This is a genomic window from Glycomyces paridis (genome assembly GCF_004912155.1).
In the GTDB taxonomy this organism is placed as follows: Bacteria; Actinomycetota; Actinomycetes; order Mycobacteriales; family Micromonosporaceae; genus Glycomyces; species Glycomyces paridis.
Genome location: NZ_STGX01000006.1, coordinates 1 through 56,379 on the forward strand (window position 1 = coordinate 1; position 56,379 = coordinate 56,379).

The following is a 56,379-nucleotide window of genomic DNA, read 5'->3' on the forward strand; positions in this document are numbered from 1 at the left end:
CCCATCGACGCTCCGCACACCACCGGTTTGGACTCTCTGTGTCTGCTGCTGCATTCATGCCGCCCGTCGCCGCCGACGGCCACTCTCGCCGATTCATCGCCACGATGGTCTTCGTCCTCGGCGCGCTCTCGGCGACCGCGCCGATCGCCATCGACCTCTACCTCCCCGCGTTCCCCGCCATGGCCGACGCGCTCGGCACCCCCGAGAGCCGCATCCAGCTGACGCTCACCGCGATGATGATCGGCATGGGCCTGGGCCAGGCCGTCGTCGGCCCGCTCTCGGACCGCTTCGGGCGCCGCAAGCCGCTGCTCATCGGGATGAGCGTCTTCACCGTCGTCTCGCTGCTGTGCGCGGTCGCGACGAGCGCCGACCTGCTCATCGCGCTGCGCTTCGTGCAGGGCCTGTCCGGCGCCGCCGGGGTCGTGGTGGCCCGCGCGGTCATCCGCGACCACTTCGCCGGCGACGACATGACCCGTTTCACCGCGAAGATGATGTTCGTGACGATGCTGGCGCCGATGCTCGGCCCGATCGTCGGCGCGCAGTTGATCCGCTTCGGCCCCTGGCCGCTCATTTTCCTGTTCATGGCCGCGCTCTCGGCCCTGTCGACGTTCCTGGTGTGGAAGTACCTGCCCGAGAGCCTGCCTGCCGAGGACCGCAAGTCGATGACGGCGCGCGAGTTCGGCTCGACCGTGGTGACGCTGGTGCGCGACGCGCACTTCATCGCGCCCACGATCGCGGTGCTCATGAACTTCTCGATGCTGTTCACGTACGTCTCGACCTTCAGCTTCATCTCCCAGAACGAACTGGGCGCCTCGGCCGGGTTCTTCTCGCTGCTGTTCGCGATCGGCACGCTCGCGCTGCTGGCGGGCAACCAGGCGAACATGCTCATGATCGACCGCACGAAGTCGAGCTCCCGCATGGTCGTCGGCATGGCGATCTCGCTCGCGGGCGTCGCGTGGATCGCGGGGGTGCAGCTGTTCGACGCCGTGAACCTTTGGACCATCCCCGTGGGCATCGCCGTCATGATGTTGGGCTGCGGCGTTGTTTTCCCGAACGCGGGCGCGGCGGCGATGTCCTCGCAGCCGCCGCAGATCGCCGGAACGGCCTCAGCATTCATGGGCGCGACACAGATGGCGGCAGGCGGCGTGATGCCGGCGCTGGCGACCATCGGCGGCGTGACTCTGGCGAACATGACGCTCGGCATCGGTGTGTACGCGCTCGCCACTGCGGCGGCGGTCGTGTGGACGATCGTGGTGTACCGCCGCGACCCGGTCCCCGGGATCGCGTGATCTCAAGACGCCGAAGGGGCCCGGAGCGATTCGCTCCGGGCCCCTTCTCCGTTCGTCTACTCGGCGTCGAGCTGCGCGAAAATGTCGTCTGAAATGTCCGCGTTCGTGTACACGTTCTGGACCTCGTCCGAGTCCTCCAGCGCGTCCACGATTCTCAGAACCTTGCGGGCGCCTTCCACGTCGACCTCGATGTTCATCGAGGCCTGGAAGCCCGCTTCGGCGGAGTCGTAGTCGATGCCGGCCTCCTGGAGGGCGGTGCGGACCGCGACCAGGTCGGTGGGCTCGCAGAGGACTTCGAAGCCGCCTTCGCCGAGGTCGTTGACCTCTTCGGCGCCCGCGTCGAGGACCGCCATGAGGATGTCGTCCTCGGAGAGCTCGGCGTTCGGGGAGACCACGATGACGCCCTTGCGGGAGAACAGGTAGCCGACCGAGCCGGCCTCGCCGAGCGAGCCGCCGTTGCGGGTGAGCGCCACGCGGACTTCGGCCGCGGCGCGGTTGCGGTTGTCGGTGAGGCACTCGATGAGGACCGCGACGCCGCCCGGTGCGTAGCCTTCGTACATGAGGGTCTCGTAGTCGACGCCGGCGCCGTCGAGGCCGCCGCCGCGCTTGACGGCGCGGTCGATGTTGTCGTTGGGGACCGAGCTCTTCTTGGCCTTCTGGATGGCGTCGAACAGGGTCGGGTTGCCGGCGGGGTCAGGACCACCAGTGCGCGCCGCGACCTCGATGTTCTTGATCAGCTTCGCGAAGATCTTGCCCCGCTTGGCGTCGATCGCGGCCTTCTTGTGCTTGGTCGTCGCCCACTTGGAGTGGCCACTCATTCCGGCGTTCCTCGTTCCTCTTGCTCGACCGGTCCGGCGGTTGCGTCACGGACCATTCCCACGAAGTACTCGTGCACCCGCGCGTCCGGCGTGACCTCCGGGTGGAAGGAGGTCGCCAGGCAAGCGCCCGCACGTACGGCGACGATCCTACCGCCCGGCCCCCCGACCGCACCGCCACCGCTGTCGACGCGGCCGAGCACCGCGACACCGTCGCCGATCCGCTCGACCCAAGGGGCGCGGATGAACACCGCGCGGAACGGGCCGCCCTCCACGCCGTCGAGGGCGATCTCCGTCTCAAAGGAGTCGATCTGGCGTCCGAAAGCGTTGCGGCGCACGGTCATCGGGATGACGCCGAAGGAGCGCTGGTCGGGTCGGCCGTCGAGGACCTCGTCGGCGAGCATGATCATGCCCGCGCAGGACCCGAAGGCGGGCATGCCCTCGTCCAGGCGCTTCTTGACCGGGTCGAACAGGTCGAAGACCTCCAGAAGGCGGCTCATGGTCGTGGACTCCCCGCCCGGGATGACCAGGCCGTCCACGGCGTCGAGCTCCGAGGCGCGGCGCACGGGCACCGCCCGGGCCCCGGCGGCCTCCAGCGCACGCATGTGGTCGACCACGTCGCCTTGGAGGGCGAGCACGCCGATCTGGGGCACAGTCATGAGAGAACTCCAAAACTCATCGCGGGGCTCAGGCCACTCAAGGGTAATTCCGCCCCGGCAGGCCGCCTACCTGGCAGATCGGCACTGTGACCGAGTGCGGGCTGGACACGGCCGGGAGGTGACGATCCGTTAAAGTCTGCGATCGAACATGATCGCACCCCTTCTGCCCGGGAGTAAGACAAGATGGCGAAGTCCTCCAAGCGCAACCCGATGCCCCGTTCCGTCCGCGCCGCGCGCAACACGATGCTGATCGAGGCCCTCCTCGCCCTGGTCACGGGCGGTCTCATCGTGCTCCTGCACCACACCGAGCGCGACTTCGTGCCCGAGGCGGCGAAGGACGACGTCTACCGGGCCGCCGTCGGCCTCGGCGGCCTCGCCCTCTTCTTGATCCTCGCCACCGTCCTCATGCGCTTCCAGTGGCGCATCCTGTGGGTGCTGGTCCTGCTCGTGCAGGTCGGGGCCCTCGTCGGCCTGGGGTGGCTGCTGTTCACCAGCGGCCTGTACTGGGCGCTCTGCATCGGCCTCGCCATCGTGCCGATTACGATCATGGGAACGCTTACCGAGCGCTTCGGCCGCCGGTGGTTCAACCACTAGGCGACCGGCCTCCCGCCTGAAAGGCCCGCATCGATGCTCCCGCAACCGAACTTCGGCCCCGACCGAAGCCCCGTCGAGCCCGACCTGCCCGATCCGGACGCCCCACCCCGCAAGCTCCGTCGGTTGCAGATCGCGATGTGGATCCAGGTGGTGAGCGCGATCGTCGCGGGCAACCTGTTCGCCTTCGCAATCATCCAGTTCCGCTCCGCAAGCCTCGCCGACATCGAAATCCTTTACGAGGACGCCGACTACATCGGCCCGGGCGGCACAGCCCAGAGCGACTACGACTACTACCAGAGTTCGGGGTTCCTGGTCCCGTACCTGACGATCGCGGCGATCATCCTCGTCACTGCGATCGTCGCGGCGATGTGCGCAATCCGGTTCAAGTCCCGCCTCAAGGTCGTCCGTTGGACGGCCGCCGTCGCCACGGCGATCCTGTTCGTCGTCGCCATGCTCCTGTCCTCGTCGTACGGAATCCTGGTCGCCCCCTGGGTGTTCTCTGCGGTGCTGGCCCTGTGGTGGCTGTTCTCCAGCGATCTCCGCAGGTGGCTGAACCGGTCGTCCCGGCGCGCTGAGAAGGTCGAGGAAACCGAAGACTAGGACTAGTCGGTGGCGTCCTCGGTGCCGTGCGCGGTGATGTAGTCGATGAAGGCCGCCCGCGCCAGCGGTTCGGCGGCGCCCCAGTCGCCCTTGGTCGCCTCGCGCCACATGCTGGTGAGATCGTCGATGGCCACGCCGATCTCGGCCACGTCGGGATCGAGGTCCTCGGCTTCGAGCGCGGACGGGGTGTGCCGGAACAGGTCGATGAAGAAGCGCCAGTCGTGGCGCCCGCGGGCCAGCGCGAAGGCCCGGCGCTGGAGGTCGGCGGTGGAGTACTGGTCGAGGTCGCTCGCGTTCATGGCTCCAGCCTAGGCGCGCCGTGGTGTGTCGGCGCCCGATCGGGGCCTTCGGATACCTAGGATCGGCTCCATGAAGCAGCTCGCCGCAGGCGCGGCCATTGTGGGCGCCGCCGCCCTCGTAGCACTGGGTTCCGCACCCGCCCAAGCAGAACCGGTTCCGGTCGACCCCGGGATCGGGGCCGGGGAGGGCCACGGCGTCCTCTTCCTGGAGATCGAGCGCGGCGACGGGACCGTGGAGGATCAGGCGCTCCTGTGCCCCGGAGGGTTCGGGCACGAGCGCGGTGCGGAGGCGTGTTCGCATCTGTCGGCGGTGCACGGGGACTTCACCGCGCTCGCTCCGACGGCCGTGTGGTGCACCTTCGAGTACGCGCCGGTGACGTTGCGGGCGCAGGGGTTCTGGGAGGGCCGCGTCGTGAGCTGGGAGCGCGAGTTCGCGAACGACTGCGTCGGCCGCTCTGCCACCGGTGGCGCGGTGTTCGACTTCGCTTAGGGACGAGGAAGGGCCCGGGCTGTCGCCCGGGCCCCTTTCCGTATGTGCCTACCAGCCGCGCTTGGCGAGTTTCTGGTCCTCGCCGAGAGTGTCGACGTTGATGCCCACCATGGCCTCGCCGAGGCCGCGGGAGACCTCCGCGATGACCTTGGGGTCGTCGTGGAAGGCGGTGGCCTTGACGATGGCGGCGGCGCGCTTGGCCGGGTCGCCGGACTTGAAGATGCCCGAGCCGACGAAGACGCCCTCGGCGCCCAGCTGCATCATCATGGCCGCGTCGGCGGGGGTGGCGATGCCGCCGGCGGTGAAGAGCACGACCGGGAGCTTCCCGAGCCTGGCGACCTCGGCGACCAGCTCGAACGGCGCGCGCAGCTCCTTCGCGGCCGCGTACAGCTCGGTCGCGTCCAGGGTCCCGAGGCGGCCGATGTCCTGGCGGATCTGGCGCATGTGGCGGGTGGCCTCCACGACGTTGCCGGTGCCAGCCTCGCCCTTGGAACGGATCATGGCCGCGCCCTCGCTGATGCGGCGCAGGGCCTCGCCGAGGTTGGTCGCCCCGCACACGAACGGCACCGTGTACGGCCACTTGTCGATGTGGTTGGCCTCGTCGGCGGGCGTGAGGACCTCGGACTCGTCGATGTAGTCGACGCCGATGGCCTCCAGGACCTTCGCCTCGGTGAAGTGGCCGATGCGGGCCTTCGCCATCACGGGAATCGAGACGGCCTCGATGATCCCGTCGATCATGTCGGGGTCCGACATGCGGGAGACGCCGCCTTCGGCGCGGATGTCGGCCGGGACGCGTTCGAGCGCCATGACCGCCACGGCGCCGGCGTCCTCGGCGATCTTGGCCTGCTCGGCGTTGACGACGTCCATGATGACGCCGCCTTTCAGCATGTCGGCCATGCCTCGCTTGACGCGGGCGGTCCCGATCTCGGGCTGCTGGGTCTCTGACACGGTCACCGGCTCCATCTGGGTAGTACGTCGCGTTCGCTGGCCGGCCCGCGGGCGCGAGCCTTGCCACCAGGGGTGATCTGACCTGCCCGATTCTACGCCGCGACCGGCCTCACAGCCGCCGTGAGCGGGAGGCCGCCGTTCAGTGAACGGGGTCCTCGATGTCCCAGTACTCGGGGCGGGGCAGGCGGTTGTGGAGGCGCAGGAGGACGGCCATCGGGAGGGAGCGGGAGGCGACGGCGTCGCGCACGAAGTCGGTGTGGATCTGGCGGGCGAGGGCCACGCGCCGGTTGGCGGCTTCGAGGTCCTCGCTCCACACCTGCCCGGCGTCGAGTTCGCGCAGGGCGCGGGTGAGGTCGTTCTCGGCGTACTCGCGCAGCTCGCGCTGACGCTGCGTGTCGGCGGGGACGGCGACGACGGAGAGCGCGAGGGCGACGACCTCCTCGAAGCCGGGGTTGCCGACGAAGCGCAGGACGGTCTCGGCGCGGTCGTCGAGCTTGGCGAGGAGGGCGCCTTCGGCGGCGCCCGCACGCCGGTGCAGGCGTTCGACTCTGGTGACCGTCCACGTCGCGTACGCGCCGACGACGGCCACGATCGTCACGAGCACGGCCAACCACCACATCGGGATCATGGTACGGGCCCGCGGCCCGCCCGGGGGTCCGGGCGGGGCCGGCTGTGGGGCCGCTAGCGGCGCTCGGTGCCGGCCTCGATGGCGGCCCGGTAGACCTCCAAGAGGCGGGCGGCGACCTCGGGCCAGTCGTAGCGCTTGACCCACTCGTTCGCCCACTCGACGTACGCCGTACGGAGTTCTGGTGCGTCGAGGAGCCGGGCGGCCTTCGCGGCGAGGTCGGCGGCGTCGCCGACGGCGAACAGCTCCCCCGCGCGGCCGTCGTCCAGGACCGAGCGGAACGCCTCGATGTCGCTGGCGAGGACGCAGGTCCCGGCGGCCATCGCCTCGGTGAGGATCATGCCGAAGGACTCGCCGCCGGTGTTGGGGGCGACGTAGAGGTCGACGCCGGCGAGCATCGAGGCCTTCTCCTCGTCGGGGACGGCGCCGAGGAAGCGGATGCGGGAGGCGACCTCGGGGTCGAGGCCCGCGACGGCGGCCTCCTGGTCGCCGCGGCCGACGACGAGCAGGTGCAGGTCGGGCCGGTCGGCGGCGAGCGCGGCGAAGGCCTCGCGGAGGATCGCGAAGCCCTTGCGCGGCTCGGTGAAGCGGCCCATGAACCCGATCGTGGGGCCCGCGGGCTTGTCGGCGAGCGGGGCGGCCTTGCGGTAGAACGCGACCGGGACGCCGTTGGGGATCTCGACCGCGCCGCCGCCGAGGTGCTCGACCTGGACCTTGCGGGCGTAGGGGCTGACGGCGATGCGCGCGGAGAGGTTCTCCAGGACCAGTTGCGCCATGTGCTTGCCCGCCGCGAGCATCCGCGAGCGGGTCATGGCGGTGTGGAAGGTGGCGACGACCGGGCAGCGGGCGTTGATGACCGCCAGGCACGACAGGCTCGGGGTGAGCGGCTCGTGGACGTGGACCACGTCGAAGTCGCCCTCGGCGCACCACTTGCGCACGCGCGCGGCCGAACGCGGCCCGAACGCGAGGCGGGCGATCGAGCCGTTGTAGGGCACGGCGACGGCCTTGCCGCCGGGGACCACGAAGTCGGGCAGGCCCTCGGTGTCGGTGGCCGGGGCCAGGACCGAGACGTCGTGACCGGCGGCGATGAGCGTCTCGGCCAGGTCTCGGATGTGGAACTGGACGCCGCCGGGGACGTCGAAGGAGTAGGGGCTGACGATCCCGATGCGCAAGTCCCCCATCAGGAGTCCTTGACGGTGACCGGGACGGGGTCGAAGTCGGCCGTCCAGAAGCGCTGGAGCATGTGCCAGTCCTCGGGGTGGGCGCGGATGCCCGCCTCGAAGGACGCGGCCATGCGCTGCGTGGTGGCCGCGACGCGGTCGCGCAGGCGCCCGGTGCCGGTGTCGACCGGGCCGGTGATGTGGCAGACGGCGCGGTCGGCCTCGTAGTGGATGTTCGCGGTGAACAACTCGACGCGGTTGCGGATCGCGAGCAGCGCCGGGCCGGTCGGGAAGGTCGTGGCCTCGCCGAAGAACTCGACCTCGGTGCCGCTGCGGCCCAGGTCGCGGTCGGCGACGAGGGCGACCACGTGGCCGTCGTCCAGGGCCTCGCCGAGCGCGGCCTGAGGGTTGCGGTCGCCGCCGGAGGTCGGGATGATCCGCATCCCCAGCGACTCGCGGTACTCCAGGAATCGCCGGTAGACCCCTTCGGGTTTGAGGCGCTCGGCGACGGTGGTGAGCGGGTCGCCCGCGACCGAGCCGACCCAGGCGCCCGCGAAGTCCCAGTTCCCGCTGTGCGGCAGGGCAACGATGGAGCCCAGACCTTGGCGGGCGCGTTCGTGGACGGGCTCGTAGCCGTTCATCTCGAATTTGCGCTGGAGCGTCGCGGTGCTCATCGACGGCAGCCGGAACGCCTCGATCCAGTAGCGCGCGTAGGAGCGCATCGCGCGGCGCACCAGGGCGTCGTCCGGTTCGCCGCCGGTCACGCGCGCGAGGTTCCTCCGCAGCTGGCGCACGCTGCGGCCGTCCTTGCGCACGGCCCGGTCGGCGAAGCGGTTCCCCAAGGCCGCGGCGGCGCCTTCGGGGAGGAGCCGCACGCCGCGCCACGCCGCCAGGTAGCCCAGCTCGGTCAGGCGCTCACGCATCGACGCGGCCCTCGCTCGCGGCCAGGGACGCGCGCGCCGCGAACAGGCGCTGCGTCACGGTGATCGAGGCGAGCAACGCGAGCAGGCCCATGCCGACCTCCATCGCCCACGGCACGCCGAGGGACTCGGCGAGCACCGAGACGCCCGCGAGGATGAGCCGCTCGGGCCGCTCGGCGATGCCGACGTTGCACTCCGCGCCCAGGCTCTCGGCGCGGGCCTTGACGTACGAGACCATCTGCGAGGCGATGAGCGCCGTCAGCGTCAGCGCGCACGCCAGGAACCGCTCCTCGGTGAGCAGCCAGTACGCCAGGCCCGCGAGCATCGCGCCGTCGGCGAGCCGGTCGCACGTGGAGTCCAGGAGCGCGCCGAAGCGGCTGGAGGTGCCCTTGACGCGGGCGATCGCCCCGTCGAGCATGTCGGTGAGGACGGAGAGGCCGACCACGATGAGGCCGGTGAAGATGTGGCCCTGCGAGAGCAGGAAGATCGAAGCGGCCACCACGATCGCGGTGCCGGCGAGGGTGACGGCGTTGGCGGACACGCCAATGCGGATGAGGACCTTCGCGGCGGCGTCGACGTAGCGGCGTACGCCCGCCCGGCCGGAGGTCCGAAGGAACTTCGCCATGGTCTCCTGATTTCTCGGCGACGCCCAGATGGGTGTTCGGGCGTGTGGGTGCGGGCCCCGTCGCCGGACCGGGGACCGGGAAGGGGCGCTGCCCCTGACTCTAACGGTGCCCGGCCGGTCACACCCGCTCCCATGCGGCCGCGAGTTCGTCGCGGGTGTCCGACAGCAGCTGCGGGAGGGTCTTCGTGCGGCCGATGATCGGCATGAAGTTCGCGTCCCCGCCCCAGCGCGGCACCACGTGCTGGTGCAGGTGCCCGGCGATCCCGGCCCCCGCGACCTGGCCCTGGTTCATGCCGATGTTGAACCCGTGCGCGGCCATGACCGCGCGGATCACCGTCATGGCGCGCTGCGTGAACGCGCCCATCTCGGCGATCTCGTCGGCGTCGAGGTCGGTGTAGTCGGGCACGTGGCGGAACGGCACGACCATGAGGTGCCCGGAGTTGTACGGGTACTTGTTCATGACCGCGTACATGTGGCGCCCGCGGGCGACGACGTTGCCGTCCTCGTCCGCCAGCTTCGGTATTTCGCAGAACGGGCAGCCCTCGATGTCGGCGTCGTCCCCGGTCGGCTTGCCCTCGCCCTTGACGTAGGACATGCGGTGCGGGGTCCACAGCCGCTCGTACCCGTCGGGCACGCCGACGCCTTCGCGCTCATCCACGCCACGATCCTAGGCCACCGGTTCGCGAACCTGAAACCCGACGAAAACACCGTGACCGGCCGTATCCGTTAAGCTCCGGACGTGACGTTGCCCCAGCTCTACCTCGTACTGCTCATCGGGTGCGGTGCGGTGCTCGTCTCGATCGCCGCGATCCGCGCCACCCACCGGACGGGCCTCCCCGCGCTCCTGGTGTTCCTCGGCATGGGCATGCTCCTGGGCGAGGACGGGCTCGGCATCCGCTTCGACGACTTCGAGCTCGCCCAGGTCCTCGGCACCTCCGCGCTCGCCCTCATCCTCATCGAGGGCGGCCTGTCGACCCGGTGGAAGTCGATCTCGGGCCAGCTCGCGCCCGCCTCGGTCCTCGCGACCGCCGGAGTCGTCGTGAGCGTCCTGGTCACCGCCGCGGGCGCGCACTTCCTGCTCGGCTTCTCGTGGCAGGCCTCGCTGGCGGTGGGCGCCGTCGTCGGCTCCACCGACGCCGCCGCGGTGTTCTCCGAGCTGCGCGGCGTCGGCCTCCCCAAGCGGCTCTCAGGCCTCCTGGAGGCCGAGTCGGGGCTCAACGACGCCCCCGCGATGATCCTCGTGCTCGCGTTCGTCTCCGCCGCGGGCGTGCCCGGCCCCGGCGAACTCCTCGCGACCCTCGTGTGGCAACTGGCCGCGGGCTCGGCGATCGGCGTCGCCGTGGGCTACGGCGGGGCCTGGATCCTGCGCCGCCTCGCACTGCCCGTCTCCGGCCTGTACCCGCTCGCGGTCTTCAGCCTCGGCATGGCCGCGTTCGCCGCCGCGGGCGCACTCGAGGCCTCCGGCCTCATCGCCGCCTACCTCGCCGCGCTCGTCCTCGGCAACTCGCACCTGCCGCACCGCGCGGCCACGCAGTCCTTCGCCACCGGACTCGGCTGGGTCGCCCAGCTCGGCATGTTCGTCATGCTCGGCCTCCTGGCGAGCCCTTCGAGCCTGCTCGACGCCGTCGTCCCCGCGCTCATCCTCGGCGCGGTCCTGACGTTCCTCGCGCGGCCGCTGTCGGTGGTGCTGTGCCTCCTGCCGTTCCGGTTCTCCGCCCGCGAGCAGGCCTTCGTGTCCTGGGCCGGACTGCGCGGCGCGGTGCCGATCGTGCTCGCCACCTTCCTGCTCGCGGCGCGACTGCCCGGCGCGCAGCAGCTGTGGGACATCGTGTTCATCCTCGTCGTGGTCTACACCCTGCTCCAAGGCCCGCCGATGGGCTGGATCGCCAAGCGGCTCGGCCTGTCGCGGACCGAGGGGGTCCAGGAGGTCGAGGTCGAGATCGCGCCGCTCGACGCCATCGACGGCGAAGTCCTCACCGCCGCCGTCGAGAGGGGCTCGCGCCTGGCCGGGCTCTACCTGTTCGAGCTGCGCCTGCCCGAGGGCAGCGCCATCGCCGGCGTCGTGCGCGACGCCAAGGTCTTCGTCCCCGAACAGGCCGAACGGCTCCGCTCCGGCGACCAGCTCCTCATCATCACCACCCCGGCCCTGCGCGAGGCCACCGAGCAGCGCCTCACCGCCCTCACCAAGTCCGGCCGCCTCGCCCGCTGGCTCGACTCCGGACGCTGAACGCCGAAGCGCCCCTCAGGCCTTTCGGTCCTGCGGGGCGCCCCGGTCTCGACTATTCGATCTCGGCTATTCAGCCTCGACTACTCGGTTTCGGCCGCGGCCGAAGGGCTCTCGTTCGCCCGCGAGCGAACGAAGTCGACGACATGCGCGATCGCCTCGTCCGCCGGGACGCCGTTGCGCTGAGAGCCGTCGCGGTAGCGGAAGGACACGGTGCCCGCGTTCTGGTCGTCGTCGCCCGCGATGATCATGAACGGGATCTTCTGGAGCTGGGCGTTGCGGACCTTCTTCGGCATCCGGTCGTCCGAGTGGTCGACCTCGCCGCGGACGCCCGCCGCGCGCAGCGACGCGAAGAACGCCTCCAGGTAGTCGGCGTTCTCGTCGCGCACCGGGATGCCCACGGCCTGCACCGGAGCGAGCCACGCCGGGAACGCGCCCGCATAGTGCTCGGTGAGCACCCCGAAGAACCGCTCGATCGAACCGAACAGGGCCCGGTGGATCATGACCGGCTGCTTGCGGGTGCCGTCGGCCGCCGAGTACTCCAGGTTGAAGCGCGCGGGCTGGTTGAAGTCGAGCTGGATGGTCGACATCTGCCAGGTGCGGCCGATCGCGTCCTTGGCCTGGACGGAGATCTTGGGGCCGTAGAAGGCCGCGCCGCCCGGGTCGGGCACGAGGTCGAGCCCGGACTCCTCGGCGACCTGGCGCAGGACCGCGGTCGCCTCCTCCCACTGGACGTCGTCGCCGATGAACTTCTCCGAGTCGCCCTTGGTCGACAGCTCGAGGTAGAAGTCGTTGAGGCCGTAGTCGCGCAGCAGTTGGAGCACGAACTCCAGGAGGCTCCGGATCTCGCCAGGCGCCTGCTCCTGGGTGCAGTAGATGTGCGCGTCGTCCTGGGTCAGGCCGCGCACGCGGGTGAGTCCCTGGACCACGCCCGACTTCTCGTAGCGGTACACGGTCCCGAACTCCGACAGGCGCAGCGGCAGCTCACGGTAGGAGCGCCCGCGCGAGCGGAAGATCAGGTTGTGCATCGGGCAGTTCATCGACTTGAGGTAGTAGTTCGCGCCTTCGAGCTCGATCGGCGGGAACATGCCGTCGTTGTAGTACGGCAGGTGCCCCGAAGTGTGGAACAGCTGCTCCTTGGTGATGTGCGGGGTGTTCACCAGCTCGTACCCGGCCTCGCGCTGGCGCTCGCGCAGGTAGGACTCCATCTCGTGGCGGATGATGCCGCCCTTGGGGTGGAACACCGGCAGGCCCGGGCCCAGCTCGTCGGGGAAGGAGAACAGGTCGAGCTGCTGGCCGAGCTTGCGGTGGTCGCGCTTCTCGGCCTCGGCGAGGCGCGCGAGGTGGTCCTTCTGCTCCTGGACGGTCGGCCACGCGGTGCCGTAGATGCGCTGGAGCTGCGGGTTCTTCTCCGAGCCCATCCAGTAGGCGGCGGCCGAGCGCATGAGCTTGACGGCGCCGATGAGCTTGGTCGAGGGCAGGTGCGGGCCCCGGCACAGGTCGGACCAGACCTTCTCGCCGGTGCGGTCGCGGTTGTCGTACGCGGTGAGCTCGCCGCCGCCGACCTCCATGACCTCGTCGGCGTCGGTGCCCTCGCCCTTGGTCTCGATGAGTTCGAGCTTGTACGGCTCGTTCGCGAGCTCGGCGCGGGCCTCGTCGAGGGAGGCGTACTTGCGGCGGTGGAAGGTCTGCCCCTGCTTGATGATCTGGAGCATGCGCTTCTCGACGGCCTTGAGGTCGTCGGGGTTGAACGGCTCGGCGACGTCGAAGTCGTAGTAGAACCCGTCGGTGATCGGCGGGCCGATGCCGAGCTTGGCCTCGTGCAGCTCCTGGACGGCCTGGGCCATGACGTGCGCGGCCGAGTGGCGCATCACGTTGAGCCCGTCGGGGCTGTTGAGGGCCACGGGCTCGACCTTCTGGTCGGCCTCGGGGGCCCAGGAGAGGTCGCGCAATTGCCCTTCGGCGTCGCGCAGGACGACGATCGCGGTCGGGCCGCTCACCGGGAGGCCGGCCTCGGCCACCGCGTCGGCACCGGTAGTGCCAGCCGTCACCCAGAGGGGTTCGACGACGCCTGGGCTCTGATTCGGTGCTGCGGAAGCCACGGTTCTCCTCATTCGGTGCGGTCGTCGCGGAACGCGACGTCTGATTCGGGTCCATGGTAGTCGCCGCGCGGGCGGGCGCTCGAACGCATTACCGGGCGCGAGGGGGCCGCCGGAAATACCTTCGGCCCCGGACTTGACCTTGGTCCCGGCACCAAGGTCTACGGTCGTGGCATGACGACGACGATCGGGCTGTGGACGGTCGGAGGGCTCGCCGAGGAGGCGGGCGTCACCTCCGACGCGATCCGCCACTGGGAGCGCGAGGGCCTGTTCCCCGCGCCGGAGCGCAGCGCGGCGGGGTACCGGCGTTACGGGCCCGCCTCGCTCGACCGGGCGCGGTTCATCCGCGACTGCCAGCGGGCGGGACTGCGGCTGGCGGACATCGCGGACCTCTTGGCGGTGCGCGACACGGGTGTGTGCCCGTGCGAGCCGGCCGGCGAGCACCTGGAGCGGCGGATCGGCGAGGTGAGCGCCGAGATCGCCCGCCTGGAGTCGCTGCGCGGTCAGCTCACGCAGATGCTGCGGGCGGTGGAGTCGGGCGAATGCGACCCGCCGCTGCCCGAGAACTGGTGTCCCCCTGGAGGAACGGCGGGAGGTGAGTGCGGGTGAACATCGACGAGTGCTGCGACTGCTGCAACGACGACGCGTGCAAGTGCAGCGGACAGGACTGCTGCCACGGCTGCTGCGAGAAGTAGGGACCGCCTGGTAGGAACCGCCGAGACGCGCCCGCCAGGGGCGGGCGCGTCTCGGCGGTTCTTCGCATTTCAGGCATTCGCGGGCGCCCCCGGATCAAGGGTGCCCGCCGGGTGCGACATGCGGTGCCGCAAGTCGGCGGGAACGAGGGGCGCTCACCTCTTCGAAGACCGGTGCAGGGCAAGAACGCTCCCGCCCCCGAAGGCCGATGCGGACGGAAGGGCGCTCGCCTCTTCGAAGACCAGTGCGGGCGAGGAGCGCTTCCTTATTTGGCGGTGAGGACGATCTTGCCGAAGTGGCCGCCTGCGGCCATGAGGCGGTGGGCTTCGGCGGCTTCGGCGAGGGGGATGCGGGTGGTGACGACCGGTTCGATCGCGCCGGTGTCGAGGGCGGGCCAGACGTGTTCGAAGACCTCGGCGAGGATCTGGCGGCGCTGTTCGAGCGGCCGGGCGCGGAGCGTGGTGCCGGTGATGGTGGCGCGCTTGGCGAGGAGGCCGCCGAGGTGGATCTGGGCGGCGTTGCCCTTCTGTAGGCCGATGATCGCCAGCCGCCCGTCCTGGGCGAGGGCCTTGAGGTTCGGCTCGAAGTAGGCCGCGCCGATGACGTCGAGGATCGCGTCGGCGCCTCCCGCTTCCATTGCCAGCGCGGCGAAGTCTTCGCTGCGGTAGTCGATGACGCGGTCGGCGCCGAGGGCTTGGAGTTTGGCGGCGCGGTCGGCTCGTGCGGTGGTCCAGGTCTCGGCTCCGGCGAGGCGGCTGGCGAACTGGATCGCGAAGGTGCCGATGCCGCCGGCGCCGCCGTGGACGAGGACGCGGCGTTTGCGGCCGGTGTCCTCGCGCAGGAGGTAGCCGAGGTTGGAGTAGACGGTGGCGGCGGCTTCGGGGAGTCCGGCGGCGTCGACGAGGTCGGTGGGTTCGGGGGTGGGGAGGACGAGTCCGGCGTCGACGGTGGCGAACTCGGCGTAGCCGCCGCCGGGGAGGAGGGCGCAGACTTCGGCGCCGAGGAGGGCGGCGTTGTCGTCGCTGCCGACGTTGACGATGGTGCCGGAGACTTCGAGGCCGGGCCAGGCGGGGGCGCCGGCGGGGCCGGGGTAGTGGCCGGCGGCTTGGAGGAGGTCGGCGCGGTTGACGCCGGCCGCGGCGATCTCGATGAGGACTTCATCGGGGCCGGGTGCGGGCTCGGGCACCTGTGTCGCGGTGAGGGCGCCGTCGGCGACGGTCATGGCAAGCATCCCCGCATAGTATGACTGCGCTTGGAGGGCAGGGCGACATACCCGTCAGTAAGTCGTATCAGTACCCGAAGGATTCTCGGTTTCCATTGTGCTGCAACGGGTCACGGGTTCTCGCTGGAGTGGCCGGGGAAGAGGTGGGCGTCGGGGTCGATGGCGACGGCGGCGTTGTTGACGGCGGTGGCGGCCTCTCCGAAGCCGGTGGCGATGAGCTTGATCTTGCCGGGGTAGGAGGCGATGTCGCCCGCGGCGTAGACGCGCGGGAGGTTGGTGGCCATGGTGGTGTCGACGCCGATGCTGCGGTGGTCGAGGTCGAGTCCCCACTCCCCCAGGGGTCCGAGGTCGGCGGTGAAGCCGAGTGCGGCGACGACGGCGTCGGCGGGGAGTTCGCGTGCGCCTTCGTCTTTGACGTCGAGGGCGACGCCGGTGACGCGTTCGGTGCCGTGGATCGCGGTGACCTGGGCGTTGACGATGACGGGTATGCCGAGGTCGCGGACGCGTTCCACACTGGCCTTGTGGGCGCGGAAGCGCTCGCGGCGGTGGACGACGGCGGTGCTGCGGGCGATGCCGTGGAGGGCGAGGGCCCAGTCGAAGGCGGAGTCGCCGCCGCCGACGATGACGACGTCCTGTCCGGCGTGGGCGGCGAGTTCGGGGACGAAGTAGACGATGCCGGCGCCGTGGAAGTCCGCGGCGGCGGGCAGGGGCCGGGGCGAGAAGCTGCCGAGGCCGCCGGTGATGAGGACGGCCTGGGCCTCGACGCGTGTGTCCTGACCGGGGCCGTCGGCGGGGGCGAGGTGGAGGACGGGTCTGCCGTCGACGTGTTCGAGGCGTTCGGCGCGGTGTCCGAGGAGGTAGTCCGGTTCGAACGGGGCGGCCTGGCGCAGGAGGTCGGCGACGAGGTCGCGACCTTTGACGGAGGGGAGTCCGGCGACGTCGAGGATCTGCTTCTCGGGGTACATGGCGGTGATCTGGCCGCCGGCTTCTGGGAGGGCGTCGACCACGAGGGTGGAGAGGCCGCGGAATCCGGCGTAGTAGGCGGCGTAGAGGCCGGTGGGTCCGGCGCCGATGATCGCGAGGTCCACTGTGATGGCGGGCAAGGGTGATCACCGACTTCGTCGTCGCGGCAGTTGCCACGATCCTAGCGGTGGGAGGGCCCGGGTGGGGCCGCGCGAGCGCGCGGATTCGGCGCGGCCCCGCCCGGGGGTTCAGGCGCCGCGGAAGGGCCCGGTGACCTCGTAGGTGATGCCGCCGCTGGAGGAGCCGCTGGTGCCGCGCTGGGAGGAGAAGTAGAGGCGGTCGCCGGCGGGGTTGAAGGCGGGGCCGGTGATCTCGGAGGCGCTCTGGCCGGTGACGCGCAGGAACGGGGCCACGACGTCGTCGGGGGTGATGATGCAGATCTCCATGTCGCCGCCGTCTTCGGCGACGTAGAGGTCGCCGCTGCCGTTCGCGCCGGTGATGTTGTCGACGCCGGTGAGGGGTGCGCCGGAGACGTTGTCGTCGTAGACGGTGGCGAGGGTGTTCGCGTCGGCGTCGTAGGCCCAGACCTTGTTGTCGCCCTTGGTGGTGAAGAAGCAGATGCCGTCGGTGTAGTGGCAGCCTTCGCCGCCGTTGAAGCGCTTGGCGTTCGCGACCTGGTTGCGGGTGGCGGTCGGGGAGCCGTCGGGGTCGGGGACGGCGGCCCAGGCGAGGGCGCCGCCGGTCTCGGTGAGCACTTCGAGGGTGCCGGTGGCGAGGTCGCCCCAGGTGGTGGGCCGGAAGCGGTAGAAGGCGCCGTCGGAGACGTCCTCGGTGAGGTAGAGGACGCCGTGGTCGGCGTCGGCGGCGGCGGCCTCGTGTTTGAAGCGGCCCATGGCGTCGCGGCGGACGGCCGCGTCCTCGCCGTGGGGGTCGGTCTCGTAGACGTAGCCGCGGTCGACCTCTTCGCAGGAGAGCCAGGTGTCCCAGGGGGTGGCGCCGCCGGCGCAGTTGGTGCGGGTGCCGTCGAGGATGCGGTAGGCGTCCACGACGGTGCCGCCCGCGTCGAATCGGAGGGCGCCGGCGCCGCCGCCGGAGGAGACCTCGGAGTTGGAGACGTAGATCCAGCCGTCGCCGTCGGCGAAGCAGGCGCCGCCGTCGGGGGCGCCGTGCCAGGTGTAGGAGGTCCCGGCGACGGTCTGGGAGGAGCGGGCGACGATCCGGGAGGTGAATCCGGCCGGGAGGCGGATGCCGCGGGCGTCGGAGGCCTGGAGCGCCCCGTACGGGCTCGGGCCGGGGAGCGCGGGGTAGGCGAAGGAGGGCCGGGTCATGGTGAAGCCGAGTGCGACCGATCCGGCGCCGGCGACCGCGGCGCGCATGACGTTCCGTCGTTGCATCTGAGGTTCCTTCGATCGAGACGCAGCGTAAGTGCTGCCGCAGGCCAGCGTAGGGAGTTCGCGGCTTTTGCGAGTTGATCTCGCGAAACGTTCCGGTGTCGGACCGGCGTACGGACGCTGAACGCCCGGGGGAAGCGCCGCGGCTAGAATCGTGCCGGTGAAGACAGCGCTGATCACCGGCATCACCGGACAGGACGGCTCGTATCTGGCCGAACTGCTGCTCGCGAAGGGCTACACGGTGCACGGGATCGTGCGGCACGCCTCCTCGCTCATCGCGAACACCTCCCGGCTCGACGCGGTCTACCAGGACCCCCACGACGCCGAGCGGCGCCTGTTCCTCCACAAGGGCGACGTCACCGACGCGGGCCTGCTCAACAACCTCGTGCGCGACATCGAGCCCGACGAGGTCTACAACCTGGCCGCGCAGTCGCATGTGCGCGTCAGCTTCGACCTGCCCGACTACACCGCGAACGTGACCGCGCTCGGCGCGATCCGGCTCCTGGAGGCGGTGCGCGCCGCCCGCATCGACGCGAAGGTCTACCAGGCGTCCACTTCGGAGATGTTCGGCACCGCCGCGCCGCCGCAGTCGGAGACCACCGGGTTCCACCCCCGCAGTCCCTACGGCGTCGCGAAGCTGTTCGCGCACTGGGCGACCGTGAACTACCGCGAGTCCTACGACATGTTCGCCGTCAGCGGCATCGCCTTCAACCACGAGAGCCCCCGCCGCGGCGAGACCTTCGTGACCCGCAAGATCACCAGGGCCGTCGCCCGGATCGCGGCGGGCCTGGAGAAGAAGGTCTACCTCGGCAACCTCGACGCGGTGCGCGACTGGGGCTACGCGCCCGAGTACGCCGAGGCCATGTGGCTGACCCTCCAGCACGGCGCGCCCGACGACTACGTGATCGCCACCGGCAGGCCCGCGACCGTGCGCGAGTTCGCCGAGGCGGCGTTCGCGCACGCCGGGCTCGACTGGCGCGACCACATCGAGCACGACGAGCGCTACGAGCGCCCCGCCGAGGTGCCCGCGCTGGTCGGCGACCCCGCCAAGATCGAGCGGGAGATCGGCTGGAAGGCCCGCGTCCACTGGGACGAGCTCGCCCGCGTCATGGTCGACGCCGACCGAGCCGCGCTGAGCGGTTGACCCGAAGGGTTGAAGGCGTTCGCCTCCCGCAGGGCGCCCCAGGGCCTAGCATCGCGGGCATGACAGATCGCACCGCAACGGTCCTGCTGGGCGACGGCGTCGTGATGCCGCGCATCGGTTACGGCACTTACAAGGTCGGCGACGACGAGGCGCAGCGGGCGGTCGAGACCGCGCTCGCCACCGGCTACCGGCTCGTCGACACCGCCGAGATGTACGGCAACGAGGTCGACGTGGGCCGCGCGATCGCCGCCGCGCCCGTCCCGCGCCAGGAGGTCTTCCTGACCTCGAAGCTCTGGAACGACCACCACGGGGCCGACGCGGCGCCGGCGGCCCTGGACGCCTCGCTGGAGCGGCTCGGCACCGACTACCTCGACCTGTACCTGATCCACTGGCCCGAGCCGTCGCAGGGCCTGTACGTCGAGACCTTCGCGGCCCTGCTGGAGGCCCGCGACGAAGGGCTGGTGCGCTCGGTGGGCGTCTCGAACTTCCTGCCCGAGCACCTCGAGAACCTCCACGACGCCACCGGCGAGTGGCCCTCGGTGAACCAGGTCGAGCTCCACCCGTACTTCAACCAGGCCGCGCTGCGCGCCTGGCAGGCCGAGCGGGGCATCGCGACCGAGTCCTGGGGGCCGCTGGGCCAGCGCACCGGGTCGGTGCTCGACGAGCCAGCGGTGGTCGACGCGGCGCGCGCCCACGGGAAGAGCCCGGGGCAGGCGGTCATCCGCTGGCACCTCCAGCACGGCTGCGTCGTGATCCCCAAGTCCGCCAAGCCCGCCCGCATGGCCGAGAACCTCGACGTGTTCGATTTCGCCTTGAGCGACGCCGAGATGGACGCGATCGACGCCCTTGACACCGGTACGCGTCAGGGCATGGACCCGGCCGGGGGCTGAACGCGGGGAGGGCGGCCGAAGCGGTGCTTCGGCCGCCCTCGGCGTCCTCAGAGGAGCGTGCCCTCGGCGAGGCGCTTGAGTTCGGCCACATGGGAGGCGAAGGCGGCGCGGCCGGCCTCGGTGAAGGCCGCCCAGGTGCGCGTGCGGCCCTCGAAGGGCGACTTGCGGACCTTGAGGTACCCGGCGTCCTCCAATGCCTTGAGCTGCTTGCTGAGCACCGAGTCGCTGACGGCGAGGGCGTCGCGCAGGGCCGCGAACTCGACCTCGCTGACGGCCGAGAGCATCGAGCAGATCCGCAGCCGGTTGGGCGCGTGGATCACCTCGTCGAAGCGCGGCTCGGCGCTCATGCGGACTCGCGCAGCTCGGAGCGCAGGACCTCGTCGAAATGACGCCCCCAAACCACCGTCAGGACCGCGATGACGGCGCCGGCCACCGTGGAGGGCCACCACAGTTCGAGGCCGAGTCCCGTGATCGCGCCGCCGCCCATGATGGCGACGCCGACGATCCCGGCGACGGTGACGCTGCGGCGGGCGCGGGGCCCGCCGGACATGCCGTCGGCCCACACGCCGGTGAGGCGCCGGTAGGCGGTGGCGAGGAGGTAGACGCCGACGCCGAAGGCGGCGATCGCGCCCCAGACGACCGCCAGGCGGGCGCCGCTGCCCGCGACCGCGCCGAGGCCGCCGACGAGGAGGCCGAGGATCGGGTGGTACCACCAGGGCGTGACGAGGCGGTCGGCGATGTCCGAACGGGACTGCTCGACGGCGGCGAGGGCGACCTGCGCGTCCTGGGGGTTCATCTTACTTTCCATGACGGAAACTCTAACAGGTGACTTTCCACCGCGTCAAGTCGGGACTTGCCGGAACGGAAAATCGATGGAAAGCCGCCGGGTGGGCAATCGCCTTCCAACTGAGTAGGCTCGCGCCCATGACCCGACTGAGCACCGCGATCACCCTCTCCAGCGGCGTGGAGATCCCCCGCTACGGCTACGGCACCTTCCGGATCGACGACGACGGCGCGCAGGCGGCCGTCGAGACCGCCCTCGCCACCGGCTACCGGCTCGTGGACACCGCCGTCGGCTACGGCAACGAGGTCGGCGTGGGCCGCGCCGTCGCCGCCTCCGGCCTCGCCCGCGACGAGGTGTTCCTGACCAGCAAGGTCTGGGAGCACGGCTACGACGACGTCAAGCGCAACCTCCAGGAGTCCTTGGAGCGCTTGGGCACCGACCACCTCGACCTGTACCTGCTCCACTGGCCGCGCCCCGGCGTCGACAAGTACGTCGAGTCCTGGCAGGCGCTCCTGGACGCCCGCGCCGAAGGCCTCATCCGCAGCGCCGGCGTCTCCAACTTCACCGTCGAGCACCTCGCCCGCGTCGAGGCCGAGACCGGCGCCGCCCCCGAGCTCAACCAGGTCGAGCTCCACCCCTACTTCAGCCAGCCCGACCTGCGCGTCTACCACGCCGAGCACGCCATCGCGACCGAGTCCTGGGGCCCCCTCGGCCTGCGCGGCGGCGACCTGTTCGACGAGCCCGCCGTCACGGCCGCCGCCGAGGCCCACGGCCGCACCGCGGCCCAGGTGATCCTGCGCTGGAACCTCCAGCGCGGCAACGTGGTCATCCCCAAGTCCGTCACCCCCGACCGCATCCGCGAGAACTGGGAGGTGCTCGACTTCGAACTCTCCCAAGCGGACCTCGACGCGATCGACGCCCTCGACACCGGCGAACGCCAGGGCGGCGACCCCCTCGAAGTCGGCAACTGACGCGAGGCGGCCCGGGCGCGTGCGCCCGGGCCGTCCGTTCAGAACAGCGCTATCCACTCGGTGGCGGGAGCCGGCTCTTCCGGGCGGAACACGTCGCCGGTCTCGTCCTCCACATACTCACCAGTCGGCATGAACAGCACCGCGAACCCCGGCTCGTCGGCGGGCACCACGAACTCCACCACGTGCCACTCGAAGCCGTACTCGTCGGCCTCGACGCTCCACTCCGCGGGCTCGACGGCCTCCGATCCGTCGAACGCCGTCAGCGACCGCTCGGTGTCCAGCCGCCATTCACCGTGCCTGAAGACGCGCCACCAGCCGACGCGCACCCTGAGGTAGACGGAGCCGTCCTCCGCCCAGCCGAGCGTCTCCGACCACGCGGTGCGGGTCAGGTCCACCACGCCGTGCGAGTTCGACAGGATCCACCAGTCGCTCACCAAATCCTTGCGGTAGACCTGGTCCTCGTACTCGTATCCCTCGACGGTCACCGTCGCGAACTCCGGACCCCCGTAGTAGACCTCGATCGGGTCGATCCGCTCGCCGGAGCGCAGGTCCAGGCCCTGGGCGCGGCCCGCGTCCTCGACCCACAGGACCACGGCGCCGGTCTCTGGCACGGCCAGCACGAGGTACTCCCCCGGTCCGGGCACGCCGTCAAGGTCAATCCGGTTGTCGCCGACCGCGATCCACGCGGCCAGGTGGTCGGCGTCGGTCCGCACGTCAGGCAGGAGGGCGGGCCGGGTCGCGAACTGCACGAAAAGCAGTGCCGAGCCGGGTTCGGCGGGCGGCAGGTCCGGGAAGGCGGCGGTGAGTCGCGCATTTGCAGGCGGCACCGCCCGCCGCTCGAAGGAGCACCGCAGACTCAGCGAGAAGTGCGCGCCGCGAAGGTCCGCACCGTCGAGCTCCGCCTCGTCGCACCACGGTTCGCGCTCCTCACCGGTCAGCAAAGTCAGCGGCGCGGTGCGCAGGAAAGCCCCAGGACCGACGCTCCCTGCGGCGCCGAGCCCGGTCGCGGCCAGCACGGCGAGGGCCGCGAGCACAGTGGCCAGTCGTCGGATCATGAGGGTCCCCCCGATAAGGCCGCGGCCCGGGCGAAGGCACGGACCGCCGCATTCCTGTTGTCGGCGTTCAGAAGTCGGGCGACCACTCGGTGGACGGGGGCATCTCGGAGATCCTGAACACCTCGCCGGTCGCCTTGTCGATCACCTCGCCCGCCGGAGTGAAGAGCGCCTTGAACTCCGAGACGTCCGCAGGGACGATGAAGGTGGCCTCGTGGTCCTCGGCGCCCCGGTTGCTGTAGGGGGTCACGGTCCACGCCGCGGGCAGGAGCGGTTCGCCGTCTATGAACACCGACAACGCCTTCTCGGTGTCGAGACGCCACTCCACCGGGTCGTAGCTCGCGCCGCACCAGCGGAACGCCACCACCAGGTACACCGACCCCTCAGGGGCCCAGCCCGACTCCTCGGTCCAGGCCGTGCGCGTGAGGTCCACGAAGTTCCAGCGGCAGCCCACGGACCATGAGCTCGTGTCGCCGTAGAACACGACGTCCTCGTACTCGAACCCCTCGACTTCGTCGGTCCAGAAGCCGATGTCGCCGTAGTAGGCGCCCACCGGCTCGACCTGCTCGCCGGTGCGCAGGTCGAGCCCCTGGGCCCGGCCGGCGTCCTCGACCCAGAGCACGGCCGCCTCGTCCGTCGGCACGCTGACCACGAGATGGCCTCCTAGCGCCGGTGCCTCCGCCAGGTCGACCCGCTCGGCACCGGCCTGGATCCAGGCCGTGACGAACGCGGGATCGGTCTTGCCGTCGGGCAGGTGGTCCGCCTGCGAGGCGAACTGCGCGAACAGGAACTCCGTGCCCGGCGCGGCGGGCCCGAGCACGGCGAGCCGGATATCGGTGTCGGCCTGCGCGCGAGGAACGGCGGCGTCGCGGAACAGGCAGCTGATCGAGAGCGTGAAGTGCGGGCCGCGCAGGTCGGCGGGTGCGGCCGACACGTTCGATGCGTCGCCGTCGTCGCACCACGGGTCGGCGCCGCCGCCGAGCACCAGTTCGTACGGCTCGGTCGGCGCGGGCGTCCCGTCGCCGCTCGCGCCGAAGCCTTCGTCGATGGCGAGGACGGCCACGGCCACCAGCGCCAGCAGGAACGCGGGCCTGCGCATGAGCAGGTCTTTCAGGTCTTCGTAGCGGGCCCTCGGACCGGGCCGGGGGCCGAGGGCCTCTCGACCGGTCAAAACGCGGCCGTCCACTCGGTGGTGTCGGGCGTCTCGTAGAGCTGGAAGACGTCCTCGCCCTCCTCGATCAGTTCGCCGATCGGCGTGAACGCGACCGTGAATTCCTCTTGGTCGGCGGGGACCTCGAACAGCACCGTCTGGTTCGAACCCTCTTCGTTCGCCGAGACGTCGCTCTCGCTCCAGTCGATGGGCGACGCCGCGTCCGCTCCGTCGCCTACGACCAGCGCCTTGTCCGTGTCGAGCTTCCAGTCGACGTCCTCGAAGCCCTCGCTGGTGCCCCACCAGAACGACACCACCAGGTACACGGACCCCTCGGGGGCCCAGCCGCGGTCCTCGAGCCACACCGCGCGGGTGAAGTCGACCCGGTCGGAGAAGCACTCCACGATCCAGCCGCCGGTCTGCGGGGTGCCGAACTGCACGTCCTCGTACGCGAATCCGTCGTCGGTCGTGTCGCGGTCCATGCCGAGGTAGTACGCCTCCACGGGGTCGACCCGCTCGCCGGTGCGCAGGTCGACGCCCTGCGCGCGGCCTTCGTCCTCGACCCACAGGACCACGGCGTCGTCCTCGGGGGCCGTGACGACGAACCAGGTTCCGGGGCCGGGGAACTCGTCGAGCTCGAACTCCTCGTCCCCGGCCTGCACCCAGGCCGTGACCGGTGCCTCATCCCACTCGGGACGGAACTCGCCGGTGGTCATCACCTGGGCGGCGACGAACTCGGCGCCGACCTGGGCGCGCGGCAGGTCCGCGATGTTCACGGCCTCCTGCGCCGCTTCGCGGGGCAGCGTCGCCCCCGAGAACGCGCAGGCCAGGGTGAGGCCGAAGTGCGGACCCACCAGGCCCGCGTCCGGCACGGCCCCTTCACCGCCCTCGGTGCACATCGCCCCGCTCTCGCCGGTGTAGAAGTCGTAGTTCTCGGTGCGTTCGAGGATCGGCGCGTAAGAGCAGCCGGCGGCGGCGATGAGCACCACTGCGGCGCAGAGGTATCGGAGTATGCGGGGCATGTGCGGGATCTTTCGAACAGGAGCCGGTCCGGCGACGGGCCGCCGAACCGGATCAGAACAGTTGGGAGCAAGAGGGCGTGGCGAACCGGGTCAGAAGGTCGCGGTCCAGTGGGTGTAGTCGGGGTCCTTGTCCAGGGTGAAGACCTTGCCGTTGTCCTTCTGCGTGATCTCGCCGATCGGCGAGAAGAACGCGGTGACCTCGGCGACGTCGGCCGGAACCTCGAAGATGAAGGTGTGGTGCTCCCAGCCGGGACTGTCGCTGTCGAACGACTCCAGGTGAGTCACCGGTTCGTACCATTCCGAGCCGCTTCGGAGTTGGAGGGCCTGGTCGGTGTCGAGGGCCCACTCGGTGTCGGAGAACGAGGTGCCGCACCACCAGAAGCCGACCTCGATGAGCACCGATCCTTCGGCGGCCCAACCGTAGTCGCCGCTCCACACCGCACGCCGCATCGAGGAGCGGTCGTGGTCGCAGCTCATGATCCACGACCACCCGCCGGCGCCGTTGAAGCGGACCTCGTCGTAGTCGTAGCCGTCCAAGGTCCTCGACCCGAAGTTCGGGCCGCCGTAGTAGGCCTCGACCGGATCGACCTGCGCGCCGGTGCGCAGGTCGAGACCCTGGGCGCGCCCCTCGTCCTCGACCCAGAGCACCGCGCGCTCGCCCGAGGGGACACTCAGGACGATGAAGTCGTTCCCCGCCAAGTCGTTGAGGGAGAAGCGCTCCGCACCCGATTCGATCCACGCGGTCGACAACGCCAGTTCCTCTGAGTAGTCCGGAACGAAGGTGGCCTGGCCCGCGACGATCGCGAACAGGAACTCCGTGCCCGGCGCCGCAGGGGGCATCGACGCGAGCTTGTCGTTCAGCATCGCCTGCGCTTCGGGGATCGCGGTCCGCTGGAAGAGGCATTCGAGGCTGAGCGCGAAGTGCGGGCCGCGCAGGTCCGCTTCGGGAACGCTCGCGGCGTCCCCGTCCTCGCACCACGGTTCGTAGTCGGAGCCGGTGACGAGCGTGTACGGGGCGGTGCGCAGGAACGAGCCGGGGGCGACGCTCCCGGCGAAGGCCGCCGCGACGAGCGCCAGGAGTGCCGCCGACAGGAAGAGGTTTTTGAGGGTGCGGAGCATGGGCAAGGGCTTTCGCGAAGGAGGGATCGGGGAGGGGACGGGTGCTTGCGGCCTAGAAGACGAGCTCGCGTTCGATCGGGTCGGGGGTGTACGCGAACGCGTAGTCCGCGCCGCCGTCGAGGTTCTCCAGATCGCCGATCGGGGTGAAGACGAGCGTCGCGGCGGCGGCTTCCTCGGGGATGGCGAAGACCGCTTCGTAGCGGAGGTCGCCGTGGAACTCCTCCCCCAGTTCGAACTCCGTCCAGGACAGCGCCTGCGCGGGGGCGTCGCCGGTCCGGGCCGCGAGCGAGCCCTCGCCGAGGTGCCACAGGATGCCGGGGTCCTCGTAGCTGCACCAGGTGAAGGAGACCTCCAGGAAGACGGTGCCCTCCTCGGCCCAGCCGAGCTCCTCGCGCCAGACGGAGCGCTGGCCTTCGAGGGTGTCGCTGCCGCAGGTCACACGGTAGGCGTCGGTGTCGTTCACGATCGACAGGTCCTCGTAGGCGAACTGGTCGATCACGACCGGGTCCGTGGTGAGGCCGCTGTAGTAGGCGGCGACGGGCTCGACCCGTTCGCCGGAGCGCAGGTCGATGCCCTGCGCGCGGTCCTCGTCCTCGACCCACAGGACGACGTCGCCACCGGTGGGCACGGTCAGCGCGATGTAGCCGCCGGGTGCGGGCAGCGCGTCGAGGGCCAGCTTCTCACCATCGGCCTCGATCCAGACTCCGGCGACCTCACCGGTCTCGGCCTCGGCCTCGTAGGCGTCGGAGAGCGCGAACTGCGCGATCACGAACTCGGTGTCGGCGTCCGCCTCCTGCAACTCGGAGAGATCGCCGGAGTCGACGGCGTCGGGGATCTCAGTGCCGGTGAAGGAGCACATGAGCGACAGGGCGAAGTGCGGTCCGCGAAGGTCCGCACCGGATTCGAGGAGTCGGGACTCGTCCCCTGGCACGCACCAGGCGGAATCGGCGTCGCCGGTGAACAAGGAGTACACCTCGGTGCCGCCGAAGAACGGCAGGGACGAACAAGCAGAGAGGGTGGACGCCGAAACGGCGAGCGCGATCGAGGGGCCGACCCTTTTCAGTTGTGTTGCGGGCATACGGCGAGGTTAGGGGATCACCGCGGGTGATGACTCAGTAGACGGTCACGTTCCGCGATTCATCCGATACCGTGGCGTACCGCCCACAGCGCCGCCTGCGTGCGGTCGGCGGCGTCGATTCGGCGCAGGAGGTTGGTGACGTGGGTCTTCACGGTCTTCTCGGAGACGCCGAGGGCGCGGGCGATCTGGCGGTTGGTCTGGCCTTTGGCGATGAGGCCGAGAACCTGGCTCTCGCGCGGGGTGAGCGAGGGCGCGGCGGGGGCGGCGGTGCCGCTCATGAGGCCGCGCATGGCGACGGGGGCGAGGAGCATCTGTCCGGCGTGGACGGTGCGGATGGCGCTGGCGAGCGCGTCGGGGTCGATGTCCTTGTACACGAAGCCGGCCGCGCCGGAGCCGATGGCGGCGGGGACGCGTTCGGCGTCGGTGGCGGAGGTGAGGACGAGGACGCGGGGGCCGTCGCCGGGTGCGGCGTTGAGGCGTTCGATGACGCCCTGGCCGTCGAGGACGGGCATCTTGAGATCGAGGAGGACCACGTCGGGGCCGGACTCGGCGATGGCGGCCAGCGCCTCTTCGCCGTCGCCGGCTTCGGCGACGACGGTGAAGTCGGGTTCGAGTTCGAGGTAGCCGCGCAGGCCGCGGCGTACGACGGGGTGGTCGTCGACGATGAGGAGGCGGATGGGGTCAGTCACGGCTGGGGTCCTCGGGGTCGTCGGCGGCAGGGCGTTCGGGGGCTTCGGGAGCGGCGTCTTCGACTACCGGCCCTTCGAGCCGGAGGGTGACCACGGTGCCTTCGCCTGGGGCGGTGGCGAGGTCGAGTTCGCCGCCGAGGGCGCGGGCGCGTTCGCGCATGGAGAGGAGGCCGAGGCCGCGGGTGGCGGCCTCGTCGGCGTCGAAGCCGTCGCCGTCGTCGGCGACGGTGATGCGCTCGGTCTCGACGGTGACGGTGACAGTGCGGGCCCGCGCGTGGCGGAAGGCGTTACCCAGGGCTTCCTGGACGAGTCGGAGGACTTCGACCTCGCCGTCCCGAGAGAGGTCCACGGGGGACCGGACGTGGAAGTGGACGTCGGTGTCGTGGAGGCGGTCGAGGAGGGTGGCGTGGCGCCGGAGGGTCTCGACGAGGCCGTGGAGGTCGAGGTCGGCGGGGCGCAGTTCGACGATGACGCCGCGCAGTTCGGCGATGGCCTCGGCGGCGAGGGTCTCGACCTCTTCGAGGCGGGAGGCGGCGGCGTCGGGGTCGATGGGGACGAGTTTGGCGGCGGCGCGTGCGGAGAGGCGCAGGGAGAACAGGCGCTGCATGACCGCGTCGTGGAGTTCGCGGGCGAGGCGGTTGCGCTCTTCGACGACGGTGAGTTCGCGGCTGCGCTCGTAGAGGCGGGCGTTGGTGATGGCGATGGCGGCGTGGGAGGCGAGGAGTTCGATGAGTTCGGTGTCGGCTTCGCTGAAGCCGGGCCTGCCGAGGTCGTTGGTGAGCACGACGATGCCGATGGTGCGGCTGCAGTCGACGCCGAGGGCGGGGCCGCAGTCGCGGATGGGGACGCCGAGGAGCGCGGCCATGCTCGGGTGGGCCTTGGGCCACCAGCGGAAGCGGGGGTCGCGGCGCAGGTCGTCGAGGCGGATGGGTTCGCTCTCGGCGAGGATCGCGGCGAGCATCCCGTGCTGGCGCGGGAGCGGCCCGATCTTGAGGCGCTGCTCTTCGCCGATGCCGTCGGTGATGAACTCGGCGAAGCCGCCTTCGTCGTCGGGGATGCCGATGGCGGCGTAGTCGGCGCCGACGAGGCGCCGCGCGGAGGAGACGATGACTTCGAGGACCTGGTGCACCGAGAGGTGGCGGGTGATCGCGCCGACGGCGGCCGACACCTCGTGCAGGAGGGCGGCGGGTTCGGAGAACGGTCCTTGGGAGGCGGTCACGGTGCCAATGTAGTCGAGTCGTGGGCGCCGGCGCCTCGTTCGCTGGTCCTAGGACCAGCGGATCACCGTGGACCGCGACCTCGGGCGGAGGCGCGGGCGCGGCGGCGCCCATAGCGTGGCGGCCATGAGCAATCACAGTGTTTTCGCAGAGGGCCGGACGGCGATCGTGACGGGCGCGTCGGCAGGGTTGGGCGAGGCGCTCGCCCGGAGTCTGGCGGCCGAGGGCTGGGATCTGGTCCTGACGGCCCGCGGGGAGGAGCGTCTGGCGGCGGTGGCCGCCGAGCTGGGTGCGAAGCACCTCGCGGGCGACGTGGCCGATCCGGGGCACCGGGAGCGGCTGGTGGAGTTGGCCGGGGGCCGGATCGACCTGCTGGTCAACAACGCCTCGACGCTCGGGGAGGTGCCGCTGCCGCTGCTGGCGGAGTCGGACCTGTCGGCGTGGCCGCGCCTGTTCGACGTGAACGTGCGGGCGCCGATCGCCTTGGCGCAGTTGGCGCTTCCGGTGCTGCGCGAGCGCGGCGGGGCGATCGTGAACATCTCGTCGGACGCCGCGACCGGTCCGTACCCGACCTGGGGGAACTACGGGGCGACGAAGGCCGCGCTCGACCAGTTGTCGAACGTGCTGGCCGCGGAGGAGCCGGGGGTCGCGGTGTGGGCGGTCGATCCGGGCGAGATGTCGACGGCGATGCTCGCCGAGGCGATCGGCGCGGAGGACGCGGCCGCGGCGGACCCGCCGCGCGTCGCCGCGGACCGGATCACCGCGGCGATCGGTTTCCGCTGGTGCGCCTGCGAACAGGACGCCCCGCCGAGCGGCAGGTTCGCCGCGTCCGATTTCGCGAAGACGGAGGCCCACGAATGAGCGCCACCTTGGAATCCCCGTTCGGTTTCGCGCTCGACGCGGCGCTGGAGGCCGACCGTCCCGCCGAGGAGCGCGGGCTGCTGCGTTCGGATGTACGGATGCTGGTGACCGACAAGGCGACCGGTGCGATCGAGCACGCCGCCTTCGACAGCCTTCCGGCGCTGGTGCGCCCCGGCGACCTGCTGGTGGTGAACAATTCGGCGACGCTGCCGGCGGCGGTGTCCACGCGGCAGGGCCTGCGGGTGCACTTCTCGTCCACGCGGCCCGACGGGTCGTGGCTGGTGGAGCTGCGCGACCGTGACCGTCCCCACCTCGGGGAGGTCCAGGGCCGGACCGTGGACCTGCCCGGCGGGGTCTCGCTGTACCTGGAGCGGCGGTTCGGCAAGCGGCTGTGGGTGACCCGGCCGCCGGTCCCTTCGGTGCCGGAGTACCTGGCGCGGTACGGCAGGCCGATCCGGTACTCCTACGTCGCGACCGACCGGCCGCTGAGCGCCTACCAGACGGCGTTCGCGACGGTGCCCGGTTCGGCCGAGATGCCGAGCGCCGCAAGGCCGTTCACGCCCGAGATCGTGACGCGCCTGGTCTCGGCGGGGGTCGGGATCGCCCCGATCACGCTGCACACGGGCGTCGCGTCGCTGGAGAGCGACGAGGACCCGTATCCGGAGTGGTTCGAGGTCGGCGAGTACACCGCGCGCCAGGTCAACGCGACCCGCGAAGCGGGCGGGCGGGTGATCGCGGTCGGCACGACGGCGGTGCGGGCCCTGGAGAGCGCGGTGTCCGAGGGCCGCGTGGTCGCGGCCTCGGGACACACCGAGCGGATCGTCTCGACCGCGCACCCCGTCGAGGTGGTGGACGGCCTGCTCACGGGCTTCCACGAGCCGCGGTCGACGCACCTGTCGATGCTGGAGGCGATCTGCGAGACCGAGCTGCTCAGGGCCTCCTACGAGGCCGCGATCGGGGCGCGGTACCTGTGGCACGAGTTCGGCGACGTGCACCTCATCGCCTGACAGCGAATCGCACGGGCGGCGGCCCGGCTGAACCCGCGACGATGGCCTCCCCGCTTCGCGGGGAGGCCATCGTCGCGGCGGCCGCTTGCGACCGCAGTAGCATCGGGAGCGTGAGCAGACCGTTTCAGCAGCGTGGGAACCTCTTCGGCGACGGACCGAGGCGGCGGCGCTTCGCGATTCCCGACTCGCCCGCCGTCGCCGTCGTGACGGCTGCCGTGACGCTGGCGCTCGCGGTGCTGCTGCTCGTCGCGGCGATGCCGGGCGAGGAGCGGGTCCTCGTCTACGAGGGGCAGCGGGTCAGTCCGACGGCGCTGTGCGAGACCGTGGACGAGGAGGGTGAGAAGGTCATGGGCGCGTGCGTCGAGCTCGGCGAGTTCGAGACGCGGCCGACCGGATGGAGCGTGCTGCCGCTGGCCGTGGCCGCGGTCCTCGCCGGTCTCGCGGCCGTGGTCCTCGCGGGCGTCCCGAAGCAGCTGCGGGAGCGCCGGAGCGAGGAGGCCGCCCGCCTCGAGCGGATGACCGACGAGGACTTCAAAGGCCTCTAGTCGACGTAGATGTCCGGCTGGAAGTCGGTCTGGCCCTCGACCACGGCGTAGCCGGAGAGGTCGCTGACACCCTCGTCGGCGAGGAGGTCCTCCACGAGGACCGCGTTGCCGGTGTAGGCGTTCGGGTCCTTGGCGAGGACCGCCAGCGCGGCGTCGGCGACGATCTCGGGTTTGCGGGAGCGGTCGAGCATGGGCTGGCCGCCGAGGGCGAACTCGACGGCGGCGGTGGCGATGGTGGTCTTGGGCCACAGGCAGTTCGCGGCGATGCCGGGTTCGGTCTGGGCGGCGCCGAGGGTCATGATCGTCATGCCGTACTTGGTGGCCGTGTAGGGTCCGCCGGCGAACCAGCGGGGGTCGGTGTTCAGCGGCGGGCTGATGGTGAGCAGGTGCGCGTGGTCGGATTCGCGCAGGTGGGGCAGGGCGGCGCTGACGGCGGCGAAGGTGCCGCGGAGGTTGACGCCGGCGATGAGGTCGAACTTCTTGAGGCTGAGTTCGCCGATACCGCTGATGTCGAGGGCGGAGGCGTTGTTGACGCAGGCGTCGAGCCCGCCGAACTCGGCGGCGGCGCGGTCGATCGCTTCGGCCACGGATTCGGCGTCGCGCAGGTCGCCGACGATGGGGAGGGCCTGGCCGCCCGCGTCCTCGACGGCTTTGGCGGTCTCGTAGAGGGTGCCGGGCAGTTTGGGGTGGGGTTCGCCGGTCTTGGCGAACAGCGCCACCTTCGCGCCCGCCGCGCCGAGGGCGACGGCGATGGCCGCGCCGATGCCCCGGCTGGCGCCGGTTACGAAGGCGGCCCGCCCGTTGAGCGGGTGGTTGCTGACGGCTGGCTCCATTGCTCTGCCTCCATGTGGTCGGTGTCCCCCGAATACTACTAGTCGGTAACTTCGCGGGGAAGGCCTGGCGCGCCGACGCACCGGGCCGGTTGCTGAACGCCCGCTGTGAGCGGGTCCAGAACTCGCGTGGAAACGATTGCGGAACCTTTCGGGGCCGCTCGGGGTGAAATAGGCTGGCCGGGCAACCTGCGGAACGCACGACGAGTACTGAGGAGCGGTGGATGACTTCGACCAGCGGGCCGGCCGGGGCCGCGCCGCCAGCGGTGCCGCTCCGGGGCGACGGGTCCTCGGCGCGTCTGCTCGTCGTGGACGACGAGGAGAGCCTGGCCGATCTGCTGGTCGAAGCCCTCTCGTTCCAGGGCTACGCGGTCACCGCCGCGCGTTCGGGCACCGAGGCGCTCGCCGCGGTCGAGGCCGACCGCCCCGACCTGGTGATCCTCGACGTCAACATGCCCGGTCTCGACGGCTTCGCGGTCGCCGACCGGCTGCGCGCCTCCGGCGACCAGACCCCGATCATCTTCCTCACCGCCCGCACCGCACCGGGCGACCTGCGCGACGGCTATGGCTCGGGCGGCGACGACTACCTCATGAAGCCGTTCCGGCTCGAAGAGCTCTCGCTGCGCGTCTCGGCGGTGCTGCGGCGCACGCTGGGGCGCGATACCGCCCCGCGCGGCACCGACACCGTCGCGGTCGCCGACCTCGTCCTGGACCTCGCCGCGCACCAGGTGACGCGCGGCGGCTCGACCGTGGACCTCTCCCCCACCGAGTTCCGGCTCCTGCGCTACCTGGCGTCGAACGCCGGGCGCGTGGTCTCGAAGTCGGAGCTGCTCAAGCAGGTGTGGGGCTACGACTTCGACACCGAGTCGAGCCTGGCCGAGACGTACGTGTTCTACCTGCGCCGCAAGCTCGACAAGCTCGGCCCGCGGCTCATCCACACCGTCCGCGGGGTCGGCTACATGCTGCGCCCGCCGCAGGAGTAGCCGGTGGCCATCCGCACGAAGATCGCCTGGGCGATGGCGGTCCTGCTCATCGCCGCCATGGCCGTGATCGGCTTCGTGACCGTCCGGTTCGTCTCCGACAAGCTGACCGACCAGGTCGACACGAAACTCCACGAGGTCCTGGGCCAGATGGCTGCCGGGATGCCCGCCGGGGACCCCGGTCAGGACATCGGCTACAACGAGTTCGCGATCATGCTGTGGGACGCCGACGGGAACCAGGTGTACGCGGTCCAGTCCGGGTTCAAGGACGAGCCCGACCCGCTGCCGGACCTGGCCTCGCCGCCCGGCGGCGGGTACTCCACGGTGGACGCCGCCGAGGGCGGCACCGTGTACCGGGTCCTCGCCTCGACCATCACGTTCAACAACGACCCCGACGAGAACAAGTACTCGCTGGTGGTCGCGACCCCGATGAACGACGTCCAGTCGTCGATCTCGACGCTGACGCGCACCGTCGTGATCGCGGGGATCGTCGTGGCCGCGCTCGGCATCCTCGCCGCGTGGGTCATCACCAGGCGGGGCCTGCTGGTGGTCGACCACATGGTGGCCGACGCCGAGACCGTGGCGGCCGGGCACCTGGACCACCGCATCACCGCCGCGGACCCGCGCACCGAGATGGGGCGCCTGTCGTTGGCGCTCAACAAGATGGTGTCGCGCTTGACCGACGCGATCGCGCAGCGCGACCGACAGCACGAGCGGCTGCGGCAGTTCGTGGCCGACGCCGGGCACGAGCTGCGCACGCCGTTGACGGCCATCGGCGGCTACGTGCAGCTCTACCAGTCCGGCGCCGCCGCCGAGGGCGAGAAGCTCGACCGGGCGATGGACCGCATCGGCTCCGAGAACGCGCGGCTCGCCAAGCTCGTGGACGACCTCATGGTGCTCTCGCGCCTGGACGAGGAGGTCGGCGGCGACCGGGAGCTGGTGGAGCTGGCGCAGCTCGCGCAGGACGCGGTGGACGACGCCGAGGTGGCCGACTCGACCCACCCGGTCGCGCTCGTCGCCGCCGAGCCGGTCACGGTGGTCGCCAACGAGGGCCAGCTACGACAAGTGCTGGTGAACCTGCTGACCAACGCCCGGGTCCACACGCCGGAGGGCACCGCGATCGACGTGTCGGTCGGCGTGGACGACGGGTGGGCGGTGCTGCGCGTGGCCGACCACGGCCCCGGCATCCCCGAGGAGCACCGCAGGCGCGTCTTCGACCGCTTCTACCGGGCCGACCCGTCGCGTTCGCGCGCCACCGGCGGTTCCGGGCTCGGGCTGTCCATCGTGTCCTCGATCGTGTCGGCCCACGGCGGGCGGATCGCGCTGGAGAGCGAGCCGGGCGAGGGGACGACGGTCGAGGTGCGCGTCCCCGTGGCGCACCTGGAGTTACAGCCAGCCGCGCCGGGCGGCGAGGATGCCCAGGTGGAACCGGTTGGCGGCCCCGAGGCGGGCGGTCAGGTCGGCGACGTGGCGGCGGAAGGTCCGCACCGACACCCCCAGGGCGCGGGCCGCGGCCTCGTCCTTCCCGTGGCGCGTGAGCAGTTCGAGCACCCGCCGCTCGGTCTCGGTCGGCCCGTCGGGGCCCGGCACGAGGTCGACGGCGGCGCTCCAGGCCAGCTCGAAGCAGTCGACGAGCGTCGCGACCACGCCCGGCTGGCGGATGAGGAACGCCCCGGCCCGCCGGTCGGCCGGGTCGATGCGCACGAACGCGGCGGCGCGGTCGTAGACGAGCACGTCACGCAGGTCCACATCGGAGAGCCGATGGCGGTCCCCGGCCTCGTGGAGGCGGCGGCTGCGGGCGGCGAACGCCTCGTGCGCGATCATCGACCGGTGCACGATCGTGCGGTAGGCGACGCCCGCCCGCAGGCGCCGCAGCGTGTGCTCGGTGAGCTCGGGCCGCTCCTTGAAGTCCTCGACGCCGTGCATCGCGAGGACCTCGCGGGCCCCGGCGCTGATCTCCACGATCCGTTGGTTGACCGCCTCGACCCCGTCGAGCCGCTCGACCGACTCGGTCGAGGCGGCCCCGCGGTGCTCGGTGAGCAGGCCCGGGAGCACCGAGCCGGCGGAGGCGATCGCGCGCAACTGCTCGCCGACCTCGCCCAGGCGCCGGGCCATGAGCCGATCGAAGGCCGCGCCCGGGTCGGCCGGGCGGCAGCGGCCCTCCTCGACGTGGACGATGCCCTGCGCCGCGAGGCGGTCCACGCTCGCGGCGGCCTCGGTGTCGAGGTCGGCCACGGCGGCGCCGGGCGTGCGCAGGAGCCGGCGCCACACCGCCTCGTCGCGGGCGGACAGGCCGAAACTCTGGAGCGTCACAGCACACGAGCATATCTCCAGTGGCACGAAGCTGCACCGCCCGCGCAGGTTGTTGCAGGCCCGAGGCCTGTTCCGCTGGCCCGCACCGGCATACGATCGGAAACGCGGCCGCTGGGGCCGCGATCGACGGACAGGACCACCTTCATGGCACTTCGGCGCGTACTCGTCTCCGGCGCCGGCATCGCCGGCACCGCGCTCGCCTACTGGCTGCACCGCCACGGCTTCGAACCGGTCGTGGTCGAGAAGGCCCCGGCCCTGCGCGCCGGCGGCTACAAGATCGACGTGCGCGGCGCGGCCCTGGAGGTCGTCGAGCGCATGGGCCTCATGGACGCGGTCCGCGAGGCCCGCACCGACATCCGCGACGCGTACATCGTCGACGCGCGCGGACGCGAGGTCGCGGCCCTCGACGGCGACTCCTTCGGCGGCCGCGTCCACGGCGACGCCGAACTCCACCGCGGCGCCCTCGGCCTCCTCGTCCACGGCCTCACCGCCGACACCGTCGAGTACCGCTACGGCGACTCGATCGCCGCCCTCGACCAGGACGGGGACGGCGTCGAGGTCGCCTTCGAGAGCGGCACCACCGAACGCTTCGATCTCGTCATCGGCGCCGACGGCCTCCACTCGCGCACCCGCGCCCTCGCCTTCGGGCCCGAAGCCGACCACGTCCACGACCTCGGCTACGGCGTGGCCTCCTACACCGTCCCCAACGACCTCGGCCTCGACCGGCGCGAGATGACCTACGTCGGCCCCGGACGCACCGTCCTGGTCTACAACACCGCCGGCAGCGAGCACGCCACCGCGCTGTTCCTCTGGGCCGCACCGGACCTCAAGCTGCCCCGCGGCGACCGCGCCGCGAGCGCGGCGATCCTGAAGGCGGCCTACGAAGGCGAGGGCTGGCAGGTCCCCCGGCTCCTGGAGTCCGCGGCCGACGCCCCGGACTTCTACCTCGACACGCTCAGCCAGGTCCGCACCGAACGGTGGTCGCAGGGGCGGGTCGCGCTCGTCGGCGACGCGGCCCACTGCGCCTCGGCCGCCTCCGGCCAGGGCACGAGCCTCGCGCTCGTCGGCGCCTACGTCCTCGCCGGGGAACTCGCGAAGGCGGGCGGCGCCGAGGGCTTCGCGGCCTACGAGCGGCTCATGCGGCCCTTCGCCGAGGCCAACCAGAAGCTCGGCCCCGCCAACGTCAAGGGCATGGTCCTCCAGGGGCGCTCGCGCATCCGCTTCAGCATGGCCTTCCTCGCCGTCGCCTCCCGGATGCCCGGCAAGGACCGCCTCATGACCCCGGTCGTCAACGCGATCCACAAGGCCGCCACCGCGATCGACCTCCCGGAGTACGCCGCGTAGCCGGCACGTCGAACACGGGTGCTAGCGTGGGCGCTCGTGGCACGACTCCTCCCCGCATGGTTCGTCGAACGCGTCGACCCCGTCCCCGACGAGGACGAGCTCCCGGTCTCGACCCTGGAGCTGTTCTTCGACCTCATCTTCGTCTTCGTCATCGCGCAGTTCACCGCGATCATCGCCCACGACCCGCTCATGGGGCTGCTCCAGGCCGCCCTCATGTTCGGGGTCCTGTGGTGGATGTTCGCCGGGTACTCGTGGCTGACCAACGTCATCCCGCCCCACCGGCCCGCTCGGCGGGTGCTCCTGCTGTGCGCGATGGCCGGATGGCTCCTCATCGGACTCACCGTCCCCGCCGCCTTCCACGGCGGTAACGTGTGGCTCGCCGTCGGCTTCCTCGTCGTCGTGCTCGTCCACGGCCTCATGTACCTCCAGGCCACGCGCGCCTTCGGGCCCGTGTTCGCCGCCAACCTCGCCGCCGCCGCGGCGGTCTTCGGCGCCGAACTGGTGAGCGACGGCCTCTGGCGGTACCTCCTGTGGGGCCTGGCCGCCGCGATCGTGTGGTCCGTGCCGATCTGGCACGGCCAGCGCGGCCTGCACCTGCACCCCGCCCACATCACCGAGCGGCACGGCCTGGTCGTGCTCGTGGTCCTCGGCGAGTCGGTCGTGGCCATCGGGATCGGCGCGCGGGCGCTGCCGATCGACGCGGACCTGCTCGTGGCCGCGATCCTCGGGCTCGCGGTGTGCGCGTGCCTGTGGTGGTCGCTGTTCGTGCACGACCTGCCCGCGACCGAGCACGTGCTCGCGTCCACGAAGGACCCGGTGCGGCGGGTCAGGAAGGTGCTGGCGGGCCTGTCGTACGCGTTCGTCCCGGTGCTCATGGGCATCCTCGTGCTCGCGGCCGGGATCGAGCACGCGATCGGGCACGCGACCGCGCCGCTGGACTTCGCGTCCTCGCTGCTGCTGTCGGGCGGCACGGCTGTGTTCCTGCTCGGCACCGCCGGTCTGCGCCTGGCGATGCCGCTGCGCGGGCCGTGGCGGCGGGTCGCCCTCGCGGCCGCCGTCCTGGCGGTGGCCCCGCTCGGCCTCGTGAACACCGCGCTCCAGCTGGGGGCGATCGTGGTGGTGCTCGGCGCGGGCCTGGCGCTGGAGCGGCGCGGCCTCAGGCCGGCACCGGCGCCCCAGCCTTCGGAATGACCAAGGGCGTGCCGGTCTCGGGGTCGTCGATGATGCGGCAGCGCAGGTCGAAGACCTCTTCGACCATGTCGGCGGTGACGATCTCGGCCGGGGCGCCCTCGGCGACGATCGCGCCTTCCCGCATGGCGATGAGGTGCGTGGCGTAGCGGGCGGCCTGGTTGAGGTCGTGGAGGACCGCCACGAGGGTGCGGCCCTCGCGGTGGAGTTTCGCGCACAGGTCGAGGACTTCGATCTGGTGCGTGATGTCGAGGAACGTGGTGGGCTCGTCGAGCAGGAGCAGCGGGGTCTGCTGGGCGAGGACCATCGCGATCCACACGCGCTGGCGCTGGCCGCCGGAGAGCTCGTCGACGCCGCGCGAGCCGAGGTCTTCGATGTCGGTGGCGGCCATGGCCTCGGCGACGACGCGTTCGTCCTCCCGCGACCACTGGCGCAGGAGGCCCTGGTGGGGGTAGCGGCCGCGGGCGACGAGGTCGGCGACGGTGATGCCGTCGGGGGCGACCGGCGACTGCGGGAGGAGTCCGAGGCGGCGGGCGACGGCGCGGGTGGGCTGGGAGTGGATGTCGCGGCCGTCGAGCAGGACCTGTCCGGCCGAGGGCTTCAACATGCGCGCCAGGGCCTTCAGGAGGGTCGACTTGCCGCAGGCGTTGGGCCCGAGGATGACGGTGAACTCGCCCTCGGGGATGTCGACGGTGAGGTCCTCGCTGATGGCGATGCGGCCGTAGCCGATCGTGGCGTCGCGGACGGCCAGCGGGCTGTCGGTCACGACATGGCCCCCTTCTTGCGGTGTGCGATGAGCAGCCAGATGAGGTAGGCGCCGCCGACGACGCCGGTGACGACGCCGGTCGGGAGCTGGCGGTCGCCGATCCCGGCGACGGCGACCGCGTCGGCGGCGGTGACGATGAGCGCGCCGCAGATCGCCGCGCACAGGAAGCTGCGGCTCGATCCGGTGAGGCGGGCGGCGATGTGGGGGGCGGCGAGGGCGACGAACGCGAGCGGCCCGGCGACGGCGACGGCCCCTGCGGTGAGGACCGAGGCGGTCACGAGGGCGGCGACGCGGACGGCGCCGACGGGGACGCCGAGGCCGGTCGCGGAGGCCTCGCCGAGGCGCAGCGCGTCGAGGCCGCGGGAGAGGGCGACGACGGCGACCGCTCCGGCGAGCAGGACGAGGCCGACGGCCCTGGCCTGGGACCAGTCGCGGCCGGAGAGGTCGCCGGTGAGCCAGTAGACGGCCCGGAACGCGTCGATGATGGTGGTGCGGGTGAGCAGGTAGCCGTTGACGCCCGCGAGGATCGCGGCGGTGCCGATGCCGACGAGCACGAGCCGGTAGCCGGAGGGGTCCCCGCCGCGGGTGAGAGCCCAGATGAACAGGCCAGTGCCGAGGGCGCCGAGGGCGGCGAAGACGGTGGTGACCTGGAGGGACGCGCCGGTGACGATGATGGCGACGAGCGCGCCGGAGGTCGCGCCCTGGGTGAGGCCGAGGATGTCGGGGCTGCCGAGGGCGTTGCGGGTGAGGTTCTGGAAGAGCGCCCCGGCCAGGCCCATGCAGGCGCCCACGGCGAGGCCGGTGGCGATTCGCGGCAGGCGCAGGGTCCAGACGATGAACTCGTCACCCTTGGTGCCCTCGCCGATGACGGCGTTCCAGACGCGTTCGATCCCGATGGGGGTCGAACCGGTCGCGGCGGACCAGAGGGCGACGGCGACGAGGACCGCGAGCGAGCCGAGGACGGCGGCGAGGGTGCGGTGGCGCAGGCGCAGGGAGTAGCCGCCGAGGCGCAGGACGGTGGAGCGCCCGGCGCCGCCGGGCGTGCGGAACGGGGCGGTCACGGCGCTCACAGGCGGGCCACCTTCCTGCGGCTGACGAGGTGGAGGAAGAACGGTCCGCCCGCGACGGCGCAGACAATGCCGACCTGGACTTCGCCGGGGCGCCCGACCACGCGGCCGAGAACGTCGGCGGCGAGGAGGAACGCGGCGCCGGTGAGCATCGAGTACGGCAGGACCCAGTGCTGGTCGGGGCCGGTGAAGGCGCGCACCGCGTGCGGCACGACGAGGCCGACGAAGACGATCGGGCCGCACACGGCAGTCGCGGTCCCGGCGAGCACGGTGATCGCGGCGATCCCGGCGACGCGCAGGACGCGCGGGTCGACGCCGAGGCCGGTCGCGGTGGCGTCGCCGAGCGCGAGCGCGTTGAGCGGCCGGGCGAGGAGGATGCCGCCGGCGGCGGCCACGGCGATGAGGAGCGCCACCGGGAGGATCGGGGTCTGGTGGGCGTTGACGAGGGAGCCGACGGACCAGAACCGCATCTGGTCGAGGGTGGCGGCGTCCATGAGCTGGATCGCGGAGACGTACGCGTATCCGGCGGCGGTGACGGCGGCGCCCGCGAGCGCGAGCCGCGCGGGGGTCGCCGAGGCGGCCCCGGCGATGAGGTAGACGGCGACGGAGGCGACCGCGGCGCCGAGGAACGCGAAGGCGATGGTCTGGGTGAACCCGAAGGAGCCGAGGAAGAAGGAGGCGGTGACGACCGCGGCGGCGGCGCCGGTGTTGACGCCGAGGAGGCCGGGGTCGGCGAGGGGGTTGCGGGTCATGGCCTGCATGAGGGCCCCGGCGAGGCCGAGGGCGGCGCCGGAGGCGAGGCCGAGGGCGGTGCGGGGCAGGCGCAGCTCGGTGACGACGGGGTAGGCGTCGGAGGCGCGGTCGGTGAGGCCGGACCAGACTTCGCCGAGGTCCATGGGGCGGGCGCCGACGGCGACGCTGAGGACCGCGAGAGCGGCGAGGAGGCCGACGAGGGCGAGCAGTCCCAAGGTGAGGCGGCCGTGCCGGGGGCGCGGTCGGGTTCGTTCCGGTTCGCTTGCGTCACTTGCGGAGTCCAGGTCCGCCGGGTTCGGCGGGGTCTGTGCTCGGGCGCGGTGGACGGTTGACAAGTGCGGACTCCGGAGGGATAGTGACTGCGTTTTTGTTTAGGCTAACCTAACCTGTTCCGCGCGGCCAGTGCCGCGCCCCCCTGAAGGAGTTCACCGTGCCACTGCGCGCATACCCCGCCCTCTCCCGCCGAGGCCTCCTCGCGGCCGCGGGCGGCCTCGGCGCCGCCTCGGTCCTCGCCGCCTGCGGCGGCGCCGACGAGGAGGAGCCGGAAGGCGCCGGCGGCGCCTCCGGGCCGTTCGCGTTCCTCGACGAGCGCGACGGGCAGGAGGTCGAACTGGAGTCGGTCCCCACGAAGGTCGTCGCGTTCACCGGTCTCGCCGCCGCCCTGTACGACTACGGCGTGGAGGTCGCGGCGGTCTTCGGGCCGACCACGCTCGCCGACGGCGCCCCCGACCTCCAGGCGGGGCGCCTCCCGGTCGAGGAGCTGACGGTCCTGGGCAACGCCTGGGGCGAGTTCGACGTGGAGCAGTTCGCCGAGCTCGGGCCCCAGCTCATCGTGTCGCACTACTACGAGGGCTTCGACCTGTGGTTCGTGCCCGAGGACCGGCTCGAAGAGGTCGAGGCGCTGGCGCCGGGCATCGGCATCGAGGTCTCGAAGCCGAAGCTGGACCAGATCATCGACCGCCATGCGTCCCTTGCCAAGGCGCTCGGCGCCGACCTGGAGTCGGAGGCGAACTCTGCCGCGGTGGAGCGCTTCGGCGCCGCCGCTGGATCGGTGGCGGCGGCCTTCGGCGAGAACCCGATGAAGGTCCTGGCGGTGGGCGCGTGGCCCGACGGGCTCTACATCGCGAACCCGCCCACGTTCAACGTGCTCGCGAAGTGCGTCGAACTCGGCGTCGACCTCGTGGTGCCCGACAACCCCGACCAGAACGGCTACTGGGAGCTCCTGTCCTGGGAGAACGCCGACAAGTACGAGGCCGACGCGATCTTCCTGGACATCCGCACCAACGGCATCCCGGCGGACGTCCTGCTCGCCGACTACCCGACCTGGGCGGCGCTCCCGGCGGTGGCGGCCGGGCACGTGTACGGCTGGAACGCCGAGCCGGTGTACTCGCACGTCGGCGGGGCGATCGAGCTGGAGCGCATCGCCGAGGGCCTCGCCGCCGCGAAGCCGCTCGGCGGCTGAACGGCCGCAGTGGCTGACGCCACGTGAGGACCCCAGGTCAGGGGGCCGGGATCTGATTAGGCTAGCCTAACCTCGGTTAGGTCGGGCTATGCCGACCCCAGTCCGGCCCCCCGCCCTTCGAACAAGGAGAAGCACCACATGGCAATCGACGCCGACAAGGCCACGCTCGGCCGCCGCGCCCTGCTCGCGGGCGGCAGCGCCCTCGGACTCACCGGCACCCTCGCCGCCTGCGGCGCCGCCGAGGAGGGCAGCGAGACCGGCACCGGCGAGACCGACGCGTGGAAGTTCCAGGACGACCAGCCCGTCGACATCGACATGGACCACACCCCCACCAAGATCGTGGCCTTCACCGGCATGGCCGCCGCCCTGTACGACTTCGGCATCGAGGTCCCGGCCGTCTTCGGTCCCACCACCAACGAGGACGGCACCGCCACCAGCCAGGCCGGGAACCTCCCCGTCGCCGACCTCGAGGTCTTCGGCAACGTCTACGGCGAGTTCGACGTCGAGGCCTACGCCGCCTGGGGCCCCGAGGCCCTCCTCACCCACTTCTACGGCGACCCCGCGACCCTGTGGTACGTCCCCGAGGAGAGCAAGGACCAGATCACCGGCATCGTCGAGGTCGCGGCCCTCAACGTCGACGACGGCGCGAACACGCTCGACCAGATCGTCACCCGCCACTCCGAGCTGGCCGTCAGCCTCGGCGCCGACCTCGAATCGGACGCCAACGTCGCCAACAAGGAGCGCTACGACGCGGCCGTGGCCGCCCTCCAGGAGGCCGCCGCCGCCAACCCCGTCCGCGTCCTCGCCTGCTCCGCGGCCGCCGAGATCTTCTACGCCTCGAACCCCGCCACCGGCAACGACATGCGCTTCTTCGTGGAGCTCGGCGTCGACATCATCGTCCCCGACGCGCTCGACGCGGCCACCGGCGACTACTACGAGCTGCTCTCGTGGGAGAACGCCGACAAGTACGACGCCGACCTGCTGCTCCTCGACTCCCGCGTCCAGGCCCTCCAGCCTGAGGCGCTCGCCGAGTTCCCGACCTGGAACGCCCTCCCGGCCGTCCAGGCGGGCCAGATCGTCGGCTGGGAGGCCGAGCCCATGTACTCCTGGGGCCTGGCCGCCGCCTCCATCGAGGCGCTCGCCGCGGCGATCACCAACGCCGAGAAGCTGTTCTGACGCACCGAAACGCGACGGGAGGGGGCGGGCCCGCGGGCCCGCCCCCTCCTTTTCCGTTGCGCGCTAACGCAGTCTGACCGTCACCACTTCGGGGTCGTGGTCGGAGACGCCGTAGGCGCCGTACGCGGGCTCCTCGCCGAACGCGTACGCGTCGGCGGGGTAGTCGGCGTTGATGTGCGCCGATACCGCGGACTCGACGCGCTTGAGCAGCCGCGGCGAGGCCCACATCTGGTCGAGCGTCTGCGCCTGCCCCAGGTAGGTGTAGGAGTAGGCGGCCTCGGGGTGGTCCTCGACCATCACGTCGTACAGGCTCGACAGGCCCGAGTCCTCGTAGAGCCCGGCGAGCTGGTCGGACGGGCCGGTCCAGTCGCCCGCGATGGTCTGGCCCTCGGCGAACGGGTCGTCGGGGCGCGGGAAGACGTTGAGGTCGCCGCCCGCCAGGACGTTCGCCTTGCGGTCGTCCTCGAGGATCGCGGCGCTGATCGCGGCCAGGTAGTTCGCCTGCTCGGTGCGGTGCAGCACCCGCGTGTTCGGGCCCGACGAGAAGTGGTTGTTGATGAGGTAGATCTCCGAGGCGGGCCTGCCGTGCTTGTCCTTGAGGTAGAACTTGGCGACCTGCGAGGGACGGCTGAAGACGTCGAACCCGTTGCAGGCGTACACGCCCGAGCCGGTGCACTGGTCGATCACCGCGTCGGGCAGGGCCGCGTTGAGCGCCTTGGGGTTCTGCACGTCGGCGTTGATCGCGTCGGGCTCGGTCGGGTAGTCCACCTCGGGCTCGTCGCCCAGGACCGGGTCCCAGTGCCGTGCCTTCGACAGGCCCGCGAGCTTCGGCTGGTAGAGGAAGCCGGTCATGATGCCGCGCGTGTCGGCCGAGTCGAGGTCGCCGACGGCCTGGTAGGTCGGCCCGCCGTACTCGGCGATGAGCAGCGCCAGCTCCTGGAGCGAGTCGGGCGCGCCGTCGCTGAACTCGTTGGCGTCGCCGGTGTTCACCAGGTCGCAGACCAGGCGGTCCTCGCCGAGGTCGGAGCGCTTCGTCCACTCGGGATTGACCGAGCACACGTCCTGGGCCTCGCCCTCCTGCGTCATGAGGATCGCCGGACTGTGCAGGTCGTCCACGATCTGCGCGGCCTCGCGCTCCATGCGCGCCTGGTACTCCTCGTACGTCGCCGGGACGTAGTCGAAGGGCGCGTCGACGTTGCCCTCCGGGTCCTCGGGGTCGACGCAGCCCGCGTCGCCCTCGAAGTCGCACTCGGAGTTCGGGTTGTCGCGCAGGTCGTACAGGTTCTCGATGTTGTACGAGCCGATCGCGGCCTCGTTGCGGCCCGCCGGCTCCACCGGCTCGTTCCCGGCCGGGTCGAACCCGCCTTCGAGCGCCAGGTCCTCGGCGACCTCCACCGTGTACTTGGAGTACGAGAGGTAGACGCCGCCCGCGTTCGCCTCGGTGACCACGTCGTAGGTCTTGGCGGGGGCGATGATCGCGTCGAGGTTCCCCTCGGTCGCGCGGATGCCCAAGTCCCCCATGACGAACAGGTAGCCGTTGCCGTCGTCGAAGGCGCCCTCGGCGGTGTCGAGCGGGTGCGCGTCGCGGTAGGCGCGGGCCGCGTAGCCCTCCTGCGCCGCGGCCGCTGAGTCGCCGCGCATCGCCCAGACCTCGCCGCCGGTGGAGGCGAACACGTCGCGCCCGGCGGTGACCACCGAGTCGGCCGGGACGGTCATCTGCATGCCGAGGTGGCGGCGGAAGTACTCGGTGGAGGCCCGCGCCTCGTCCGGCGGGTCGATCTCGGGGGCCGCCACGACCGCGAGCGGGTCGAGGCCGGTCTCGACCACGTCGTAGACGTAGGTCGAGCCGCCCGAGAACTGGATGTTGCCGTAGTAGGTGCCGACGACGGCGCGCACGACGATCTCGTCGCCCACCTTCACGGTCCAGTTGGCGCCCAGCTCGGCCTGCGCGGGCGAGCCGTTCAGAGTGCGGACCGTCGCGTACTTGTTGTTGAAGACGAAGATCCCGTCCGAGGAGAGCGGGTCGCCGTCGGTCGCGTCGGCGCGCTCCTGGAGGAAGAAGCCCTTGTTGCCCGCCGGGTCGAGGGTCTCCTGGGTGACCACGCCCTGCACGTACACCGTCTCGCCCGCGCGCGGCGAGGTGAAGTCGGCGTCGCCCTCGGCGATCGACCCCTGGACCTCGCCGATGGCGATGACGTCGATGTCGGCCTGAGCCTGGGACGCGAAGGCGAAGCCGGAGGCGCCGACGATCAGCGCGCTCGCGGCGGCCGCGGCGAGGCGCGCTCTTGGGAACTGCACGGAGAAGCTCCAATGGGTCTCGGGGAAGCCCCCGGCGGGACGCGCCGGAGGCGTGATGGGGCGTTTCCCACTCAACCGCACGGCACGGTCGAAAGCAAGACCCGCGAGTGAATTCCTCGTATCATCCCATGTCTACTCGGTGCCGAACGCGGACATGACGAAGGCGGGGCGCTGGGAGCCGCCCCGCCTTCGCGTCGGTCGAGTGCTACGGAGTGTGGTAGTCCGGCACCGTCACTTCACCGAAGTCCATGTCGGACGCCAAGTAGAAGCTCGTGTACTGCGGCTGGTTGTAGGTCGTCTGCTGGTTGGCGACACCCACGCGGTACTGCGGGTCGTGCATGAGCGTGTAGAGCTTGTGGTCGGTGACCTCGGTGGAGACGTAGACGCGGATCGCGCTGGAGTCCTCGGTGCGCACCAGCAGCTCCTCGCGCCAGTCGCCGAGGACGTCGGCCACCAGGCCCGGGTTCCCCTTGGTCCAGTTGTTGGTCAGGGTCCCGGTCGCCTCCAGCACCACGCCGGACGCGTAGTCGCGGATGGTCGGGGTCTCCAGCACCGTCGTGGCGGCGCCGTGGACGTGCTGCGTCGTCATGTCGGCCGACCACCGGATGCTCATGTTCGTGCCCGGGGTCGTCCCCGCGATGGGCTCGCCCGTCGCGGTGAACAGTCCCTCGGGCTCGCCGGCCTCGTTGGGGGGCAGGGAGGCCCAGGCCTCCAGGCCCGGAACGGACGGGTCGATGTCCCCGACCATGCCGCGGCCGGTGTCGCGGCCGGAGTAGCCGCCCCACAGGACCTCGCCGGTCTCGGCGTCCCGCATGGCGTACCCGTACGGGGCCCACGCGCCGCCCTCGAAGACCGAGAAGACCTCCAGGCCCTCGCGGTCGGGGTCGAAGTCGCCCACGTGGAGCGCGTCGCCGTGGCCGAGCTTGGCCCAGGCGCCGGGGTTGCCCGAGCCCTCGGGCATGGTCGCGTAGGACGAGTACAGCAGCGAGCCGTCGTCGTCGAGGGTCGCGGCCCCGTAGACGATCTCCTGCTTCCCGTCGCCGTCCACGTCGGCCACCTGGAGCGAGTGGTCGCCCTGCGTCGTCAGCGTCCCCCATTCGGGGTCCGGCCCTTCGACGCCGTGCGGGCCGTCGTTGAACGGGTTCGACATCGGGGCGTGCCCGGAGTCGGCCTGCCAACGCTGCCTCAGGTTCCGCCCGTCCCAGTCGATCGCGGTGATCGTGGTGCGGGTGTAGTAGCCGCGCGCGAAGATCGCGCTCGGGTGCTCGCCGTCGAGATAGGCGACGCCCGACAGGAAGCGGTCGACGCGGTTGCCCGGCTCGATGCGCGACATCGCGTAGTCGCCCCACAGGAGGCCGTCGTCGCCGCGGTCCACCGGGAAGTCCACGGTGTCCAGTTCGCGCCCGCTGCGGCCGTCGAACACCGTCAGGTACTCGGGGCCGTCGAGGATGAAGCCCTCGAAGACCCGCAGCTGGTTGCGCGCCGAGCGCGACGGGGCGTAGACGTCGATGAAGTAGTCGGCGAGCGCCTCCGCGTCCTCTTGCGAGAGCGGGTAGGCGAGGTCGAACTGCTCGTCGGCGCCGAGCGCGGCCTCGATGGTCGCGGGCCAGTCGCCGTTGAGCACCTCGGGGTGCTGGTCCCAGCCCTTGAACATCTCGACAAGGTGGTCGTAGTAGCCCTCGGCGGAGAGGCGGTAGTCGTCCTCGTGCGTGACGCCCGCGGCCTTGTCCTCGCGCGGCAGCGTGATGTAGCGGCTCTTGCCGCCGCGGCCGTAACTCGTGGTCTTGGTGCCGGGGGCGGTCTTGAGCATGACCTCGGCCTTGCCGTCCCCGTCGAAGTCGTAGACGTCGAACTGGGTGTAGTGCGCGCCGGCCCTGATGTTGACGCCCAGGTCGATCCGCCACAGCAGGTCGCCCTCCTGGGTGTAGGCGTCGAGGTACACGTTGCCGGTGTAGCCGACCTGGGAGACGTCCTTGGAGTTCGAGGGGTCCCACTTGACGATGTACTCGTAGTCGCCGTCGCCGTCGAGGTCGCCGGGGCTGATGTCGTTGGCGGCGTAGGTGTACGCCTCGCCCGCCGGGGTGACCCCGTCGGCGGGCTTCTGGAGCGGGATGTCGAGGTAGCCCTCGGACCAGGGGGTGACGGTGTCGGACACGTCGTCGCGGCCGCGCTTGACGGCGACGACCTTGTACTCGCTCCCGTCGTCGCCCGCGGCGTCGAGGTAGTTGGTGGAGTCGGTGACGGTGGCGATCTTCTTCCCGTCGCGGTAGACCTTGAACGTCGCGCCGGTCAGACCTGAATCGTTATAACCGGTCACCTCGTCGGCCAGCAGCCGCCAGCTCAGGAACACGCCGTCGCCGGTCACGGCCGCGACCAGACCTCGGTCGAGCGCCTCTAGCTGGATGCCGTCATGACGGCCGCCGTTGCCGCCGTGACCCTGCGCCGAGGCGGTGACCCCGGCCCCGGCCAGCGCACCGACCAGCGACACCGCGACGATTCTGCGAAACATGATGGGGGGACTCATCGAAGGGGCTCCTCGTATGCCGCGAGACCCGAGAAGACGCGTCGAGTAAAGGGGAGGACGCGCCCCGAACCTCGATTGAAACGATTTAACGCATCGAAGACTATCGACACACCCCCACCCCTGTCAAGATCCCCCGCCCTCCCGCCCTGTGACCGCCGGTACCCCGAACCCCCCACCGCGCCCGCCCCGCCCCCAATCCGGTACAGTTACCCCTTGTCCCGGTCGATTAGCTCAGCGGGAGAGCACTCGCTTCACACGCGAGGGGTCACTGGTTCGATCCCAGTATCGACCACAACGAATTGATATTCTTGAATATCATTCACATTCGTTGCGTCGCAACGAATCTCAGTTCGTGCTGTCTCATGACACTATGCCCACCAAGCGCTCGCGCAGCGCGGCGTTCAGCTCGTCGTCCACGACCGCCGAGACGACCGCAGACGGCCGCGGCTTGCGTCGAGGTCCAGGTCGCTTCGAAGCCCGGTCCACACTGGTGTCCTTCTTGACCTGCTGAGTCTGCTCGCACCGCTGTCCACGGTGGTCGCCGTAGGTTCTTCCCGTACCAGTTACACCGTTGCTCGAATGCTCCCCTAACTGCCAGAGAGTCGATGAGCCCGATGCGACCGTGGTATCCGGCGCTGTTGGTCATGTGCGGGTTGGCGGTTCGGTGCGGGTGATGTCGCCGAGTTTCCAGGTTCGGTCGAAGTAGCCCTCGAGGGGGCCGTAGAAGCGGAAGTAGGCGAACCAGTGTCGGCCGGGGATCGTCTGGATCCAGTTGGGTGAGCCGTCGACCGGCCGATCGGGGCCGAACTGGAGGTCGATCGAGCCGTCGTCGTTGCGTTTGAGGTCGGCGTCGGTGGAGACGCGATCCGAGCGTTGCTCCTCGTTGTCAATGAGGCAGCGGGTGGTGATGTCGTAGGCCGTGACCGACCAGAACAGCTTCGCGGGCGGGTCGGCAGGGACGTGCAGTGCATAGGTCTTCGAGCCGTCGAGCCAGTTGCCCTCGCCGTCGGTGTAGGCGCCGAGGTAGGCCTGGCCCTTGCCCGGGGTCTGGCTTTTCATCGCCTCGGAGAAGCTGACCGCCTCGTAGAACCAAGAAGCGCGTTCCAGGAGCTGGTCGTAGCCGTTGCCGCGCTGGTCGGAGTGGTCGAGCACGATCGCCAGATCCCAGGCCCGGTCGGGCCAGTAGCGGCTGCCTTCGAAGCGTTTGGCAAACGTGTTCGCCTGCGCCATCAGCTCGCCCGCCGCGGCGGCTTGGGTGAGGAGGGTGCGTTGTCGCTCGTCGGGCGCGAACGGGCGGCCCTGTTCGATGCCGAGCTGGCGGAGCATCGCCATGTGGAACCGGTCGCGTTCGTCGATGATCTCGGACTGGTACACCTCGTGGAGGCGCTGCCAATAGTCAAGGCCCTGTGGCTGGTCGCCCGACCATGCCCGTCCCTCCGGGGAGATGATGCGCGTTGCGGTGGCTTCGCTCTTGCCGTAGGGGTAGATGCGGACGGCGTCGACGAGTGCTTCGGCTCGGGCCGGGTCGGGGTCGAGGGTGCGGAAACCGAACATGATGTTCACGCCCGAGGATTGGAGCAGTCGGTACTCTCCGTGGTCCTCCGGTGGGCGGACGCCGGGGGCGATGACGAGATACTTGCCGCCCTGCCCCTGGTCGGGGCCCATCTCGCCCATGACGCCGACCTCGCGCTGCCAGAAGTCGGAGACGCCGCCGGCGGTCGGGCCGGGCGGCAGTTCGATGACGAGCGGGCCGGTGGCGCTGAGGTCGATGAAGTTGAGGATGTAGGGCGTGGTGGCGTTGGCGGTGATCAGGCCCAGCCGGTCCCTGAAGGTCAGGTACCGGACGAGGTCGAAGTCGGTGGCGCCGAACAGGTCCCGGTGCACCGCTCGCCACTGCGCGTACGAGACCAGCGGGAGCGACCACAGGTAGGCCTGAACGGCCATCTGGTAGTCGAGTTCGTCGAAGATCGTCGGCACGTCCTCCCGGCGCGGCAGGTCGCCGTCCATGGTGACGGCGGCCAGACGGCCCGGCAGCTCTGATGGCACGGTCATCGCGGTGATCCTCCTGGTCGGGCTCGCGCCCCTCGGCTTCTCGGCTAGGACGACTGGTCGTCGCGTTGGAAGGCCTGGACGGTGTAGGTGCCGTCGAGGACCGTCTCGTCGGGGATGTACATGCGCATGACCGGGCGGAACTCGCCGTCGGGCGCGGGCAGCCAGTTCGCCCGCTCGACGGGGTCGGCGGGTTCGGTGCGGCTAATCGTGATGGTGAGGCCGCCGTCGGCGTTGTGGACGATGCCGGGCGTGCGGTCGCCGATGGAGTAGCGGCCGATCGGGTTGTCGACCAGGTAGAAGTTCGGGACGTCGTACATGGTGACCGACCAGAACCCCTCGACCGGCGGGGGCGGGGCGAGCGTCAGACGGTAGGTGCTGGCGCCGTCCAAGGGTTTCCCGTCAGCGTCCTTATAGGTCATGATGTAAGCCGCTTCGTAGCCGTGGTTGCCCCACAGGCCGCCGAGCGCCGCCGCGGCCCGTTCGGGGATGCGAACCTTCGGGTCGGTGATCTTCCACCGGTCCTCGTTCACCGCGCCGACCTCGAAGAAGTCGAGGTTGTAGTCAAAGGCGTGGAGGGTCATCTTCCAGCCGTTGACCTCGGGGCTGCTCCCGGAGTGCTGGAGCCGTTCGAGCAGGGACTTGCCGGCCTGGTAGCCCGCTTCCAGAGCCGCCTTCACATCACCGTCGAGGCTGTCGACGCCTTCGGTGCCGGTCAATCCGAGCGGCGCGAACGAGGCTTGCAGGCCCCGGTCGCGGTCGGCGGGCGGGAACGCCTGGGACCAGGCGCGGTACCGGTCGAAGAAGTCGAGCGCGTCGCTGGTGCCGCTGCCGGCCGCGGGCAGGCCCTGTGCCTCGGCGGCGGGGCCGAGCGGGGCGAGCGTGGTCGCGGCCTGGAGGGCGTGGACGGCCGGGAGGTCCGCGGCTCCGGCGCAGGCCCACCGGCCGACGATGGACACGGTCCGGGTGGGGCAGTGGACGACAGTCGCCTCGCCGAGCACTTCCCCGTCCCATCCGGGCGGGACGAGCAGGTACCGTCCGGACTCAGTGCCGGTGCCGCGCTGGCCGATATAGGCGAAGTTGTTCGTCCAGGCGTCGACGAACTGCAGGACGTAGTAGCGCCCGGCGGTGTCGGGGACTGACAGGAGCACCGGTCCGACGCCGAGGTCGAGTTGCGCCATCGAGTAGACCGTGTCGTTGTTGATGGTCACGAACGTGTCGGCCGGAGTCGCGAGGGTCTTGGCGTGGCTGAACGAGTTGAACGGCGCGGCGGGGTTCGCGCCGACGCCGGTGGTCGTGTATCGGCCGACCTGTTCGAGGTTGAACACCAGCGGGAACCCGTACACGTACGCCTCGGTCGCCAGCTTGACCTGCTCTTCGGACACCATGATGCTGCTCCTCGTCGTCGGTGAGTCGAGCCTAGGGATCATTCGGCGCTTTCAGGACGGATCCGGGGATTCGGCCCCGCGGCTGACGAGCCAGGCATGGGCTTCGTGAACGGCTTCGGCGGTCGAGGCGCCGATGATGTCGGTGGCCGGGACCGGGTGGACCGGGCCGGACAGCCCGAGCGTTCCAGCCGCGCGCATCTGGCCGAGCAACTGGGGCGTGAGGCCGGAGAGGTAGAGCCTGCCGCCTCGGCCCGAGAGCTGGTCGGCGTAGTCGGCGATGACCCGGTAGAACGTGGCACCCAGAGAAGTGCGACCGCGCAGGCGCAGCACCACGACCGGACGGCGAGCGAGGACCGGGTCGGGCAGGCCCGCCGCGAGCGTGCGGGCTCCGGCGTACAGCAGGCTGCCGTAGACGTCGAGGACGGTGACGCCGTCTCCGGTGAGGGCCTTGGGGACCGGCTCTTCGCGCATGGTGCCGTCTTCGAGCGGCCTGAGCTGGACGATCCGCAGATCGAGTGCTTCCCGGTTGAGCTGCAGCAGGAGCGACAAGGCGACGCCGAGGCCGACAGCGGTCGTCAGCGGCAGCAGCAGTGCTCCGGCGAACGTCACCACGAGGGCCGCCCGGGAGGCGTTGCCCGTGCGCAGGATCGTGGCGATCTCGCCGGGCCGTATCGATCCGACGGCAGCGTAGAGCAGCAGTCCGGCCAGGACCGGCATCGCCACGTACCCGATCGGCACGGCGAAGACGACCAAGATCAGCACGATCCACACCCCGGAGAACACCGCGGCCCAACGGGTCCGGGCGTGCGAGGCCCGGTTGAACGCGGTCTGACCCAGCGACCCGCCGACCGGCTGGCCCTGCAGCAACCCCGCGGCGAGGTTGGCGATGCCTTGCGCGGTGAAGTCCCGGTCGGCCGAGACGGCGCGGCCGTCGGGGTTCGCCGTCGACTCACTCACCCCCGCGCCCTGGACCAGCACGATGACCGCGACCGAGACCGCGCCAGCGATCAGGTCGAACGACAGCAGCCCGAGATCGGGGAGCACGGGTACCGGCAGCCCGCGCGGGATCGCCCCGGCGTCGGCGACCGTCACGACATCAGCCCCGAACAGCGCGGCCACTGCCGTGGGCACGGCCACGGCCACCAGGGCCGCCAGCATCGACCAGCGAGTGCGTCCTATGAGCATCACCCCAAAGCGATCGCCGCCGTGCCGGTCAGCAGCGAGGGCAAATAGACCGCTGCGGGGTCGGTCAGGACCGACCAGGCCTTGCCGACCGCGTTCGCGCCTTCGACCGGGGCGCCGGTCAGGTTCCCGAGCTGGCCGAGCGCGATGTTGACCGCGACGCCGGTGAGGAATCCGATCATGACCGAATGCGAAACGAACCGGGTGTAGCGGCCCAGGCGCAGCAGCCCGGCCCCCATCATAATGAGCCCGGCGAGGACGGTGACCAGGAACAGCGATGGGAGCAGGTCGTCTTCGGCGACCCCGGAAAGCGCCGACTCGGCGGCCAGGGCCGCCGCAGTGGTCGTGGTGACCACCATGAGCGCGGTCGACGAGGTCAGCCCGCCGACGATGGTTCCGGACATCGCCGCGTAGATCCCGTGGACGGGACTGACCCCGACCACCACCGCGGCGGCCATGCCGTCGGGAACCCGCGCGACCGCGCCCGCCAGAGCCACCACAGCGTCCCTTCGGACCATCGCTGCACGAGACCTTGCCATGAATCCCCTTCGGACGGTGACTTCGGGTACGGCGAGCCTAGCCAGCGCCACCGGCCCTGTCCGGGAAGTGCTGGACGCGCCTCGAGGTCCGATGCACCGCAACGCCTGACGGCAGGACCGTCGCGACTTAGAGTGAGCTGACGACAACAGCAACGGAGAATGTCATGGGCCGACAACGGCGCGACCGCCAGCGGAGGCGGATGTGGTTCATGATCGTGACCGGCGCGGTCGTCAGCGGCGCGGCCGTGGGCGCTGGCGCCTGGCTCGGACGCGGGCGGCGCACAGCCGCGCCGAAAGACTGAGGCGGTCCCCGTGGCCGACGCATTGGCGGCGATGCTCCCCTTCGCCGTCGGCATCCTGATCTCCCCGCTCCCAGTCGCCGCCGTGATCATGCTGCTGGTCAGCGACGGCGGCACCCGCAAAGCCACCGTGTTCGAGGCGACCTGGCTGCTCGTCTCCTTCACTGTCGTCCTCGGCGTCGCCGCCCTGATCGACAAGGCGGCCCCACACACTGCCACCGGCACCCCCACCTGGGAGGCGATCGTCATGCTCGCCCTCGGGATAGTCATGCTCGCGCTCGCGCTGCTGGTCCTCGCCGCCTGGCGCCGCCAGCGCCGCACGAAAGGCGACCTGCCGATTCCGCGCTGGATGCACGCGCTCGACGGGCTCTCGGCCGCCAAGACCGCTGGGCTCGCGGCGGTCCTCATCGTCGCCAATCCCGTCAACGCCAGCATGCTGATCGCCGCGGGCATCGCACTCGGCCGCGCCCAGCTTCCGGGTGATGAAGACGCCCTGACCGCGGTCCTGTTCACCGTCATCGCGTCCCTGACCATGCTCGCGCCGTGGGCCATCACCGTCCTGTCGGGCCGCGGGGCGGGCCTCCTGCCCCGGATGCGGCACTGGCTGCTGCTGCACAACAACGCCCTGACCTTCTGGATGACCCTCGCGTTCGGACTGGTGTTCCTGGTCAAGGGCCTGCGCGCCCTCATCTGAGACGGAGTAGACGATGCTGGACTCCCTGCGCCACTACAAGAGCGCGTGGCTGCGTCCCGATCTCATCGCGGGACTCACCGTCTGGGCCGTCCTCATCCCCGAGTCCCTCGCGTACGCCGCCATCGCGGGTGTGCCGCCCGTGGTCGGCCTGTACGCGGCGGTGCCCGCGCTGATCCTCTACGCGATCTTCGGATCGTCGCGACACCTCGTGGTGGGGTCGATGGCCGCCACCGCAGCGCTCTCGGCGAGCATCGTCGCCGTCTACGCCGATGCGGGCGGTGACGACTACACGGCCGTGACGACCGCGCTCGCGATCGTGACCGGGGTCGTCGCGCTCGCCGCGGGCCTGCTGCGCTTGGGGTTCCTTGCCGGGTTCATCTCCGAGCCGGTCCTCAAAGGCTTCATCCTCGGCATGGCCCTGACGATCATCGTCGGTCAGCTCCCGAAACTCCTGGGCATTGACAAGGCCGAGGGGAACTTCTTCGAACAGGCCTGGGGCGTGGTCACGCACCTGGGCGACACGAACCCGTGGACGCTCGCCGTCGGCGCCGTCTGCCTCGCGGTGGTCCTGGCCTGCAAGCGGTGGCTGCCGCTGGTGCCCGGATCGCTAGTGGCGGTATTCCTCGGCATCGGCGCGGTCGTCGCGCTCGGTCTGGCCGATCGCGATGTCGACATCGTCGGCCACATCGACTCCGGACTCCCCGCGTTCGGGCTGCCCGACGTCCCCACGGCCACCTGGATCGACCTCATCGGACCGGCCGTCGGCGTCATGCTCATCGGCTTCGCCGAAGGCCTCGGCGCGGGCAAGGCCTACGCCGACAAGAACGGCTACCGGATCAACCCGAACCGGGAACTCATCGGCCTCGGCGCCGCCAACCTCGGCTCCGGCCTCTCCTCCGGCATGGTCGTCAACGGCAGCCTCTCCAAGACCGCCGTCAACGGGGGCGCAGGCGCCCGCACCCAGCTCTCCGGCCTCACCGTCGCCGCCCTGACCGTCGTGACCCTACTGTTCCTCACCGCCCTGTTCGAGCAGCTCCCCGAGGCCGCGCTGGCGGCCGTCGTGATCGCGGCCCTCATCGAACTGGTCGACTTCAGGCTGCTCAAGCGGTACTGGAAAGCCTCGCTCGCTCCGCGCGGTACCCCGGCATCGCTCGCGGCCCGGCCGGACTTCACCGCCGCCGTCGCCGCGATGCTCGGCGTCCTCATCTTCGACACCCTGCCGGGCCTGGTCATCGGCATGGCACTGTCGCTGCTGCTGCTCATCTACCGGGCTTCGCGTCCGCACCTGACCCGCTTGGGCCACAAGCCGGACGGGACCTGGGTCGACCTGGCCCGCCACGACGACGCCATGGAGATCGAGGGCGTCGCGGTCGTCCGCTGCGACGGCGGCCTGTTCTTCGCCAACACCGACCATGTCCGATCCGAACTCATCATCGCAGCCGAAGGGACGCAGGCCCTGGTATTGGACGGAGAGTCGATGCCCGCCGTCGACCTCTCCGGCGCGAAGATGCTGGCCGAACTCGACCGGCGCCTGGCCGCCGACAGCATCGACTTCTACCTCGCCCACGACATCGGACAAGTCCGCGACATCCTGCGTCGGGCCGAGACGGACCTACAACGCGTCTACCCCACGGTCGAAGCGGCCGTCCAGGCCGCCCGCGCGGCCCGACCGACCACGTGAGCGCAGCAGGTTTCGGAGCTTCTCCCCTTCACCCGCTTCGGCAATCCGTCGCGAACGTGACCCATCGGACATATCGTGATCGCACCGACTGAAACGAGGGACCGATATGGACAGTGACGGGCAACGCGCGGCCTGGGCGATCGGCGGTCTCATACTCGCCGCGGCTGTCATGGTCGTGCTCGGCTGCTGGCAGATCATCGCCGGGATCTTCGCCGTCGCCGGGGACGGCTTCTACACCACCGTGACCGGCTACGTGCTCGATCTCGACGTCGACGCCTGGGGCTGGGTGCACATCGTCCTCGGCGCCCTTACCCTCGCTGCCGGGCTCGCACTGTTCTCCGGGGCCACCTGGGCCCGCGCCATCGGGATCGTCCTCGCCTGCCTGGTGATGCTCAACAACTTCCTCTTCCTGCCGTTCTACCCGTTCTGGTCGATCATGATCTGCGCCTTGGCCGCCTTCGGCATCTGGGCGATGGCGACCGCTCCCGGCCGCGGCCCGACCCGCACCTACTGACCGGCCGATCCCAGCCCGGCCCAACCACCAGGAAGGCGGCCCCCATGCTCGGCCAGATACTCGGCGACGTGCTGACTCCCGCGATCGGCATAGCCTTGAGCCCGATCCCGATCATCGCCGCGATCCTCATGCTCCTGTCCCCGCGGGCAGGTAGAACGGCACCGGCGTTCGCCGCCGGATGGCTCGG

General features: G+C 71.0%; 52 protein-coding genes, 1 tRNA gene and 1 pseudogene (1 of these 54 only partly in view). 22 read left to right on the forward strand and 32 right to left on the reverse strand.

Translation table 11 applies throughout. From position 1 onward, the window contains the following. The first annotated feature begins 38 nt into the window (after nt 1–38). Nucleotides 39–1,289, forward strand: a complete 1,251-nt coding sequence (locus E9998_RS09260) for a multidrug effflux MFS transporter (RefSeq protein ID WP_136529433.1) — start codon at nt 39–41, stop codon at nt 1,287–1,289. A gap of 56 nt (nt 1,290–1,345) precedes the next feature. Here the strand turns inward: E9998_RS09260 and E9998_RS09265 are convergent, their stop codons facing one another. Then, a complete protein-coding gene (locus E9998_RS09265) occupies nt 1,346–2,107 on the reverse strand; it encodes a YebC/PmpR family DNA-binding transcriptional regulator (protein WP_136529434.1) in 762 nt (253 codons plus the stop codon). Then, nucleotides 2,104–2,763 carry a pyridoxal 5'-phosphate synthase glutaminase subunit PdxT gene (gene pdxT / locus E9998_RS09270; protein WP_136529435.1) on the reverse strand — a complete coding sequence of 220 codons (660 nt, stop codon included), beginning with the start codon at nt 2,761–2,763 and terminating at the stop codon, nt 2,104–2,106. Before pdxT ends, E9998_RS09265 begins: the two co-directional genes overlap by 4 nt. A 183-nt stretch (nt 2,764–2,946) precedes the next feature. Between pdxT and E9998_RS09275 the strand changes: the two genes are divergently transcribed. Continuing rightward, nucleotides 2,947–3,357 carry a hypothetical protein gene (locus E9998_RS09275; RefSeq protein WP_136529436.1) on the forward strand — a complete coding sequence of 137 codons (411 nt, stop codon included), beginning with the start codon at nt 2,947–2,949 and terminating at the stop codon, nt 3,355–3,357. A 33-nt stretch (nt 3,358–3,390) separates the two neighbouring features. Continuing rightward, nucleotides 3,391–3,957: a hypothetical protein gene (locus E9998_RS09280; protein WP_136529437.1), complete on the forward strand. Its 567-nt coding sequence runs from the start codon at nt 3,391–3,393 to the stop codon at nt 3,955–3,957. A gap of 2 nt (nt 3,958–3,959) precedes the next feature. On the opposite strand, the gene E9998_RS09285 is transcribed toward E9998_RS09280, so the two are convergent. After that, a complete protein-coding gene (locus E9998_RS09285; RefSeq protein ID WP_136529438.1) occupies nt 3,960–4,256 on the reverse strand; it encodes a hypothetical protein in 297 nt (98 codons plus the stop codon). Between the two features lie 70 nt (nt 4,257–4,326). Between E9998_RS09285 and E9998_RS09290 the strand changes: the two genes are divergently transcribed. Beyond that, entirely contained in the window at nt 4,327–4,746 is a 420-nt protein-coding gene (locus E9998_RS09290; RefSeq protein WP_136529439.1) for an SSI family serine proteinase inhibitor, read from the forward strand. A 48-nt stretch (nt 4,747–4,794) separates the two neighbouring features. On the opposite strand, the gene pdxS is transcribed toward E9998_RS09290, so the two are convergent. The 6 genes from pdxS to E9998_RS09320 form a co-directional block, all read right to left on the reverse strand. Further along, nucleotides 4,795–5,709 (reverse strand): pyridoxal 5'-phosphate synthase lyase subunit PdxS, encoded by a 915-nt coding sequence (pdxS, locus tag E9998_RS09295; RefSeq protein ID WP_136529440.1) that lies wholly within the window; start codon nt 5,707–5,709, stop codon nt 4,795–4,797. Between the two features lie 124 nt (nt 5,710–5,833). After that, nucleotides 5,834–6,313 (reverse strand): hypothetical protein, encoded by a 480-nt coding sequence (locus E9998_RS09300; RefSeq protein WP_136529441.1) that lies wholly within the window; start codon nt 6,311–6,313, stop codon nt 5,834–5,836. Between the two features lie 62 nt (nt 6,314–6,375). Then, nucleotides 6,376–7,491, reverse strand: coding sequence for a glycosyltransferase family 4 protein (locus E9998_RS09305; RefSeq protein ID WP_136529651.1), 1,116 nt, complete (start codon nt 7,489–7,491; stop codon nt 6,376–6,378). Nucleotides 7,492–7,499: 8 nt separating this feature from the next. Further along, a complete protein-coding gene (locus E9998_RS09310) occupies nt 7,500–8,402 on the reverse strand; it encodes a phosphatidylinositol mannoside acyltransferase (protein WP_136529442.1) in 903 nt (300 codons plus the stop codon). Further along, nucleotides 8,395–9,024: a phosphatidylinositol phosphate synthase gene (gene pgsA, locus E9998_RS09315; protein ID WP_136529443.1), complete on the reverse strand. Its 630-nt coding sequence runs from the start codon at nt 9,022–9,024 to the stop codon at nt 8,395–8,397. Before pgsA ends, E9998_RS09310 begins: the two co-directional genes overlap by 8 nt. 118 nt (nt 9,025–9,142) lie before the next feature. Continuing rightward, a complete protein-coding gene (locus E9998_RS09320; protein ID WP_240037546.1) occupies nt 9,143–9,682 on the reverse strand; it encodes an HIT family protein in 540 nt (179 codons plus the stop codon). 81 nt (nt 9,683–9,763) lie between these two features. Between E9998_RS09320 and E9998_RS09325 the strand changes: the two genes are divergently transcribed. Continuing rightward, nucleotides 9,764–11,251, forward strand: a complete 1,488-nt coding sequence (locus tag E9998_RS09325; protein ID WP_136529444.1) for a potassium/proton antiporter — start codon at nt 9,764–9,766, stop codon at nt 11,249–11,251. Between the two features lie 80 nt (nt 11,252–11,331). Here E9998_RS09325 and thrS read toward each other — a convergent pair whose 3' ends face one another. Further along, complete coding sequence (thrS, locus tag E9998_RS09330) at nt 11,332–13,362, reverse strand: threonine--tRNA ligase (protein WP_136529445.1); 2,031 nt, start codon at nt 13,360–13,362, stop codon at nt 11,332–11,334. Nucleotides 13,363–13,521: 159 nt separating this feature from the next. On the opposite strand from thrS, the gene E9998_RS09335 reads away from it, so the two are divergent. Next, on the forward strand, nt 13,522–13,956 hold the full coding sequence (locus tag E9998_RS09335) for a MerR family transcriptional regulator (protein WP_136529446.1): 435 nt from the start codon (nt 13,522–13,524) through the stop codon (nt 13,954–13,956). A gap of 349 nt (nt 13,957–14,305) precedes the next feature. On the opposite strand, the gene E9998_RS09340 is transcribed toward E9998_RS09335, so the two are convergent. From E9998_RS09340 to E9998_RS09350, 3 genes are all read right to left on the reverse strand, one after another. Further along, nucleotides 14,306–15,271, reverse strand: a complete 966-nt coding sequence (locus tag E9998_RS09340; protein WP_136529447.1) for an NAD(P)H-quinone oxidoreductase — start codon at nt 15,269–15,271, stop codon at nt 14,306–14,308. Nucleotides 15,272–15,372: 101 nt separating this feature from the next. Continuing rightward, nucleotides 15,373–16,356, reverse strand: a complete 984-nt coding sequence (locus tag E9998_RS09345) for an NAD(P)/FAD-dependent oxidoreductase (protein ID WP_204745369.1) — start codon at nt 16,354–16,356, stop codon at nt 15,373–15,375. A gap of 117 nt (nt 16,357–16,473) precedes the next feature. Further along, nucleotides 16,474–17,619: an alkaline phosphatase PhoX gene (locus E9998_RS09350; protein ID WP_136529449.1), complete on the reverse strand. Its 1,146-nt coding sequence runs from the start codon at nt 17,617–17,619 to the stop codon at nt 16,474–16,476. A 151-nt stretch (nt 17,620–17,770) separates the two neighbouring features. On the opposite strand from E9998_RS09350, the gene gmd reads away from it, so the two are divergent. Both gmd and E9998_RS09360 read left to right on the forward strand, forming a co-directional pair. Then, nucleotides 17,771–18,760 (forward strand): GDP-mannose 4,6-dehydratase, encoded by a 990-nt coding sequence (gene gmd, locus E9998_RS09355; protein ID WP_136529450.1) that lies wholly within the window; start codon nt 17,771–17,773, stop codon nt 18,758–18,760. Nucleotides 18,761–18,819: 59 nt separating this feature from the next. Then, nucleotides 18,820–19,650, forward strand: coding sequence for an aldo/keto reductase (locus tag E9998_RS09360; RefSeq protein ID WP_136529451.1), 831 nt, complete (start codon nt 18,820–18,822; stop codon nt 19,648–19,650). A 47-nt stretch (nt 19,651–19,697) separates the two neighbouring features. Here the strand turns inward: E9998_RS09360 and E9998_RS09365 are convergent, their stop codons facing one another. Together E9998_RS09365 and E9998_RS09370 are read right to left on the reverse strand one after the other, a co-directional pair. Beyond that, the gene (locus E9998_RS09365) at nt 19,698–19,997 is read right to left on the reverse strand and encodes a winged helix-turn-helix domain-containing protein (protein WP_136529452.1); all 300 of its coding nucleotides are present in this window, start codon (nt 19,995–19,997) and stop codon (nt 19,698–19,700) included. Further along, nucleotides 19,994–20,458 carry a hypothetical protein gene (locus E9998_RS09370; RefSeq protein WP_136529453.1) on the reverse strand — a complete coding sequence of 155 codons (465 nt, stop codon included), beginning with the start codon at nt 20,456–20,458 and terminating at the stop codon, nt 19,994–19,996. Before E9998_RS09370 ends, E9998_RS09365 begins: the two co-directional genes overlap by 4 nt. Before the next feature lie 116 nt (nt 20,459–20,574). On the opposite strand from E9998_RS09370, the gene E9998_RS09375 reads away from it, so the two are divergent. After that, nucleotides 20,575–21,405, forward strand: a complete 831-nt coding sequence (locus E9998_RS09375) for an aldo/keto reductase (RefSeq protein WP_136529454.1) — start codon at nt 20,575–20,577, stop codon at nt 21,403–21,405. Nucleotides 21,406–21,443: 38 nt separating this feature from the next. Here E9998_RS09375 and E9998_RS09380 read toward each other — a convergent pair whose 3' ends face one another. The 7 genes from E9998_RS09380 to E9998_RS09410 all read right to left on the reverse strand — a co-directional run bounded on the left by E9998_RS09380 (nt 21,444) and on the right by E9998_RS09410 (nt 28,734). Continuing rightward, nucleotides 21,444–22,460, reverse strand: coding sequence for a hypothetical protein (locus E9998_RS09380; RefSeq protein WP_136529455.1), 1,017 nt, complete (start codon nt 22,458–22,460; stop codon nt 21,444–21,446). 67 nt (nt 22,461–22,527) lie between these two features. Further along, nucleotides 22,528–23,628 carry a hypothetical protein gene (locus E9998_RS09385; protein ID WP_136529456.1) on the reverse strand — a complete coding sequence of 367 codons (1,101 nt, stop codon included), beginning with the start codon at nt 23,626–23,628 and terminating at the stop codon, nt 22,528–22,530. After that, the gene (locus E9998_RS09390) at nt 23,625–24,629 is read right to left on the reverse strand and encodes a hypothetical protein (protein WP_136529457.1); all 1,005 of its coding nucleotides are present in this window, start codon (nt 24,627–24,629) and stop codon (nt 23,625–23,627) included. Before E9998_RS09390 ends, E9998_RS09385 begins: the two co-directional genes overlap by 4 nt. Before the next feature lie 90 nt (nt 24,630–24,719). Continuing rightward, on the reverse strand, nt 24,720–25,748 hold the full coding sequence (locus tag E9998_RS09395) for a hypothetical protein (RefSeq protein ID WP_136529458.1): 1,029 nt from the start codon (nt 25,746–25,748) through the stop codon (nt 24,720–24,722). A gap of 52 nt (nt 25,749–25,800) precedes the next feature. Further along, complete coding sequence (locus E9998_RS09400; RefSeq protein WP_136529459.1) at nt 25,801–26,826, reverse strand: hypothetical protein; 1,026 nt, start codon at nt 26,824–26,826, stop codon at nt 25,801–25,803. Between the two features lie 59 nt (nt 26,827–26,885). Then, nucleotides 26,886–27,515: a response regulator gene (locus E9998_RS09405; RefSeq protein WP_136529460.1), complete on the reverse strand. Its 630-nt coding sequence runs from the start codon at nt 27,513–27,515 to the stop codon at nt 26,886–26,888. Beyond that, complete coding sequence (locus E9998_RS09410; RefSeq protein WP_204745346.1) at nt 27,508–28,734, reverse strand: GAF domain-containing sensor histidine kinase; 1,227 nt, start codon at nt 28,732–28,734, stop codon at nt 27,508–27,510. Before E9998_RS09410 ends, E9998_RS09405 begins: the two co-directional genes overlap by 8 nt. Before the next feature lie 67 nt (nt 28,735–28,801). Between E9998_RS09410 and E9998_RS09415 the strand changes: the two genes are divergently transcribed. The 3 genes from E9998_RS09415 to E9998_RS09425 all read left to right on the forward strand — a co-directional run bounded on the left by E9998_RS09415 (nt 28,802) and on the right by E9998_RS09425 (nt 31,145). After that, on the forward strand, nt 28,802–29,593 hold the full coding sequence (locus E9998_RS09415; protein WP_240037548.1) for an SDR family NAD(P)-dependent oxidoreductase: 792 nt from the start codon (nt 28,802–28,804) through the stop codon (nt 29,591–29,593). After that, nucleotides 29,590–30,600: an S-adenosylmethionine:tRNA ribosyltransferase-isomerase gene (locus E9998_RS09420; protein ID WP_136529461.1), complete on the forward strand. Its 1,011-nt coding sequence runs from the start codon at nt 29,590–29,592 to the stop codon at nt 30,598–30,600. The genes E9998_RS09415 and E9998_RS09420 overlap by 4 nt, the downstream gene beginning before the upstream one ends. A gap of 110 nt (nt 30,601–30,710) precedes the next feature. After that, nucleotides 30,711–31,145 carry a hypothetical protein gene (locus E9998_RS09425; RefSeq protein WP_136529462.1) on the forward strand — a complete coding sequence of 145 codons (435 nt, stop codon included), beginning with the start codon at nt 30,711–30,713 and terminating at the stop codon, nt 31,143–31,145. Here the strand turns inward: E9998_RS09425 and E9998_RS09430 are convergent. Beyond that, complete coding sequence (locus E9998_RS09430) at nt 31,142–31,978, reverse strand: SDR family oxidoreductase (RefSeq protein WP_136529463.1); 837 nt, start codon at nt 31,976–31,978, stop codon at nt 31,142–31,144. The two genes, E9998_RS09425 and E9998_RS09430, sit on opposite strands and share 4 nt — an antisense overlap. A gap of 221 nt (nt 31,979–32,199) precedes the next feature. Here E9998_RS09430 and E9998_RS09435 point away from each other — a divergent pair, with 221 nt between their 5' ends. The 3 genes from E9998_RS09435 to E9998_RS09445 are packed head-to-tail and all read left to right on the forward strand — an operon-like array spanning nt 32,200 to nt 37,803. Further along, nucleotides 32,200–32,958: a response regulator transcription factor gene (locus E9998_RS09435; protein ID WP_192907068.1), complete on the forward strand. Its 759-nt coding sequence runs from the start codon at nt 32,200–32,202 to the stop codon at nt 32,956–32,958. A 3-nt stretch (nt 32,959–32,961) separates the two neighbouring features. Continuing rightward, nucleotides 32,962–36,612 (forward strand): ATP-binding protein, encoded by a 3,651-nt coding sequence (locus tag E9998_RS09440; RefSeq protein ID WP_136529464.1) that lies wholly within the window; start codon nt 32,962–32,964, stop codon nt 36,610–36,612. A gap of 36 nt (nt 36,613–36,648) precedes the next feature. Next, nucleotides 36,649–37,803: a low temperature requirement protein A gene (locus E9998_RS09445; RefSeq protein WP_158299754.1), complete on the forward strand. Its 1,155-nt coding sequence runs from the start codon at nt 36,649–36,651 to the stop codon at nt 37,801–37,803. Here E9998_RS09445 and E9998_RS09450 read toward each other — a convergent pair. The 3 genes from E9998_RS09450 to E9998_RS09460 are packed head-to-tail and all read right to left on the reverse strand — an operon-like array spanning nt 37,769 to nt 40,670. Then, complete coding sequence (locus E9998_RS09450; protein WP_192907069.1) at nt 37,769–38,566, reverse strand: ABC transporter ATP-binding protein; 798 nt, start codon at nt 38,564–38,566, stop codon at nt 37,769–37,771. The genes E9998_RS09445 and E9998_RS09450 overlap by 35 nt on opposite strands. Next, the gene (locus E9998_RS09455; protein WP_204745347.1) at nt 38,563–39,636 is read right to left on the reverse strand and encodes a FecCD family ABC transporter permease; all 1,074 of its coding nucleotides are present in this window, start codon (nt 39,634–39,636) and stop codon (nt 38,563–38,565) included. Before E9998_RS09455 ends, E9998_RS09450 begins: the two co-directional genes overlap by 4 nt. Continuing rightward, nucleotides 39,633–40,670, reverse strand: coding sequence for a FecCD family ABC transporter permease (locus E9998_RS09460; RefSeq protein ID WP_420842425.1), 1,038 nt, complete (start codon nt 40,668–40,670; stop codon nt 39,633–39,635). The genes E9998_RS09455 and E9998_RS09460 overlap by 4 nt, the downstream gene beginning before the upstream one ends. Before the next feature lie 146 nt (nt 40,671–40,816). Between E9998_RS09460 and E9998_RS09465 the strand changes: the two genes are divergently transcribed. Next, nucleotides 40,817–41,848, forward strand: a complete 1,032-nt coding sequence (locus E9998_RS09465; protein ID WP_136529467.1) for an ABC transporter substrate-binding protein — start codon at nt 40,817–40,819, stop codon at nt 41,846–41,848. A 138-nt stretch (nt 41,849–41,986) separates the two neighbouring features. After that, nucleotides 41,987–43,024 (forward strand): ABC transporter substrate-binding protein, encoded by a 1,038-nt coding sequence (locus E9998_RS09470; protein WP_136529468.1) that lies wholly within the window; start codon nt 41,987–41,989, stop codon nt 43,022–43,024. Nucleotides 43,025–43,087: 63 nt separating this feature from the next. Here the strand turns inward: E9998_RS09470 and E9998_RS09475 are convergent, their stop codons facing one another. Together E9998_RS09475 and E9998_RS26720 are read right to left on the reverse strand one after the other, a co-directional pair. Beyond that, nucleotides 43,088–45,322: a hypothetical protein gene (locus E9998_RS09475; RefSeq protein ID WP_136529469.1), complete on the reverse strand. Its 2,235-nt coding sequence runs from the start codon at nt 45,320–45,322 to the stop codon at nt 43,088–43,090. Between the two features lie 205 nt (nt 45,323–45,527). Continuing rightward, complete coding sequence (locus E9998_RS26720) at nt 45,528–47,846, reverse strand: rhamnogalacturonan lyase (RefSeq protein ID WP_158299755.1); 2,319 nt, start codon at nt 47,844–47,846, stop codon at nt 45,528–45,530. A 220-nt stretch (nt 47,847–48,066) separates the two neighbouring features. Here E9998_RS26720 and E9998_RS09485 point away from each other — a divergent pair. After that, nucleotides 48,067–48,138 (forward strand) — tRNA-Val (locus E9998_RS09485). 350 nt (nt 48,139–48,488) lie between these two features. Here E9998_RS09485 and E9998_RS09490 read toward each other — a convergent pair. From E9998_RS09490 to E9998_RS26725, 4 genes and pseudogenes are all read right to left on the reverse strand, one after another. Then, nucleotides 48,489–49,898, reverse strand: coding sequence for a DUF1254 domain-containing protein (locus tag E9998_RS09490; protein WP_136529470.1), 1,410 nt, complete (start codon nt 49,896–49,898; stop codon nt 48,489–48,491). 44 nt (nt 49,899–49,942) lie between these two features. Next, nucleotides 49,943–51,283, reverse strand: a complete 1,341-nt coding sequence (locus E9998_RS09495) for a DUF1254 domain-containing protein (RefSeq protein WP_136529471.1) — start codon at nt 51,281–51,283, stop codon at nt 49,943–49,945. A 696-nt stretch (nt 51,284–51,979) separates the two neighbouring features. Beyond that, a pseudogene (locus tag E9998_RS27045) lies at nt 51,980–52,468 on the reverse strand (SulP family inorganic anion transporter); the annotation flags it as partial. After that, a complete protein-coding gene (locus tag E9998_RS26725) occupies nt 52,468–52,983 on the reverse strand; it encodes a SulP family inorganic anion transporter (RefSeq protein ID WP_158299756.1) in 516 nt (171 codons plus the stop codon). The gene E9998_RS26725 and the pseudogene E9998_RS27045, both read right to left, overlap by 1 nt. A 333-nt stretch (nt 52,984–53,316) precedes the next feature. Between E9998_RS26725 and E9998_RS09510 the strand changes: the two genes are divergently transcribed. The 4 genes from E9998_RS09510 to E9998_RS09525 form a co-directional block, all read left to right on the forward strand. Beyond that, nucleotides 53,317–53,997, forward strand: coding sequence for a GAP family protein (locus E9998_RS09510; protein WP_136529474.1), 681 nt, complete (start codon nt 53,317–53,319; stop codon nt 53,995–53,997). 13 nt (nt 53,998–54,010) lie between these two features. Continuing rightward, entirely contained in the window at nt 54,011–55,678 is a 1,668-nt protein-coding gene (locus tag E9998_RS09515) for a SulP family inorganic anion transporter (RefSeq protein ID WP_136529475.1), read from the forward strand. Between the two features lie 106 nt (nt 55,679–55,784). After that, nucleotides 55,785–56,192, forward strand: a complete 408-nt coding sequence (locus E9998_RS09520; protein ID WP_136529476.1) for a DUF7144 family membrane protein — start codon at nt 55,785–55,787, stop codon at nt 56,190–56,192. Between the two features lie 44 nt (nt 56,193–56,236). After that, nucleotides 56,237–56,379, forward strand: the beginning of a protein-coding gene (locus tag E9998_RS09525) for a GAP family protein (protein ID WP_136529477.1). The gene runs 526 nt beyond the window's last position; 143 of the gene's 669 nt are visible here — the first part of the coding sequence; the start codon lies at nt 56,237–56,239; its stop codon lies off the right edge, out of view.

Bases quoted from the DNA above. Each gene is read 5' to 3' on its own strand.
- E9998_RS09265 (WP_136529434.1), bottom strand. From the start codon at position 2,107: ATGAGTGGCCACTCCAAGTGGGCGACGACCAAGCACAAGAAGGCCGCG.
- pdxT (WP_136529435.1), bottom strand. From the start codon at position 2,763: ATGACTGTGCCCCAGATCGGCGTGCTCGCCCTCCAAGGCGACGTGGTC.
- E9998_RS09275 (WP_136529436.1), top strand. From the start codon at position 2,947: ATGGCGAAGTCCTCCAAGCGCAACCCGATGCCCCGTTCCGTCCGCGCC.
- E9998_RS09280 (WP_136529437.1), top strand. From the start codon at position 3,391: ATGCTCCCGCAACCGAACTTCGGCCCCGACCGAAGCCCCGTCGAGCCC.
- E9998_RS09285 (WP_136529438.1), bottom strand. From the start codon at position 4,256: ATGAACGCGAGCGACCTCGACCAGTACTCCACCGCCGACCTCCAGCGC.
- E9998_RS09290 (WP_136529439.1), top strand. From the start codon at position 4,327: ATGAAGCAGCTCGCCGCAGGCGCGGCCATTGTGGGCGCCGCCGCCCTC.
- pdxS (WP_136529440.1), bottom strand. From the start codon at position 5,709: ATGGAGCCGGTGACCGTGTCAGAGACCCAGCAGCCCGAGATCGGGACC.
- E9998_RS09300 (WP_136529441.1), bottom strand. From the start codon at position 6,313: ATGTGGTGGTTGGCCGTGCTCGTGACGATCGTGGCCGTCGTCGGCGCG.
- E9998_RS09310 (WP_136529442.1), bottom strand. From the start codon at position 8,402: ATGCGTGAGCGCCTGACCGAGCTGGGCTACCTGGCGGCGTGGCGCGGC.
- pgsA (WP_136529443.1), bottom strand. From the start codon at position 9,024: ATGGCGAAGTTCCTTCGGACCTCCGGCCGGGCGGGCGTACGCCGCTAC.
- thrS (WP_136529445.1), bottom strand. From the start codon at position 13,362: ATGAGGAGAACCGTGGCTTCCGCAGCACCGAATCAGAGCCCAGGCGTC.
- E9998_RS09335 (WP_136529446.1), top strand. From the start codon at position 13,522: ATGACGACGACGATCGGGCTGTGGACGGTCGGAGGGCTCGCCGAGGAG.
- E9998_RS09340 (WP_136529447.1), bottom strand. From the start codon at position 15,271: ATGCTTGCCATGACCGTCGCCGACGGCGCCCTCACCGCGACACAGGTG.
- E9998_RS09350 (WP_136529449.1), bottom strand. From the start codon at position 17,619: ATGCAACGACGGAACGTCATGCGCGCCGCGGTCGCCGGCGCCGGATCG.
- E9998_RS09360 (WP_136529451.1), top strand. From the start codon at position 18,820: ATGACAGATCGCACCGCAACGGTCCTGCTGGGCGACGGCGTCGTGATG.
- E9998_RS09365 (WP_136529452.1), bottom strand. From the start codon at position 19,997: ATGAGCGCCGAGCCGCGCTTCGACGAGGTGATCCACGCGCCCAACCGG.
- E9998_RS09370 (WP_136529453.1), bottom strand. From the start codon at position 20,458: ATGGAAAGTAAGATGAACCCCCAGGACGCGCAGGTCGCCCTCGCCGCC.
- E9998_RS09375 (WP_136529454.1), top strand. From the start codon at position 20,575: ATGACCCGACTGAGCACCGCGATCACCCTCTCCAGCGGCGTGGAGATC.
- E9998_RS09380 (WP_136529455.1), bottom strand. From the start codon at position 22,460: ATGATCCGACGACTGGCCACTGTGCTCGCGGCCCTCGCCGTGCTGGCC.
- E9998_RS09390 (WP_136529457.1), bottom strand. From the start codon at position 24,629: ATGCCCCGCATACTCCGATACCTCTGCGCCGCAGTGGTGCTCATCGCC.
- E9998_RS09395 (WP_136529458.1), bottom strand. From the start codon at position 25,748: ATGCTCCGCACCCTCAAAAACCTCTTCCTGTCGGCGGCACTCCTGGCG.
- E9998_RS09400 (WP_136529459.1), bottom strand. From the start codon at position 26,826: ATGCCCGCAACACAACTGAAAAGGGTCGGCCCCTCGATCGCGCTCGCC.
- E9998_RS09420 (WP_136529461.1), top strand. From the start codon at position 29,590: ATGAGCGCCACCTTGGAATCCCCGTTCGGTTTCGCGCTCGACGCGGCG.
- E9998_RS09430 (WP_136529463.1), bottom strand. From the start codon at position 31,978: ATGGAGCCAGCCGTCAGCAACCACCCGCTCAACGGGCGGGCCGCCTTC.
- E9998_RS09435 (WP_192907068.1), top strand. From the start codon at position 32,200: ATGACTTCGACCAGCGGGCCGGCCGGGGCCGCGCCGCCAGCGGTGCCG.
- E9998_RS09470 (WP_136529468.1), top strand. From the start codon at position 41,987: ATGGCAATCGACGCCGACAAGGCCACGCTCGGCCGCCGCGCCCTGCTC.
- E9998_RS26720 (WP_158299755.1), bottom strand. From the start codon at position 47,846: ATGAGTCCCCCCATCATGTTTCGCAGAATCGTCGCGGTGTCGCTGGTC.
- E9998_RS09490 (WP_136529470.1), bottom strand. From the start codon at position 49,898: ATGACCGTGCCATCAGAGCTGCCGGGCCGTCTGGCCGCCGTCACCATG.
- E9998_RS09495 (WP_136529471.1), bottom strand. From the start codon at position 51,283: ATGGTGTCCGAAGAGCAGGTCAAGCTGGCGACCGAGGCGTACGTGTAC.
- E9998_RS26725 (WP_158299756.1), bottom strand. From the start codon at position 52,983: ATGGTCCGAAGGGACGCTGTGGTGGCTCTGGCGGGCGCGGTCGCGCGG.
- E9998_RS09515 (WP_136529475.1), top strand. From the start codon at position 54,011: ATGCTGGACTCCCTGCGCCACTACAAGAGCGCGTGGCTGCGTCCCGAT.
- E9998_RS09520 (WP_136529476.1), top strand. From the start codon at position 55,785: ATGGACAGTGACGGGCAACGCGCGGCCTGGGCGATCGGCGGTCTCATA.